This is a genomic window from Streptomyces sp. NBC_01775 (genome assembly GCF_035917675.1).
In the GTDB taxonomy this organism is placed as follows: domain Bacteria; phylum Actinomycetota; class Actinomycetes; order Streptomycetales; family Streptomycetaceae; genus Streptomyces.
Window position 1 is genome coordinate 2,838,615 of record NZ_CP109104.1, and the last position, 57,174, is coordinate 2,895,788.

At 71.5% G+C, this 57,174-nt stretch carries 49 protein-coding genes, 1 pseudogene and 1 riboswitch (2 of these 51 running past the window's edge); of the genes and pseudogenes, 17 read left to right on the forward strand and 33 right to left on the reverse strand.

All coding sequences use genetic code 11. From position 1 onward, the window contains the following. A protein-coding gene (locus tag OHB04_RS12620; protein WP_326687774.1) for an ATP-binding protein crosses the window boundary here: on the reverse strand, positions 1-514 show its 5' portion. The gene continues 113 nt to the left of window position 1, outside the view; only the first 514 of its 627 coding nucleotides appear in the window; its start codon is at positions 512-514; its stop codon lies off the left edge, out of view. A gap of 185 nt (positions 515-699) precedes the next feature. Between OHB04_RS12620 and OHB04_RS12625 the strand changes: the two genes are divergently transcribed. Genes OHB04_RS12625 through OHB04_RS12635 form a run of 3 tightly spaced genes read left to right on the forward strand, consistent with a single transcriptional unit; the run spans position 700 to position 3,286 of the window. Further along, positions 700-1,587, forward strand: coding sequence for a helix-turn-helix domain-containing protein (locus tag OHB04_RS12625; protein WP_326687775.1), 888 nt, complete (start codon positions 700-702; stop codon positions 1,585-1,587). Further along, on the forward strand, positions 1,584-1,790 hold the full coding sequence (locus tag OHB04_RS12630) for a DUF397 domain-containing protein (RefSeq protein ID WP_326687776.1): 207 nt from the start codon (positions 1,584-1,586) through the stop codon (positions 1,788-1,790). The genes OHB04_RS12625 and OHB04_RS12630 overlap by 4 nt, the downstream gene beginning before the upstream one ends. Before the next feature lie 14 nt (positions 1,791-1,804). Beyond that, positions 1,805-3,286 carry a M81 family metallopeptidase gene (locus OHB04_RS12635; protein ID WP_326807463.1) on the forward strand — a complete coding sequence of 494 codons (1,482 nt, stop codon included), beginning with the start codon at positions 1,805-1,807 and terminating at the stop codon, positions 3,284-3,286. On the opposite strand, the gene OHB04_RS12640 is transcribed toward OHB04_RS12635, so the two are convergent. From OHB04_RS12640 to OHB04_RS12660, 5 genes and pseudogenes are all read right to left on the reverse strand, one after another. Beyond that, complete coding sequence (locus tag OHB04_RS12640) at positions 3,252-3,986, reverse strand: HAD family hydrolase (protein ID WP_326807464.1); 735 nt, start codon at positions 3,984-3,986, stop codon at positions 3,252-3,254. The genes OHB04_RS12635 and OHB04_RS12640 overlap by 35 nt on opposite strands. Then, positions 3,983-4,846 carry a class II fructose-bisphosphate aldolase gene (locus OHB04_RS12645; RefSeq protein ID WP_326807465.1) on the reverse strand — a complete coding sequence of 288 codons (864 nt, stop codon included), beginning with the start codon at positions 4,844-4,846 and terminating at the stop codon, positions 3,983-3,985. Before OHB04_RS12645 ends, OHB04_RS12640 begins: the two co-directional genes overlap by 4 nt. Positions 4,847-4,901: 55 nt before the next feature. After that, complete coding sequence (locus OHB04_RS12650) at positions 4,902-5,867, reverse strand: 1-phosphofructokinase family hexose kinase (protein WP_326807466.1); 966 nt, start codon at positions 5,865-5,867, stop codon at positions 4,902-4,904. After that, the gene (locus tag OHB04_RS12655; protein WP_326687781.1) at positions 5,864-6,712 is read right to left on the reverse strand and encodes a DeoR/GlpR family DNA-binding transcription regulator; all 849 of its coding nucleotides are present in this window, start codon (positions 6,710-6,712) and stop codon (positions 5,864-5,866) included. The genes OHB04_RS12650 and OHB04_RS12655 overlap by 4 nt, the downstream gene beginning before the upstream one ends. 65 nt (positions 6,713-6,777) lie before the next feature. After that, positions 6,778-8,786, reverse strand: a pseudogene (locus OHB04_RS12660) (PTS fructose transporter subunit IIABC). Positions 8,787-9,072: 286 nt separating this feature from the next. Here OHB04_RS12660 and OHB04_RS12665 point away from each other — a divergent pair. The 4 genes from OHB04_RS12665 (at position 9,073) to OHB04_RS12680 (ending at position 13,729) form a co-directional block, all read left to right on the forward strand. After that, on the forward strand, positions 9,073-10,800 hold the full coding sequence (locus tag OHB04_RS12665; protein ID WP_326807467.1) for a TerD family protein: 1,728 nt from the start codon (positions 9,073-9,075) through the stop codon (positions 10,798-10,800). A 104-nt stretch (positions 10,801-10,904) separates the two neighbouring features. After that, positions 10,905-11,591: an AIM24 family protein gene (locus OHB04_RS12670; protein WP_326687785.1), complete on the forward strand. Its 687-nt coding sequence runs from the start codon at positions 10,905-10,907 to the stop codon at positions 11,589-11,591. 18 nt (positions 11,592-11,609) lie between these two features. Beyond that, entirely contained in the window at positions 11,610-12,362 is a 753-nt protein-coding gene (locus OHB04_RS12675; protein WP_326687786.1) for an AIM24 family protein, read from the forward strand. Between the two features lie 398 nt (positions 12,363-12,760). Further along, positions 12,761-13,729, forward strand: a complete 969-nt coding sequence (locus tag OHB04_RS12680) for an MBL fold metallo-hydrolase (RefSeq protein WP_326687787.1) — start codon at positions 12,761-12,763, stop codon at positions 13,727-13,729. A gap of 239 nt (positions 13,730-13,968) precedes the next feature. Here OHB04_RS12680 and OHB04_RS12685 read toward each other — a convergent pair whose 3' ends face one another. The 4 genes from OHB04_RS12685 to OHB04_RS12700 all read right to left on the reverse strand — a co-directional run bounded on the left by OHB04_RS12685 (position 13,969) and on the right by OHB04_RS12700 (position 18,599). Next, complete coding sequence (locus tag OHB04_RS12685; protein ID WP_326807468.1) at positions 13,969-14,742, reverse strand: SDR family oxidoreductase; 774 nt, start codon at positions 14,740-14,742, stop codon at positions 13,969-13,971. Then, on the reverse strand, positions 14,742-15,767 hold the full coding sequence (locus OHB04_RS12690; RefSeq protein WP_326692703.1) for a zinc-dependent alcohol dehydrogenase: 1,026 nt from the start codon (positions 15,765-15,767) through the stop codon (positions 14,742-14,744). The genes OHB04_RS12685 and OHB04_RS12690 overlap by 1 nt, the downstream gene beginning before the upstream one ends. A gap of 107 nt (positions 15,768-15,874) precedes the next feature. After that, the gene (locus OHB04_RS12695; protein WP_326687789.1) at positions 15,875-17,173 is read right to left on the reverse strand and encodes an L-fuconate dehydratase; all 1,299 of its coding nucleotides are present in this window, start codon (positions 17,171-17,173) and stop codon (positions 15,875-15,877) included. Positions 17,174-17,276: 103 nt separating this feature from the next. Further along, on the reverse strand, positions 17,277-18,599 hold the full coding sequence (locus OHB04_RS12700; protein ID WP_326687790.1) for an MFS transporter: 1,323 nt from the start codon (positions 18,597-18,599) through the stop codon (positions 17,277-17,279). 168 nt (positions 18,600-18,767) lie between these two features. Here OHB04_RS12700 and OHB04_RS12705 point away from each other — a divergent pair, with 168 nt between their 5' ends. After that, the gene (locus tag OHB04_RS12705; protein WP_326687791.1) at positions 18,768-19,505 is read left to right on the forward strand and encodes a GntR family transcriptional regulator; all 738 of its coding nucleotides are present in this window, start codon (positions 18,768-18,770) and stop codon (positions 19,503-19,505) included. Positions 19,506-19,678: 173 nt separating this feature from the next. Here OHB04_RS12705 and gatB read toward each other — a convergent pair whose 3' ends face one another. The 4 genes from gatB to gatC are packed head-to-tail and all read right to left on the reverse strand — an operon-like array spanning position 19,679 to position 23,256. Continuing rightward, positions 19,679-21,187, reverse strand: coding sequence for an Asp-tRNA(Asn)/Glu-tRNA(Gln) amidotransferase subunit GatB (gene gatB, locus OHB04_RS12710; RefSeq protein WP_326687792.1), 1,509 nt, complete (start codon positions 21,185-21,187; stop codon positions 19,679-19,681). 25 nt (positions 21,188-21,212) lie between these two features. Beyond that, on the reverse strand, positions 21,213-21,458 hold the full coding sequence (locus OHB04_RS12715) for a hypothetical protein (protein ID WP_326687793.1): 246 nt from the start codon (positions 21,456-21,458) through the stop codon (positions 21,213-21,215). Continuing rightward, a complete protein-coding gene (gene gatA / locus OHB04_RS12720) occupies positions 21,455-22,951 on the reverse strand; it encodes an Asp-tRNA(Asn)/Glu-tRNA(Gln) amidotransferase subunit GatA (RefSeq protein ID WP_405807542.1) in 1,497 nt (498 codons plus the stop codon). The genes OHB04_RS12715 and gatA overlap by 4 nt, the downstream gene beginning before the upstream one ends. Before the next feature lie 5 nt (positions 22,952-22,956). Continuing rightward, a complete protein-coding gene (gatC, locus tag OHB04_RS12725) occupies positions 22,957-23,256 on the reverse strand; it encodes an Asp-tRNA(Asn)/Glu-tRNA(Gln) amidotransferase subunit GatC (RefSeq protein ID WP_326687795.1) in 300 nt (99 codons plus the stop codon). A 240-nt stretch (positions 23,257-23,496) separates the two neighbouring features. On the opposite strand from gatC, the gene OHB04_RS12730 reads away from it, so the two are divergent. The 5 genes from OHB04_RS12730 to OHB04_RS12750 are packed head-to-tail and all read left to right on the forward strand — an operon-like array spanning position 23,497 to position 27,388. After that, a complete protein-coding gene (locus OHB04_RS12730; RefSeq protein ID WP_442814826.1) occupies positions 23,497-23,682 on the forward strand; it encodes a hypothetical protein in 186 nt (61 codons plus the stop codon). Positions 23,683-23,692: 10 nt separating this feature from the next. Then, positions 23,693-24,397 carry a hypothetical protein gene (locus OHB04_RS12735; RefSeq protein WP_326687796.1) on the forward strand — a complete coding sequence of 235 codons (705 nt, stop codon included), beginning with the start codon at positions 23,693-23,695 and terminating at the stop codon, positions 24,395-24,397. Continuing rightward, positions 24,394-25,386, forward strand: a complete 993-nt coding sequence (locus OHB04_RS12740; protein ID WP_326807469.1) for a DUF6895 family protein — start codon at positions 24,394-24,396, stop codon at positions 25,384-25,386. Before OHB04_RS12735 ends, OHB04_RS12740 begins: the two co-directional genes overlap by 4 nt. After that, positions 25,383-26,312, forward strand: coding sequence for a DUF6895 family protein (locus OHB04_RS12745; protein WP_326807470.1), 930 nt, complete (start codon positions 25,383-25,385; stop codon positions 26,310-26,312). The genes OHB04_RS12740 and OHB04_RS12745 overlap by 4 nt, the downstream gene beginning before the upstream one ends. Further along, entirely contained in the window at positions 26,309-27,388 is a 1,080-nt protein-coding gene (locus OHB04_RS12750; protein WP_326807471.1) for a serine hydrolase domain-containing protein, read from the forward strand. The genes OHB04_RS12745 and OHB04_RS12750 overlap by 4 nt, the downstream gene beginning before the upstream one ends. An 82-nt stretch (positions 27,389-27,470) precedes the next feature. Here OHB04_RS12750 and OHB04_RS12755 read toward each other — a convergent pair whose 3' ends face one another. The 5 genes from OHB04_RS12755 to OHB04_RS12775 form a co-directional block, all read right to left on the reverse strand. Then, positions 27,471-29,723 (reverse strand): putative bifunctional diguanylate cyclase/phosphodiesterase, encoded by a 2,253-nt coding sequence (locus OHB04_RS12755; protein WP_326687800.1) that lies wholly within the window; start codon positions 29,721-29,723, stop codon positions 27,471-27,473. A 281-nt stretch (positions 29,724-30,004) separates the two neighbouring features. Further along, positions 30,005-32,212 (reverse strand): NAD-dependent DNA ligase LigA, encoded by a 2,208-nt coding sequence (gene ligA / locus OHB04_RS12760; RefSeq protein ID WP_326807472.1) that lies wholly within the window; start codon positions 32,210-32,212, stop codon positions 30,005-30,007. A gap of 15 nt (positions 32,213-32,227) precedes the next feature. Beyond that, a complete protein-coding gene (locus OHB04_RS12765; RefSeq protein ID WP_326807473.1) occupies positions 32,228-33,268 on the reverse strand; it encodes a methionine synthase in 1,041 nt (346 codons plus the stop codon). Between the two features lie 55 nt (positions 33,269-33,323). Continuing rightward, positions 33,324-34,013: an SDR family oxidoreductase gene (locus OHB04_RS12770; RefSeq protein ID WP_326687803.1), complete on the reverse strand. Its 690-nt coding sequence runs from the start codon at positions 34,011-34,013 to the stop codon at positions 33,324-33,326. A gap of 74 nt (positions 34,014-34,087) precedes the next feature. Then, complete coding sequence (locus OHB04_RS12775) at positions 34,088-35,101, reverse strand: rod shape-determining protein (RefSeq protein ID WP_326687804.1); 1,014 nt, start codon at positions 35,099-35,101, stop codon at positions 34,088-34,090. A 260-nt stretch (positions 35,102-35,361) separates the two neighbouring features. Between OHB04_RS12775 and OHB04_RS12780 the strand changes: the two genes are divergently transcribed. Further along, on the forward strand, positions 35,362-37,092 hold the full coding sequence (locus tag OHB04_RS12780) for a glycine/sarcosine N-methyltransferase (protein ID WP_442814827.1): 1,731 nt from the start codon (positions 35,362-35,364) through the stop codon (positions 37,090-37,092). A gap of 127 nt (positions 37,093-37,219) precedes the next feature. On the opposite strand, the gene OHB04_RS12785 is transcribed toward OHB04_RS12780, so the two are convergent. Beyond that, positions 37,220-39,157 (reverse strand): NAD-binding protein, encoded by a 1,938-nt coding sequence (locus OHB04_RS12785; RefSeq protein WP_326807474.1) that lies wholly within the window; start codon positions 39,155-39,157, stop codon positions 37,220-37,222. A 37-nt stretch (positions 39,158-39,194) separates the two neighbouring features. Here OHB04_RS12785 and OHB04_RS12790 point away from each other — a divergent pair, with 37 nt between their 5' ends. Beyond that, positions 39,195-39,719 (forward strand): TIGR00730 family Rossman fold protein, encoded by a 525-nt coding sequence (locus OHB04_RS12790; RefSeq protein ID WP_326809438.1) that lies wholly within the window; start codon positions 39,195-39,197, stop codon positions 39,717-39,719. Between the two features lie 107 nt (positions 39,720-39,826). Here OHB04_RS12790 and mnmA read toward each other — a convergent pair whose 3' ends face one another. Further along, positions 39,827-40,969, reverse strand: coding sequence for a tRNA 2-thiouridine(34) synthase MnmA (gene mnmA / locus OHB04_RS12795; RefSeq protein ID WP_326687807.1), 1,143 nt, complete (start codon positions 40,967-40,969; stop codon positions 39,827-39,829). Positions 40,970-41,177: 208 nt separating this feature from the next. Here mnmA and OHB04_RS12800 point away from each other — a divergent pair, with 208 nt between their 5' ends. Then, positions 41,178-41,882, forward strand: a complete 705-nt coding sequence (locus tag OHB04_RS12800; protein WP_326692706.1) for an N-acetylmuramoyl-L-alanine amidase — start codon at positions 41,178-41,180, stop codon at positions 41,880-41,882. A 205-nt stretch (positions 41,883-42,087) separates the two neighbouring features. On the opposite strand, the gene OHB04_RS12805 is transcribed toward OHB04_RS12800, so the two are convergent. From OHB04_RS12805 to OHB04_RS12815, 3 genes are all read right to left on the reverse strand, one after another. Further along, complete coding sequence (locus OHB04_RS12805) at positions 42,088-43,278, reverse strand: cysteine desulfurase family protein (RefSeq protein WP_326687808.1); 1,191 nt, start codon at positions 43,276-43,278, stop codon at positions 42,088-42,090. Between the two features lie 205 nt (positions 43,279-43,483). Beyond that, positions 43,484-43,960 carry a Dps family protein gene (locus tag OHB04_RS12810; protein ID WP_326687809.1) on the reverse strand — a complete coding sequence of 159 codons (477 nt, stop codon included), beginning with the start codon at positions 43,958-43,960 and terminating at the stop codon, positions 43,484-43,486. A 411-nt stretch (positions 43,961-44,371) separates the two neighbouring features. Next, positions 44,372-45,247, reverse strand: a complete 876-nt coding sequence (locus OHB04_RS12815) for a thioesterase family protein (protein ID WP_326687810.1) — start codon at positions 45,245-45,247, stop codon at positions 44,372-44,374. A 170-nt stretch (positions 45,248-45,417) separates the two neighbouring features. Here OHB04_RS12815 and OHB04_RS12820 point away from each other — a divergent pair, with 170 nt between their 5' ends. Next, a complete protein-coding gene (locus OHB04_RS12820; protein WP_326687811.1) occupies positions 45,418-46,836 on the forward strand; it encodes an aldehyde dehydrogenase family protein in 1,419 nt (472 codons plus the stop codon). A gap of 169 nt (positions 46,837-47,005) precedes the next feature. On the opposite strand, the gene OHB04_RS12825 is transcribed toward OHB04_RS12820, so the two are convergent. The 9 genes from OHB04_RS12825 to OHB04_RS12865 all read right to left on the reverse strand — a co-directional run bounded on the left by OHB04_RS12825 (position 47,006) and on the right by OHB04_RS12865 (position 56,953). Further along, the gene (locus OHB04_RS12825) at positions 47,006-47,695 is read right to left on the reverse strand and encodes a trimeric intracellular cation channel family protein (RefSeq protein ID WP_405805673.1); all 690 of its coding nucleotides are present in this window, start codon (positions 47,693-47,695) and stop codon (positions 47,006-47,008) included. Between the two features lie 65 nt (positions 47,696-47,760). Then, complete coding sequence (locus tag OHB04_RS12830; RefSeq protein ID WP_326687813.1) at positions 47,761-48,891, reverse strand: ABC transporter ATP-binding protein; 1,131 nt, start codon at positions 48,889-48,891, stop codon at positions 47,761-47,763. Positions 48,892-48,917: 26 nt separating this feature from the next. Continuing rightward, positions 48,918-50,147 (reverse strand): ABC transporter ATP-binding protein, encoded by a 1,230-nt coding sequence (locus OHB04_RS12835; RefSeq protein ID WP_326687814.1) that lies wholly within the window; start codon positions 50,145-50,147, stop codon positions 48,918-48,920. Next, positions 50,144-51,142 (reverse strand): ABC transporter permease, encoded by a 999-nt coding sequence (locus tag OHB04_RS12840; RefSeq protein ID WP_326687815.1) that lies wholly within the window; start codon positions 51,140-51,142, stop codon positions 50,144-50,146. Before OHB04_RS12840 ends, OHB04_RS12835 begins: the two co-directional genes overlap by 4 nt. A gap of 160 nt (positions 51,143-51,302) precedes the next feature. Continuing rightward, positions 51,303-53,045, reverse strand: coding sequence for an ABC transporter substrate-binding protein (locus tag OHB04_RS12845; protein ID WP_326807475.1), 1,743 nt, complete (start codon positions 53,043-53,045; stop codon positions 51,303-51,305). A gap of 68 nt (positions 53,046-53,113) precedes the next feature. Further along, positions 53,114-54,112, reverse strand: a complete 999-nt coding sequence (locus tag OHB04_RS12850; protein WP_326687817.1) for an ABC transporter permease — start codon at positions 54,110-54,112, stop codon at positions 53,114-53,116. A gap of 281 nt (positions 54,113-54,393) precedes the next feature. Continuing rightward, complete coding sequence (locus OHB04_RS12855; RefSeq protein WP_326692707.1) at positions 54,394-55,173, reverse strand: enhanced serine sensitivity protein SseB C-terminal domain-containing protein; 780 nt, start codon at positions 55,171-55,173, stop codon at positions 54,394-54,396. Positions 55,174-55,332: 159 nt separating this feature from the next. After that, positions 55,333-56,130 carry an enhanced serine sensitivity protein SseB gene (locus OHB04_RS12860; protein WP_326687818.1) on the reverse strand — a complete coding sequence of 266 codons (798 nt, stop codon included), beginning with the start codon at positions 56,128-56,130 and terminating at the stop codon, positions 55,333-55,335. 34 nt (positions 56,131-56,164) lie between these two features. Further along, on the reverse strand, positions 56,165-56,953 hold the full coding sequence (locus OHB04_RS12865) for an AAA family ATPase (RefSeq protein WP_405805667.1): 789 nt from the start codon (positions 56,951-56,953) through the stop codon (positions 56,165-56,167). Between the two features lie 155 nt (positions 56,954-57,108). Further along, positions 57,109-57,174: riboswitch (glycine riboswitch) on the forward strand; it runs 33 nt beyond the window's last position.

The window sequence follows — 57,174 nt, forward strand, 5'->3', positions numbered from 1 at the left end:
CTCGCACGCCGCGCACCGTGTGCCACGCACCGCGAGCGTGTACGTGGTGGCCCGCGCACACGGTGACGGCCGAGGCTGTGACCTCGCCATCGTGGGCGGGGGCGCGTAGTTCGGCCCACACGGTTTTGCCCACGCCGCCCGGTCGGCGTTCCGTGCCCCATTGGTAGGCGAGCGCCTCCACGAGCAGCAGCCCGTACCCGCCCTCGTCGCCGGGCGCCGGCACTCTTGGCGCGGGGCGCCCCTCGCCCGCGTCGCCGACCTCCAGTCGTACGGCCGCCTCGTCCGGCCGTACCACCCGGACGGCGACCTGCCGGTCGCTCGGCGCGGGCGCCCGCACCGCGTTGGTCACCAGCTCCGACACGACCAGCTCCGCGTCCTCCGTCACCCCGGCGTCCACCTCCCACGCGGTGAGCACCGCCCGCACGAGGGCTCGCGCCCTCGCCACGCTTTGCCTGCCCCGGGGCAGGCGGCAGCTCGCCTCGTACGGCTCTCGGAGCTGGTCGTGCTGGGACATGGCGGCTCCCTGATGGGTGGGCGCGGGGTGAACTCTCCGCTGCGCGGGCTTGTTCGCCCTGCGCACCGTCACAGAGTGCCGACGAATCCGAACCGTGTGCAACGTTACTTCGAGGATTGCTACATGAATCACCCGATCGTGGTTCCTTGTTACGTCACCCAACCGCCCCTGGTACAAGGGTCGTTATGACTACGAGGAGCAGTACCGTCCGTCCGTCGACCGTTCTCGGGCGCCAGCTCGGCGACGAGCTGCGCAGGCTTCGCGAGGCAGCGGGGAAGTCCACCGCTGACGCGGCAGAAGCCGCCGACTGCACGAAGGCGAAGATCAGCCGCATCGAGAACGGGCGCGTTCCCGTGCGGCTGCCGGACCTCGATGCGCTGCTCCACGCATACGGCGTGAAGGAATCGACCTTGCGCGAACGGCTCACGTCCCTCGCCCGCAGGGCCAACCGGCGCCGTCGCGAAGGCTGGTGGAACCAGTACGGCTCGGTCCTGGAGGACACGTACCGCGACTACATCACTCTCGAAGCCATCGCGGACTCGGTCCGCACGTTCCAGGCTCAGCTTGTGCCGGGGCTCCTTCAGACCGCCGACTACGCCCGCGCGGTCGCTGTCGCCTCCCAGCACTGGCAGGAGGCCGACGAGATCGAGCAGTTCGTCACCACCCGGCTCACCCGTCAGGAACGTCTGACGGACGAACCGTCCCTCCGAGTCTGGGCCGTTCTCTCGGAAGCGGTGCTGATGCAACAGGTCGGTGGCCCGACCGTCATGCGGGACCAGTTGGCGCACCTCGCCTCGATGGCGGAGCTGCCGAACGTCACGGTGCAGGTCCTGCCGTTCGACCGTGGAGCGCATCCGAGTATGTTCGGGCCGTACGTGGTACTGGGATTTCCACAAGAGGCAGCACTGAATGTGGTGTTGACGGACAACCCGACCGGCTCCATGTGGCTGGAGCAGGAGCATGAAGTCGTGCGATACAGCGATCTGTTCGACTCCGCACGCACCGGTTCGCTGTCCCCGGTGGAGTCCTGTGCCCTCATCAAGCGCAGGGCCAAGGAGCACAGAACATCATGACCAACGCACGCCACGACCACACCGACCTCACAGCCGCGTCATGGCGGACGAGCACCTATAGCGGCGGGAACAACGAGTGCGTGGAGGTCGCCATCAACCTCCCCCACAGCGTCCCCGTCCGCGACACCAAGAACAAAGGTGCGGGCCCCATCCTGCGGATTGCGCACGGCAGTTGGGCGGCGTTCCTGGCGGGCCTCAGATAGTGGTGGCGGGTGCCATGGAGAAACACGGGGCCGGCCGCGCGCAGCGCGTCGGCATCGGCGGGATGGCCATCGAGTCCAGCGGATTCTGTCCGCACCGCACCAGTTACGAGGACTTCCGCGTCACCCGTGGCGCGGACCTGCTGGGGCGCTACGCCTGGACGGGTCCGGCCGACCCGATGGCCGCCGACGTCGAGTGGGTGCCGCTGGTGCACGCGGTCGCGCTGCCCGGGGGGCCGGTCGAGCTGGAGACGTTCGGGCGGATCCGTGACGAACTCGTCGGCCGCATACGTGAGGCCGGCCCCCTCGACGGGATCGTCTACGACATCCACGGCGCCATGAGCGTGTTCGGCCTCACCGACGCCGAGGCCGAACTGACCGCCGCCGTCCGGGAGGCGGCCGGGCCCGACACCCTGATCTCCGCGGCGATGGACCCGCACGGCAACGTCTCCCACGAGTTCGCCCGCCATCTCGACCTGCTCACCGCGCACCGCCTCGCCCCGCACGAGGACGCCTGGGAGACGCGGGAGCGCGCCGCGCGCAACCTCGTCGACCGCCTCACCAGCGGCGCGGGCCGCCCGCACCGCGCCTGGGTGCAGGTGCCGGTGCTGCTGCCCGGCGAGAAGACCAGCACCCGGCTGGAGCCCGCCAAGTCCCTCTACGGCTCGCTGGCCTCCGTCGAGGCGCTGGAGGGGATCACGGACGCGGCGGTCTGGGTGGGCTACGCCTGGGCGGACGAGCCGCGCTGCCGCGCCGCCGTGGTCGTCACCGGCGACGACGCCGAACTCGCCCTGGCCCAGGCCGCCATGCTGGCCCGTCGCTACTGGGAGGCGCGGCACGACTTCACCTTCGTCGGGCCCACCGGGCAGCTGGACGAGTGCGTCGCCAAGGCGGTCGCCGCCACGGCCCGCCCGTTCCTGATCAGCGACTCGGGCGACAACCCCACAGCGGGCGGCGCCGGCGACCTCGCGTACGCGCTCAGCCGGCTGCTGGCGCACGAGGACCTCGCCTCGGGCCGGGCGACGGCCCTGCACCCGGGCATCACCGATCCGGCCGCTGTCGACGCCTGCTTCGCGGCGGGCCGGGGCGCACGGGTCACCCTGCGCGTCGGCGGCCGAGTGAGCGCGGGTACGGGGCCGCACGCCGAGCCGTACGAGCTGACCGGCGAGGTGGTCTCGCTCCAAGTCCTCGACGGCTGCCGGGCGGCGGGCGTCCGGCGGGGCGGCGTCACAGCGGTCCTCACCGAGCGCCGCAAGCCGTTCCACACCCTGGCCGACTTCGGCGAACTGGACCCGCGCGCCTACGACCTGGTCGTCGTCAAGCTCGGCTACCTGGAGCCGGAGCTGTACGAGATGGCTGCCGGCTGGCTCCTCGCGCTGACCCCCGGCGGCGTCGACCAGGACCTGCCGCGCCTGGGCCATCACCGCGTCATCCGGCCTCTCTACCCCTTCGACGACGCGGACTTCACCGATCCGGAACTGGTGCCGGTGCTGTTGTGAAGGGTGCTGCTGTGAACGGTGCCGCCCCGGGGGATGCGGGCGGCGGCCACGCGGCCAGCGCCGGGTCGTCCAGCCCGGTGACGTACGCGTGCGCTCCCGGGCAGGTGGCGGGGGTACCGATCCCGATGACCGTCAACCCGGCGGAGGCCGCAGCGCGGATGCCCAGCGCGGTGTCCTCCACGGCGACCGCCTCGCCGGGCGGTACGCCGAGGGCCGCGCAGGCGGCGGCGTACACATCGGGCGCGGGCTTGGGACGCGCCACCTCGTCCCCGGCGACGGTGACCGGGACCAGCGCGGCCAGGCCGCCCTTGGCGAGCGTCTTGTCGAGCAGGGCGCGGAAGCTGTTGCTGGCGATGGCGACGGGGAGAACGGCGGCGGCGCGCCGTACGGCGTCCAGCGCCCCGGGCAGCGGACGCGCCGCCGTGCCGACGGCGGCGACCAGTTCGGCGTTCAGCTCCTCGCTCAGCGCGGGCGCGCTTCCGCCCAGTTCGCGGACGAGCACCTCGCCCGCGTCGTCCACCGCCACCCCGGTCAGCGCGGTGCGCAGCGCGTCGGGGCAGCGGCGGTCGCGGCGCGCGAACATCGCGTCGTAGGCCATGTCCGCGCACGGCAGGGTGTCCATGAGCGTGCCGTCGCAGTCGAAGACGACGGCACGGGGGCGCGGCAGCGCGGCGACGGGGACGGGGATGAGGGCGCTCACTTGGTGACCTCCCCCTCCACGGCGGGGGCGTCCACGGCGGGGGCGCCGCTCAGCAGCGCCGTCAGCCGGGCGACCTCTTCCGCGACCGCCTCGCGGCCCGGCGCGAGGTACTTGCGCGGATCGACCAGGTCGGGGCGTGCGTCCAGCGCTTCGCGCACGGCACGCGTGAAGCGGATGTTGAGGTGCGTCGACATGTTGATTTTCGTCATCCCGGCGGTGACGGCCTCGGCGAGATCCTCGTCGCTCACCCCGGACGAGCCGTGCAGCACCAGCGGTACGTCCAGCGCGGCGCGCAGCCGCCGGATGAGGGCGAAGTCGAGCGCGGCGTCGCGGGTGCGCATCGCGTGCGAGCTGCCGACGGCGACGGCGAGCGCGTCCACGCCGGTCGCGGCGACGTACGCCGCCGCCTCGTCGGGGTCGGTACGCGCCCCCGGCGCGTGCACCCCGTCCTTCCCGCCGACCTCGCCCAGCTCGGCCTCGACCCACACGCCGCGGGCGTGGCACGCGGCGACGACCTCGGCGGTCGCCCGGACGTTCGCCTCGTACTCCAGGGCCGAGGCGTCGAACATCACGGACTGGAGCCCGAGTTCGACGGCCTCCTCGACCAGGGCCGGGTCCGTCGCGTGATCGAGATGCACGGCGGCGGGGACCGCCGCGCGGTCCGCGGCCTGGAGGGCCGCGGCGGCCAGGGGGGCGAGGGCGCCGTGGTAGCGCACGGCGTTCTCGCTGATCTGGAGGATGACGGGGCGCCCGGCGCGGGCGGCTCCGCCGAGGATGGCTGTGATGTGTTCGAGCTGGATGATGTTGAAGGCCGGGATCGGGCCCTTGGCGACGAGGTCGGGGGTGGGGGTGAGTGGCATGGCGCTGCTCCAGTGGATGAGGTGAGTCGATGTCTGCCCCTGCCCGGGGGAAATCTCAATCGAGGGTCAGCGCACGACGCCGGTCGACCTCGTCGTGGACGCGGAGTGCGAACCCCGCGTCATCGATGTGGGCCCCCAGCAACGTCCCGGCGCGCATGATCGCGCCGGAGGCCCAGCGCAGGGCCTCGCGCAGTGCGTCGGGTCCCGCGCCACCGGCCCCCAGGAAGCCGGCGAGCAGCGCGTCCCCCGCCCCCACTGTGTTCTGGGGCCGCAGCACCCGCGCCTCGGCGTGCACCGCCTCCGCCTCCCGCTCGACGAGGAGCACTCCGTCGACTCCGAGGCTGGCCAGGACCGTTCCGGCGCCGGCGTCCTGGAGGCGCCGGGCTGCGTCCAGCGCGTCGCCGAGCGTCCGTACGGACGCGGGAGCGCCCACCGCCCCCGCCGCCTCCGCGAGTTCGTGGACGTTCGGCTTGATCAGGTCGGGCGAGCGCCGGATCGCGGTGGCCAGCGCGGGGCCCGAGCTGTCGACCGCGACCCGGGCGACGGCTCCCGAGCCGCGCACCCCGTCCAGGAGCCGGGCGTAGAAGTCGGGGGCGACACCGCGCGGCAGGCTGCCGGCCGCGAGCAGCCAGCCGGCGTCCTGGGCGGCCTTCGCGGTGCCCTCCAAGAGGGCGACCGTCTCGTCGGAGGACAGCTCGGGGCCGGGCTCGTTGACCTTGGTCACCCGCCCGCCGGCCTCGACGATGGTGACGTTGCTGCGCACCGGGCCCTCCACGGGCACCCCGGTGAACTCCAGCCCGGCCTGGTCCAGCATCTGGGCGAGCACCGCACCGTCGGGGCCGCCGAGCGGGAGCACCGCGCGGGTCGGCCGGTGCTGGGCGTGGAGCGCGAGGGAGACGTTGATGCCCTTGCCGCTGGGCTCCAGGCCGCAGGGCGCGGAGCGGTTGACCTCGCCGGGGACGTACTCGGGCACCGTCAGGGTGCGGTCGATGCTCGGGTTGGGGGTGAGGGTGACGATCATGCGCGGAGGATCTCCCGGATTCCGGCGTCGGTGAGCTGTGCCGCGTCCTTGTCGGACAGCCCGGTGTCCGTGATGAGCAGGTCGATGTCGGACAGTTCCGCGTACTGGTAGAGCCGTTCCCTGCCGACCTTGTGGTGGTCGGCCAGCAGGACGCGGCGGCGCGCTGTGCGGTACATCAGCCGCTTGATGGCGGCCTCCGAGGTGTCGGGCGTGCTCAGGCCGCGCTCCACGGAGATGGCGTTGGTGCCCAGGAAGGCGACGTCGACCCGGATTTCGGAAAGGGTGCGCATCGCCCAGTGGTCGACCTCGGCCAGCGTGCGGGCGCGCACCCTGCCGCCGAGCGTGTGCACGTCCAGCCGGGGCTTGCCGACGAGGGTGAGGGCGAGGGGCAGCGTGTTGGTGAAGACGGTCAGTTCGCGGTCGCCGGGGAACATCTCGGCGAGACACGCGGTGGTGGACCCGGCGTCGAGGAGCACCGAGCCCTCGGCCGGCACATGTTCGAGCGCGGCCTGGGCGATACGGCGCTTCTCGCGCTGGTATCCGGTGCGTTCGGCGGTGGGCGGCTCCAGGGAGAGGCTCTCGGCGGGTACGGCCCCGCCGTGCTGACGCCGCAACAGGCCCTGGCGCTCCAGCAGGACGAGGTCGCGCCGGATGGTCTCCGCCGAGACGCCCAGCCGCTCGGCGGTCTCGGCGGCGTCCAGCCGTCCTTCCACGCGCACGGCGCGCAGGAGGGCCTGCTGCCGCTCGGCGGCGTACTGCTGCCTGCTCGCGCCGGACGCCCCGGAGGGGCTGGACGCGCCGTGCTGCGCGGCATCGGCGTCGGCGACGGCATCGGCATCGCTCATGTGCGGGGCTCCTGTTCGAGAGGGCTCAGGCGTGCGCCGGTCGGGTGCCGACGGGCACGCGAGGCTCAGGCCGTGTCCGGTACGGCGCGCCGGGTCGTGCTCTTGAGCACGACCACCAGCAGCGTCGCCACCAGCACCCCGGCCGCGATGGACAGCAGCCACAGGAAGGGGCTCCCCACCAGCGGCGTGACGAACAGCCCGCCGTGCGGGGCCCGCAGCGGGGTGCCGATGGCCATCGTCATCATGCCGGTCGTGGCGCAGCCCGCCATGCACGCGGGGATCACCCGCAGCGGATCCAGGGCGACGAACGGCAGCGCGCCCTCGGTGATCTGGGAGAAGCCCAGCACCCAGGCGGCCTTGCCGTTTTGCTGTTCGGCCTTGCTGAACAGGGACTTGCGCACGGTCGTGGCCAGCGCGAGCGCCAGCGGCGGGACGACGTTGATGGCGATGACGGCGCCCATCACCTTGAAGGCCCCGTCCGTTCCGGTCGTCAGGCCCGCGACGCCGAAGGTGTAGGCGACCTTGTTGACGGGCCCGCCCATGTCGAAGGCGGACAGAATGCCCATCACGGCGCCGAGCACCAGCGCGTTGCCGCCGCTGAGGCTGTTGAGCCAGTCGGTGAGCCCCTCCTGCGCCCAGGCGATGGGCCTGCCGACGACGGTGAACATCAGCCCGCCGACGATCAGCGAGCCGACCAGCGGGATCACCACCACCGGCATGATGGCGCGCAGCGAGGCGGGGATCTTCAGCTTCCGCAGCGACATCACCAGCCCGCCCGCCATCAGGCCGGCCGCCAGGCCGCCCAGGAAGCCCGCCTCGACGGCCACCGCGACCGCGCCGCCCACGATGCCGGGCGCGAGCCCGGGGCGGTCGGCCATCGCGAAGGCGATGTAGCCGGACAGCACAGGTACCAGATACTCGAAGGCGAGCTGGCCGGTCTGGAAGCACAGCGCGGCCCAGCTGTTCAGCTCCGTCCAGTCGAAGTGCTTGGTGACGGCGGCTGCCTTGTCGATCTCGTAGCCGCCCAGGGCGAAGCCCAGCGCGATGAGGATGCCTCCGGCGGCGACGAACGGGATCATGTAGCTGACCCCGGTCATCAGCCAGCCCCGCAGCTGCGCGCCCCGGCTCTCCCCGGGGCCTTCGCTCTCCGGGGCGGGGGCCGTGGGAGCGTCGGTCCTGGGGGCGTCGGCCGTGGGGGCGCCGGTCGAGGCGGCCTCCCTCGCGGCGGCGACGGCGCGGGATATGAGCGCCGGGCCGTCGCTGATGGCGCTCTTGACGCCGACCTGCACGGTGGGCTTTCCGGCGAAGCGCTCCTTGTCGCGCACCTCGACGTCGGCGGCGAAGATGACCGCGCCGGCCTCGGCGATGACGTGGCCCGGTATCGGGTCGGCGCCGACCGAGCCCTGTGTCTCGACGTGGATCCCGACCCCGGCCTCCGCCGCCGCCTGCTCCAGCGCCTCCGCCGCCATGTAGGTGTGGGCGATGCCGGTGGGGCAGGAGGTGACGGCGACGAGCCGCGTGACCCCGGCTTCCGTCCCCGTCCCCGTGTCCGTGCCCGTCCCCGCTTCCGTTCCCGGGTCGGCGCCCGTATCGGCTGAACCCCCGCGTACGGCGCTCATGGGAGCGTCACCTCGCCCCGCACGAAGTCGGCGACGGCGCCCTCGTCTTCGGCGGTACGCAGCTCACCGGTGAACGAGGCGCGCACGAGGCGGCGGGCGAGGGCCGCGAGGATCCGCAGGTGCTCCGAGTCGCCGCCCTCGGGCGCCGCGATCAGGAAGACCAGGTCGGCGAGCGACCCGTCGGCCGCGCCGAAGTCGATGCCGCCCTCCCGGACCCTGCCGAACGCGAGGCTGGGCACGGTGACATGCGCGGAGCGGCAGTGCGGGATGGCCACGCCCCCGTCGAGGCCGGTCGCCGCCTGCTCCTCCCGCGCCTCGACGTCGGCCAGGAACCCCTCCAGGTCCGTCACCCGCCCCGCGTCGCGCAGCCGGGCCGCCAGCGCGCGCACGGCTTCCTTCCGCTCGGCCGCGTGCAGGTCCGTATCCACCAGATCGGCGCTGATCAGGTCACTCATCACGTACAACCCTCCACAAACACGTGCCGGGGATACGCAGCCGCAGCCCCTCGCCCGCACCTTAGTCCACGCAAATCCACGTGGGAACCCACATGGAACGGGCGCTTCCCCTGCCGGGCACCCACACTTCGAGCGGGTACGTCCGGGTTCCGCGCCCCGACCCGGCACACCCGGCGCGGTCGGCGCGGGCACCGGTTAGCCTGTGGGAACCGTTGCCGGGCGGACACGCGGACAAAAGCCGCGCGGCGGAACAGGCACCACACGGGATGGGGGACGGTCGTTACGTATGCCCAGGGAATTGCAGCGCGGTCACAAGGCCAAGATCAGTGATCTGACGGCGGGCACGGATCTGTACGTGGGTGTGCAGATCGGCGGCCCCGGACTCTCGTTCGACATCAGCTGCTTCGGGCTGGACGAGCGGGAGCAACTCTCCGACGACCGCTACTTCATCTTCTTCAACCAGCCCAAGTCCCCCGAAGAGTCCCTTCAGCTCCTCGGCGCGCAGGCCGGGGACACCGAGTCCTTCCGGGTCACGCTGGACCGGATTCCTGCACAGGTCAGCCGGCTGTCCTTCACCGCCGCGCTCGACGGTGCGGGCCAGCTCTCGCAGGTGGCGCCCGGCTACATCCGCATCGTCGCGGGCGGCGAGGAGGTCGCACGCTACGCCTTCGACGGCTCGGAGTTCACCACCGAGCGGGCCGTGATGCTGGGCGACATCTACCGCAAGGAAGGCGTCTGGCGGTTCGCCGCCATCGGCCAGGGCTTCGACGGCGGCCTCGACGCGCTGTTGAAGAACTTCGGCGGCGAGGTCGCCGAGGAGGAGCCGCAGGCGGCCCCGCAGGGCGCGCCCGGCTTCGCCCCGCCGGGTGGCGCGGCGCCCCAGCAGCCGGCCCCTGGCTTCGCCCCGCCGCCGGGCCCCCCGGCCCAGCAGGCGCCCCAGGCGCCACAGGCCCCGCAGGCCCCGCAGGCACCCCAGGCACCCCAGGCGCCTCAACCTCCCGCGCCCCAGCAGCCTCAACAGCCCCAGCCCCAGGCGGCCCAGCAGCCCCCGCAGCCGCAGGCGCCGGATGTGCACGGCGCACCCACCGTGACCGTGCCGACCGCGCCCTTCGGCGGCGAGCCGCAACCGCCCCAGCCGCCCCCGGGCAGCAACCCCTACGCACCGCAGACGCCGCAGGCCCCCCAAGCGCCCCAGCCTCCGCAGCCCACCCAGCCGCAGGTCCCCGGCCAGCAGGCGCCGCCCGCCCAGCAGGGCCCGCCCGGACAGCAGCTGAGCAACCCCTTCGCCCAGCAACAGGGCGGACTCGGCGCTCCCCAGGCCCCACAGGCGCCCCAGATACCGCAGGGCCCCGCCGCCGGAGTGGGCGCGGCGCTCGGCAAGTTCCACGAGGTGCCGACGGGTCAGCGCTGGACGCTCCAGAACCCGGCGCTCGTCCGCGCCGACATCGGCATCGACGGCCGGCCCGTGCTCGCCAAGCAGGGCAGCATGGTGCTCTACCAGGGCAAGGTCGACTTCTCCTACAAGAGCGCGGGCTTCACAGGGCGCGTGGTCGGCAACGCCACGGGCCAGGAGATGCAGCTGATGCGGTGCAGCGGCCGGGGCCAGGTCTTCTTCGCGGAGAACGCGGCCCACGTCCACCCCGTGGAGCTCCAGGGCGACGCGATCTGCGTCTCCGCCGAGAACGTGCTGGCCTTCGACGAGTCGCTCCAGTACGAGGTGCGCCGAATCGAGGGCCACGGCATCCCGGGCGGCGCGCTGTTCACCATGCAGTTCACCGGTACGGGCACCGTGATCGTCAAGACGCAGGGCACGCCCGTCGTGCTGCCGGTGACGCCCACGACCTTCGCCGACGCGCAGGCCGTCGTCGCCTGGTCGGCCGCGGCCCAGGTCATCATCTCCAGCCAGGTCCGGCTGCACCGCAACGCCTACCCGGGGCACAGCGGCGAGACCGTGAACCTCCAGTTCCGTGGCGCACCCGGCAACTTCATCGTCGTCCAGCCGTACGAGGTCTAGGAGGAGCCCGTCATGCTGCGGTTCCCCGGGGAGCGACCCCCCGGACCCCCACGAAATGCCCCCGTCCGGGGCGAGCCCGCAACCGCCTCGCGAGGTGACATCCAGTGAACCAGCCGGCAACGCTCGCAGGATTCGCGCCCGCTCCCGTCGCAGCCCGTATGGAAAACCACGGCCAGCACATGGTCAAGGTGGCCATGCAGTCCGGTCAGGACCTGTTCGCCAGGCCCGGCTCGATGGTCGCCTACGAGGGCTTCGTGCAGTACGAGGCCAATCCCCCGGCCGTGCGCCAGATGGCCTCGCAGTGGCTGTCGGGCGAGAAGAACCCGCTGATGCTGTGCCGCGGCGACGGCCTGCTCTACCTCGCCGACTACGGCGCCGACGTCGTCTGCGTGAACCTCAACGAGGAGTCGCTGTCCGTCAACGGCACCAACCTCCTCGCCTTCGACGCGCACCTCCAGTGGGGCGTCGAGCGGGTCAAGGGGATGGCCAAGTTCGCCGGGCAGGGCCTGTTCAACGTCGGCGTGCGCGGCACCGGCTGGGTGGCGCTCACCTCGCGCGGCGCGCCCGTCGTGGTGGACTGCGGACGCGGCGACGACGAGACCTATGTCGACCCGGACGCGCTCGTGGCCTGGTCCAGCGGCCTGAAGATGAAGAGCAAGCGCAGCATGAAGGCCTCCGCGCTCATCGGCCGGGGCAGCGGCGAGGCTTACCAGATCGCGTTCTCCGGTCAGGGGTTCGTGGTCGTACAGCCGAGCGAGGACAGCACGGACCGCATCCGGGTCCGGGGCTGAGGGGGAAGGAGAACCGCCGTGCAGAGTTCACTCTTCGCATACGCCGAGGTCCAGAGCCAGGACCGCTACGCCACGCAGAACCCGCAGCTCCTGCGGGTCCAGCTGACCGGGCACGACGACGTGCTGGCCCGCAAGGGCGCCATGGTCGCCTACCAGGGCCTGCTGGAGTTCGACGCCGAGTACCAGCCGCGCGGCAACCGCCGCGGCCCGGCCCGCGAGCACCTGCCCCTGATGCGCTGCTCGGGCCAGGGCTCGGTCTTCCTCGCCAACCTCGCGCAGTACGTGCACGTGGTGGACGTCGAGCGGGACGGCCTGACCGTCGACGCCTCGTACGTCCTGGCCATGGACTCCACGCTGCACCACGAGATCATCTCCGTGGACAGCCAGTTCGGCATCTCCGGCACCGGCGCCTACAACCTCAACATCACCGGGCAGGGCAAGGTCGCGCTGATGACCTCGGGCCAGCCGCTGCTGCTGAACGTCACGCAGGACACCTACGTCAACGCCGACTCGGACGCCGTCGTCGCCTGGTCCAGCGGCCTGCGGGTCCAGATGCAGGCCCAGACCTCCTCCCAGGGCGTCTGGCGCCGCCGGGGCAGCACGGGAGAGGGCTGGGAGCTGTCCTTCCTGGGTCAGGGCTACGCCCTGGTCCAGCCCAGCGAACTCCTCCCCCCGCAGGGCGCCGAGATCGGCGGCGGCGTGCGCGCCCAGTACGGCATGGGCCAACAGGGCGCCCGTGGCCAGAACCAGGGCAACATCTTCAGCAACTGAGACCCGTGACCGGGGCGGGGAGCCGGCTCGGCTCCCCGCCCCGGTCACGGATACCGAGGCGTGAGCGCCTCTTCAGTGGCCTCCCGCAACCAGCCGCAAGGCATCGAACAGGTTCGGCTTCCCGGCGCCGTTCGGTCCCAGCATGATCAGCGAAGGCGGCACCAGCCGCGCCGACCACGGCGCAGGTCCGGGGCGCTCCGCTGCACCTGGAGGTCCACGACCGCCGGTACGCGCAGTGCCGGGCCCTCCTCCAGGCCCAGGAGGAGGGCGAGGCCCCGCCGCCATCCCCGTACGGGACACCGAACAGCGGCGGCAGCCGGTCCGGCCCACTCTGGATCTTCCGGCGTGAGACATGGGGGGCGCTTTCTCGCACAGCTCGGGGCCGCATAATCGATCACATGACGCTCACCCCTTCCTCTCTCCGCAAGCTCGGCAACGGCCTTCACCTCTGGAACCCGCCACGGCGAGGGTGGGGGCTGGCCAACTGTGGATTGCTGGTGGGGGACGGAACGGGGCTGTGGATCGACACACCGTACGACCGGCCGCTGGCCGAAGCGTTTCTGGCGGCGTCCCGGGAGGTGCTGGGCGGGGCCGAGGTGGACCGGATCGTGGTCACCCATGCCAATGGTGATCACCTGTGGGGCGCCGACGTACTGCCGGACGCCGAGGTGATCGCCACCCGGGAGGCGCGCCACCACATCGACCTGGAGCCGAGCCCGCGACAGCTGAGGCAGCTGAGCGAAGCGGCGGGCAGCGGGTCGGCGGTCGGCAGCTATATCGCCGAGCACTTCGGCCACTTCGACTGGTCGCGTACGGAGGTCGTGGTGCCCTCCACCGTCTTCGAGGGCGAGCTGGAACTCACCGTGGGCGGTCACCCCGTGCTGCTGACCAGCCTGCCGTCCGCGCACACCACGGGCGACCTGGTCGTCCAGCTGCCCGACCACGGCACCGTGTTCACCGGCGACATCGTCTTCGGCTCGACGCCCGAGCACCCGGGCGACCACGCGGTGCACTGGGCGGGCCCGCTGGAGAACATCATCGGAGCGTGCCAGGGCGTGCTGGACAGCGGGGCCGAGACCATCGTGCCCGGCCACGGGCCGGTGCTCGACCGGGCGGGGCTGCGCTCCCACATCGACTACCTCAGCCACCTGCGCGAGCGCGCGCACGCCTCGCATGCGCGCGGGGTGTCCGCGCTCGAGGCCGCCCGTGCCATCGCCCACGAGGGCCTTCGGCCCGAACTCGGGCTGGTGGAGCGGCTGGTGGTGACCATCGGCACGGAATACCGGCACCTGGACGGCACGGAGCCGGGGCCCCTCGCGGAGGTCCTGCCGGAGATGGTGGCCTTCGCCGCGGAACGGGGGGCCTAGCGGGGGGCCGCGTAGGCGGCCGGTCAGGCCGCGATCTTTGTTGCCCTCGCCTCGTGCTGTTGCCCTCTTTCCTCGTGCTGAGCAGGGGCTGCCCCTGGCTGTGCTTCGCAGGGTGCGGGTGCGTTTTGGGCTGGTCGCGCAGTTCCCCGCGCCCCTTCGGGGCTCGGCCCGGTCGCGCCCACGCGGCGGAGCCGCACATATGTACAGCCCCGCGTCCCCAACCTCACAGGGCAATACAGCTAGCGGCCGAGCCAGCCTCCGTCTACCGGCAGCACCGTTCCTGACACATAGGCCGCCGCGGCGCCGGCCAGGAATACCGCCGCCCCGCCGATGTCCTCAGCGCGTCCCCACCGGCCGGCCGGGATGCGTTCCAGGATGGCCCGGGAGCGGTCGGTGTCGTCGCGCAGTGCCTGGGTGTTGTCGGTGGCGATGTAGCCGGGAGCGATGGCGTTGACGCCGATGCCGTGTGCTGCCCATTCGTTGGCCAGCGCCTTCGTCAGCCCGGCGACACCGGACTTCGCCGCCGCGTAGCCGGGGACGTTCACGCCGCCCTGGAAGCTCAGCAGGGAGGCGATGAAGATGATCCTCCCCCGGACACCACGGTCGATCATGGACTTGCCCACTTCACGGCTGAGCACGAACTGGGCGTTGAGATCCACCTCGACGACGTGGTCCCACAGTTCGTCCGGGTGTTCGGCCGCCGGCGCCCGCTCGATCGCCCCGGCGTTGTTCACCAGGATGTCCACCGGCCGGTCGAGCCCGGCGAGTTCCGCGCCGAGTGCGCGGACCTGGGCCCGGTCGGCGAAGTCGGCCCGGCGGGCGGTGAACGTTCTCCCGTGCGCCGCGACGGCCTTGCCCACCGCGCTGTCGTGGGCTTCCAGCGAGGCGCTCACTCCGATGACGTCGGCTCCGGCCGCGGCGAGGGCTTCGGCGATCGCCTTGCCGATGCCGCGCCTGGCGCCCGTCACGACCGCGAGCTTGCCCGTCAGGTCGAAAGGACCGCTGTCCACCATCAGCTCTCTCCCCCGCAGTCGACGAGCACCTTCATCCCCGCGCCCTCGGACAGCTGGCGGAACGCGTCCGCCACGTTCCCCAGCGGCACCGTGCCGGTGATGAGCCGGTCGGCCGGGATCTCCCCGCCGTCGAGCAGGGTCACCGCCGTCTCGAAGTCCTGCCGCTCGTAGACCCGGGCCCCCAGCAGCGTCAGCTCCCGCCAGAAGATCTGCTTCAGATCCACCGGCCGGGGCTGCGGATGGATCGCGACGATGACCAGACGGCCTCTGACGCGGGCCAGGGAGGCCGCGCCGAGCACGGCCGCCGCTGAGCCGGAGACCTCGAACACCGCGTCCGCACCGGCGCCCGCCGTCCACTCCTCGACCCACGAGGCCTGGTCCCCGGCTCCCGGGTCGAGTACCTCGAACCCGAGCCCGGCGGCGGTCGCCCGCCGGACCGCGTCCGGCTCCGCGACGACGACCTGTGCCCCGGTGTGCCTGGCCACGACCGCGATGAGGAGTCCTATGGGGCCGCCACCGATGACGACGGCCTTCTCACCGGGCCGGAGTGCGGCCCGCCGTACGTCGTGCACCGCCACGGCCACCGGTTCGAGGAGCGCCGCATGGTCGAGCCGCAGCGACTCCGGCAGGCGGACCAGCACCTTCTCGGGCACGTTCCAGCGGGTCTGCAACGATCCGGGCGAGTCGATCCCGATGAAGTTCAGGTTCTGGCAGATGTGCTGGTGGCCCGCCGCACACGCGGGGCACGTACCGCACCAGTCGAGCGGCATCACCCCGACCGGGTCGCCGGCCGTCCAGCCCTCGACTCCCTGGCCGGTGGCGGCGATCCGCCCCGACATCTCGTGTCCGATCACGGCCGGGAGGGACACCCGCCCGTCCATGGAACCGTGCAGGACATGGAGGTCCGTGCCGCAGATCCCGGTGAAGGCCACCTCGATCTGGACATGGCCCGGCGGAGGCGGGGCCGCTTCCGCCTCTCCTACGGTGATGGTTTTGTTGCCGACGTACTTGGCTGCTGCGTGCATCGCGCGCTGCTTTCGTCTCGTGGGGTCGTCGTCGCCGCTCGTGGGGTCGTCGTCGCCGCTCGTGGGGTCGTCGTCGCCGAGGGAGGGCCGCCGTCCGGCGGCCGGGGTCACCGTCCGGCCCAGTACGTGCCGTCCGGGAACGAGAATTCGGCCAGTGACGCGTCGTGCAGCTGTGCGCTGTAGCCGGGCTGCCGGGGCAGCACATACGCCCCGTCGCTCACGACGCAGGGATCGACGAAGTGCTCGTGCAGGTGGTCGACGAACTCCGTGACACGCCCTTCGAGGCTGCCCGAGACGGCGATGAAGTCGAACACCGACAGGTGCTGGACGAGTTCGCACAGGCCCACGCCACCGGCGTGCGGGCACACCGGCACCTCGTACTTGGCCGCCATGAACAAGACGGCGAGGATCTCGTTGACGCTGCCGAGACGGCAGGAGTCCAACTGGCAGTAGTCGATCGCCCCGGCCTGGAAGAGCTGTTTGAACAGCACCCGGTTCATGGCGTGCTCTCCGGTCGCCACCCCGACGGGGGCGACCGCTTCGCGGATCCGGGCGTGGCCGAGTACGTCGTCGGGGCTGGTGGGCTCCTCGATCCACAGGGGCTTGAACCGGGCGAGGGCGCGGGTCCATTCGATGGCCTGGGGGACGTCCCAGACCTGGTTGGCGTCGATCATCAGGTGGGCGTCCTCGCCGATGACCTCCCGGGCGATGGCGCACCGCCGGATGTCGTCGTCCAGGTCCGCGCCGACCTTCAGCTTCACATGGCGGTATCCCGCGTCGACCGCCTCCTCGCACAGCGCCCTGAGCTTGTCGTCGGTGTAGCCGAGCCATCCGGCGGACGTCGTGTAGGAGGGATAGCCGGCCTTCTCCAGCTGCGCCGTGCGCTCCTCCCTCGTGTCCGCCAGCCGGGTGAGCAGGCCGATCGCCTCGTCGCGGCTGAGGACGTCCGACAGGTAGCGCATGTCGGCGGCGTCGACGAGTTCGGCGGGCGTCATCCGGGCGAGCAGCTGCCACAGGGGCACGCCCGCCCGGCGCGCCGCGAGGTCCCAGACGGCGTTCATCACCGCTGCGAGGGCGAGGTGGATCACTCCCTTGTCGGGGCCGAGCCAGCGCAGTTGGGAGTCCGACTGAAGCTCGCGGTAGATGCCGCCCAGGTCGGAGGTGATCTCCTCGACGCTCTTTCCCACCAGCGGGCGGGCGCGCTGCTCGGCCGCGGCCACGCACAGGTCGTTCCCGCGGCCGATGGTGAAGGTGAATCCGTAGCCGGACAGTCCGGGGTCGTCGGTGCGCAGCACGACATACGTCGCCGAGTAGTCGCCGTCCTTGTTCATGGCGTCGGAACCGTCGCCGGTCAGCGAGGTGGGGAACCGGACGTCGACGACGTCCACGGCAGTGATCTGGGTCATCGTTTTCCTTGGGTCGCGGAGGGCCGGTTTCTCCGGCCGGAAGGGGGGCCGGTGGTTTTCCGGGTGGCGGTGGGCGGGGTCGCGCATCGCACCGGTGCGCCGGTCAGGGGGTACGGACGGTGAGGGGCTCGACCCTGCCGAGTACGAAGAGGTAGTTGAAGGCACCCAGCAGGGCGAGGCAGCCGATCACAGCGAGCGCCGCGATGTAGGAGCCCGTCCGGTCGACGAGGTATCCGACGAGGATGGGGGTGAGGATCCCGGCGAAGTTGGAGGCGAAGTTCTGCATCCCGCCGATCGTCCCGACGTGCCGGGAGCTGGGCGCGACATCGGCCGGGAGGGACCAGATGCCGGTTCCCGCGACCGTCATCCCGGAGTAGGCGACGGACAGCAGCGCCAGCGCCATCCACGCTTCCGGTACGAGGGCGGCGAACATGATCACCGAGCCGCTGAGGAGCCCTCCGACGATGGTCACCTTGCGCACGCGGTTGACCGTGTACCCACGGCGCACGGCCCGGTCAGCGGTCAGTCCGCCGAGCCATCCGCAGACGACGGCGCAGATGCCGGGAATCGCACCGTAGAAGCCGAGCTGGAGCAGGTCGAAGCCACGCTCGCTGACCAGGTAGTCGGGGAAGAAAGTGATGAAGAAGTAGATCACGCTGTTCAGGCAGAAGAAGCCGAACATCATGCTGAGGACGGTGCGATAGCGGAACAGGGACTTCCAGGGCAGGGAGGCGGCCTCGGCATCGTCGTCCGCCTCACCGCGGGCACCGCCGGCCCGGATGTACCCGACCTCCGCCTCGTTGGCCCACGGGTGCTCCGAGGGGTCGCGGTAGACCTTCCACCAGATCAGGGCCCATACGAGGCCGACGCACCCGATCACGACGAAGACCACGTGCCAGGAGGTCACCGCCACGATCAGCGTGACGACGGGCAGCGCGATCACGGCTCCGACGCGCGATCCCGAGTCCCAGATGCTGGTGGCGAACGCGCGCTCCCGCTCGGGGAACCAGGTGGCCACGACCTTCGCCGACGTACTCGGCGCCGGGGCCTCACCGACGCCGAGGAGGAAGCGTGCGGTGATCAGGCTCCAGAAACCCCTGGCCAATGAGGTCGCCATGGTGAAGGCCGACCAGCACAGGGCCGCGATCGTGAACGACCGACGGGGGCCGACCTTGTCGACGTACCAGCCGGCCGCGAGCTGGAAGAAGTCGTACGCCCAGAAGAAGGCAGCGAAGACAAGGCCCTTCTGGGTGCCCGAGAGATGGAACTCCTCCCCCATGAAGGGCAGGGCGACGCTGAGGCTGGACCGGTCGAGGTAATTGATCGTCAGCCCGGCGAACGCGAGCCAGATGATGATCCAGCGAGTACGGGTGGCGGCCTGCGGCGGGCGTACCGCGGCAGCTTGGCGAGGAGGGGATGCAGCCATGAGGTGTCCTCACATCGACACTGATGTGTATAGCATTTGGCTAAGCTCTATATGATTTTGAGGATCGTATAGAGCGACTGTCAATACCTCGCCCCCACACAGCGGCCTGGCCACCTGGAGTTACGATCACGTGACAGAGGTATCCACCAGCCGACCGACGAGGTGTGCGTGCCACGCAAGAACGCGGCCAAGCCCGCTGCGAACGGGGTCTACGACACGCTGCGCTCCTTGATCATGGACGGCGAGCTTCCGCCCGACACCCGGATCAACATCGTCGCCCTCTCCCGTGACCTCGGGGTCTCGCAGACGCCGGTACGCGAGGCGCTCCAGCGCCTCGAAGGCGACAACCTCATCACCTACGAACCGGGGCGGGGCTACAGCACCACCGCGCTGCTCGATCTGGACGGTCTGCGCGCGCTGTTCGAGTTCCGCCTGCTGGTCGAACCGTGGGCGGCACGCGCGGCGGCGGTCGACCGGCTGAGCAACCCCGGCCCACTGCTCGACCGTGAACTCGACTCCTTCGAACGGGCCCTGGCAGCCCCGGAGAACGAGACCGGAGGACACGAGTCCTACCGGGACATGCGCCGGCAACTCGTGGCGCACGACGCCGCGTTCCATGCGGCGATCCTCAAGGCCACCGGCAACCCGGTGACCGAGCAGGCGTACACGCAGACGCACTGCCACCTGCACACCTTCCGGCTCTATCCGGAAGACATCGACACCGCCAACACCGTGACCGAGCACCGCAGGATCAGCGCGGCGATCAACGGTTGCGCCCCGGAGGAAGCCGAGCGGGCCATGACCGGCCACATCCGGAAGGCGTTCGACAGGTTCGCGAAGGCGTTCGACGCGACAACGGAGCCCCCGCCGCTACCGGACGTGGCCCCCAGACGCCTGGTGGAGTAGGCGCCCGCCCGCGGACGCCGGCGTCGTACTGAAGGTGATCACGACGGCTCCGCCCCGGGGACGGAGCCGTAAACGCACGAGGGGCGGGCACCAGGTACCTGGTGCCCGCCCCTCGTCGACCGCGTCAAAAAGGACCGTCCGCGTCGAAGGGCCGTCAGCCCTCCACGCCGCCGTCAGCCCTCGACGCCCAGCCTCTCCAGGATCAGCTCCTTCACGCGCGCGGCGTCGGCCTGGCCGCGGGTGGCCTTCATGACCGCGCCGACCAGTGCGCCCGCCGCGGCGACCTTGCCGCCGCGGATCTTCTCGGCGATGGCGGGGTTGCCCTCGATGGCCTCGTCCACGGCCTTGCCGAGCGCACCCTCATCCGAGACGATCTTGAGGCCGCGCTTGTCGATGACCTCGTCCGGGGTGCCCTCGCCCGCGAGCACGCCCTCGATGGTCTGACGGGCCAGCTTGTCGTTGAGCGAGCCCTCGGCGACCAGCGCCGAGAGCCGGGCGACCTGCTCGGGAGTGATGGGCAGCGCGCGCAGCTCCACGCCGTCCTCGTTGGCGCGGCGGGCCAGCTCGCCCATCCACCACTTGCGGGCCTGGTCGGCGGGGGCGCCCGCCTCGACGGTGGCGACGATCAGGTCGACGGCGCCCGCGTTGAGCACGGACTGCATCTCGTGCTCGGTGATGCCCCACTCCTCGCGCAGCCGGTTGCGGCGCACGCGCGGGAGCTCGGGCAGGGTGCCGCGCAGCTCCTCGACCCACTCGCGCGAGGGCGCGACCGGCACCAGGTCGGGCTCGGGGAAGTAGCGGTAGTCCTCCGCCTCCTCCTTGACCCGGCCGGAGGTGGTGGAGCCCTCGTCCTCGTGGAAGTGCCGGGTCTCCTGGACGATCGTGCCGCCGGCGTCGAGCACGGCCGCGTGCCGCTGGATCTCGAACCGGGCGGCGCGCTCGACGCTGCGCAGCGAGTTCACGTTCTTCGTCTCGCTGCGGGTGCCGAACTTCGCCACACCCCGTCGACGCAGGGAGAGGTTGACGTCGCAGCGCATCTGGCCCTGCTCCATCCGGGCCTCGGAGACGCCCAGCGCCCTGATCAGCTCGCGCAGCTCGGCGACGTACGCCTTGGCGACCTCCGGTGCCCGCTCGCCCGCGCCCTCGATGGGCTTGGTGACGATCTCGATGAGCGGGATGCCGGCGCGGTTGTAGTCCAGGAGGGAGTGCGAGGCGCCGTGGATACGGCCCGTCGCGCCGCCCACGTGCGTGGACTTCCCGGTGTCCTCCTCCATGTGAGCGCGCTCGATCTCCACGCGGAAGACCTCGCCGTCCTCCAGCTGGACGTCCAGATAGCCGTTGAAGGCGATCGGCTCGTCGTACTGGGAGGTCTGGAAGTTCTTCGGCATGTCCGGATAGAAGTAGTTCTTCCGGGCGAAGCGGCACCACTCGGCGATGTCGCAGTGCAGCGCGAGGCCGATGCGGATCGCCGACTCCACGCCGGTCTTGTTGACAACGGGCAGGGCGCCGGGCAGGCCGAGGCAGGTCGGGCAGACCTGGCTGTTGGCCTCGCCGCCCAGCTCGGTCGAACAGCCGCAGAACATCTTGGTGCTGGTGCCGAGTTCGACGTGGACCTCAAGGCCCATGACGGGGTCGTACGTGGCGAGCGCCTCGTCGTACGACACCAGTTCGGTGACGGTCACGGAAAACTTACCTTTCTCTGCCGCGTCAGTCGCCCGCGAGCACGTCGTCGGAGGACATCCGGCGCAGCTCGCGGACCAGCAGCGCGACGCCCGTGGCAACGGCGGCGGCCGAGACGGCCGCGTCCACGAGCTGGAGCTTGTCGTCCTCCAGCCTGGCCTTCTTCGCCTGCTTGATGACGCCCACAGCGCTGAACAACGAGGAGCCGATGGACAGATACGTACCGAGCTTCGACTTCTTGAAGTCCTTGGCCTTGCCCAGCTTTCCACTCATAGCGACGGTGCCTCCTCTAGCAGCGGGTGCCCCCAACGTGCCTGGTAGGCGGCCTCGACGGCCGCACCGACACGGTAGAGCCTGTCATCGGCCATGGCGGGGGCGATGATCTGGAGCCCCACCGGCAGCCCGTCCTCCGGGGCGAGCCCGCACGGCAGGGACATGGCGGCGTTGCCCGCCAGGTTGGACGGGATGGTGCACAGGTCGGCGAGGTACATCGCCATCGGGTCATCGGCGCGCTCGCCGATCGGGAAGGCCGTGGTGGGCGTGGTCGGCGAGACCACGACATCCACCTGCTCGAACGCCTTCTCGAAGTCACGCGTGATCAGCGTACGCACCTTCTGCGCGGAGCCGTAGTACGCGTCGTAGTACCCGGAGCTGAGCGCGTAGGTACCGAGCATGACGCGGCGCTTGACCTCGTCACCGAAGCCCGCCTGCCGGGTCAGCGCTGTGACCTCCTCGGCGGAGTGCGTGCCGTCGTCACCGACGCGCAGGCCGTAGCGCATGGCGTCGAAGCGGGCCAGGTTCGAGGAGCACTCGGACGGGGCGATCAGGTAGTAGGCCGCCAGCGCCTTCGTGAAGGACGGGCAGGACAGCTCGACGACCTCGGCGCCCAGCTCGCGCAGCAGCTCCACCGCCTCGTCGAAGCGCTGCATCACCCCGGCCTGGTAGCCCTCGCCGCGGAACTCCTTGACGACGCCGACGCGCAGCCCGCGCACCTGGCCGTCCCGCGCGGCGGCGACGACGTCCGGCACCGGCTGGGCGATGGAGGTCGAATCCAGCGCGTCGTGCCCCGCGATGACGCTGTGCAGCAGCGCGGCGTCCAGCACCGTACGGGCGCAGGGCCCGCCCTGGTCCAGCGACGAGGAGAAGGCGACCATGCCGTAGCGCGAGACGCCGCCGTAGGTCGGCTTCACGCCGACCGTTCCCGTCACGGCCGCAGGCTGGCGGATCGAGCCGCCGGTGTCGGTGCCGATGGCCAGCGGCGCCTCGTAGGCGGCCAGCGAGGCGGCCGAGCCGCCGCCCGAGCCGCCGGGGATACGGGTCAGGTCCCAGGGGTTGCCCGTCGGCCCGTAGGCGCTGTTCTCGGTGGAGGACCCCATGGCGAACTCGTCCATGTTGGTCTTGCCGAGGATGACGACGCCGGCGTCCTTGAGGCGCTTGGTGACCGTGGCGTCGTAGGGCGGAATCCAGCCCTCCAGGATCTTCGACCCGACGGTCGTCGGCACGCCCTCGGTCGTGAAGATGTCCTTGAGCGCCAGCGGCACACCCGCCAGCGGCCCCAGCTTCTCACCGCGCTCCCGCCGGGCGTCGACCTCGCGCGCCTGGGCGAGCGCGCCCTCGCGGTCGACGTGGAGGAAGGCGTGCACCTTCTCGTCGACGGCCTCGATGCGGGCCAGGTGCGCCTCGGTGACCTCGACGGACGTCACCTCGCCGCTCGCGATCTTCTCGGCGAGCCGGGCTGCCGACAGCTTGATCAGTTCGGTGGCCATCGCGCTCATGCCTCCTCCCCCAGGATCTGCGGGACCTTGAAACGCTGCTGCTCCTGCGCGGGGGCGCCGGAGAGCGCCTGCTGCGGGGTCAGCGACGGACGGACCTCGTCCTGTCGCATGACGTTGGTGAGCGGGAGCGGGTGGGAGGTCGGTGGTACGTCCTCGTCGGCGACATCGGAGACGGCGGCTACCGCGCCGATGATGTCGTCGAGCTGTCCGGCGAAGTGGTCGAGCTCTTCGTCTTTCAGCTCCAGGCGCGCCAGCTTGGCGAGGTGGGCGACCTCCTCGCGCGAGATGCCAGGCATGCAGCGGTCCTCTTGTGAGTGTCGGATGGTCCGGCCCCAATCCTATGGGTCGCCCGCGACTGTCCGGGACTGGCTTTCGCTCCCGGGCCCGCGACCCGCGAGGAGGCCGCCGTTCGCGCCGGGGCGGGTGCGCCGGGCCTGACCGGAAGGCCGGACCGCACTGTCCGATTTGCCCGAATTGCGCGTATATGAGGAGTAGGTCACTATAAAAACTGTCCCCATGAGGAAAGGAGCGATCTCATGTCGATGGATCGCACTGCTCCGGCAGAGACCACCGCCCTGACGTCCGAGGTCGAGGGCCTGATGAACGCCCCCGAGCCCGACGGCGTGTTCCGTGACTCACGTGAGTGCGGAGGCGCGGTGCTCCTCGCCGCTCTGCTGCTCCTGTCTCCCCCGACCCCCCGCCCCAAGACGGACCCCAAGTAAGGAGCCCGTCTTGACGGAACAGGCACAGGGAGCAGCCGCCTTGAGCGCGGTCGTCGCTGATGCCGCATCGGAGATCGCCCTCGCCCTGCGCGGCGAGGGCGATCCCTATGCGCTCTCCCGGACACTGCGGCAGGAGGACGCGCTCTCCCCCGCCGCGGTCCGGGTCCTCGGCGCCGACGCCCTCGCCCCGTACGCGCTGGACGGACACCCCGGAGCCGACGGCGCGGGCAACGCGGACGCGGCGATGGTGCGGGAGGCGCTGACCGCCTTCCCGCCGGCCGACGGCGCCTCGGCCGTCTCGGTGTGGAGCTACCGCGGGCTGATGGAAGCCTCCCGCGCGTTCCTGCCCGCCCACGCCGCGCACTTGCCGAACCCGCCCGAGCCGGGAGACGACTGGCTCACCTCCGACCCCTGGCCCCGGCTGTCCCACCGGGTCTCCCAGCTCGCGTCCCTGGCGCTGCCCGGACTCGCGCCCGTCCTCACCGAGCGGCTGACCGGACGCACCGAGGACCTGGCCCGCGGCTTCGTCCGCGCCGTACGCCGCCGCGACTGGCAGCAGTCGGCGGGACTGGGCCGCTGGCTGGCCCGGCTGCCACAGACGCCGCCCACCCTCGGCCTGGATGACGGACTGCGCTTCGTACGGCAGATGAGCGACGACCCCCGGGTCACCGTCCATGTCACCGCCGCCCAGATCTTCTTCGGGCGGGCCCGGTGACCGCCACCCGCCAGGCGGCTCCCGAGAGCCGCCACAGGGCCCAGGAAGCAGACGCGGAACTCCTCGACGTCCTGGTGGGCGAGAGCCTGGGATGGACGGAGCGCAACCGAGACTGCTTCCGTCTGCCGCCGGACGTCACCACCACCGCCGATCCGAACGTGACCCTCAAACCGCTCTGTGAGCTCGCCGAGCTGACAGCGCTGATCGCGTCCTGCCACCCCGTGCCCGCCCTGCGCGCCCAGGCGGGGCGGCTGTTCTCCCACGCCTGGCAGGAGACCCGCGAGGGCGACCTGTTCGCCGACCTCGTGAGGGGGGAGCCGCAGGCCACCTACCCGGTGGAGCTGTACGGCGTCTTCGCTCGGGCCGGGCTGCGCAACGCCGCCGTGGACGAGCTGATGCGGACCACGACCGCGCTGCGCGGCTGGCAGGTCGCGCGCGAGGACCATACCCGGACACTGGCCGTGCTCAACGCCGAGGAGAGGATCGGACTGCCGCTCCACGCCGACTTCGGCGCGGAGCTGGCCGACACCGGCCTGGGCCGGCTGCCGGAGCCCTGGCTGCTGGAGTGCAGATCGGCCTACGGCCTCACCCACGACGCCTTCCACCTCACCGACTGGGGCCGCGAACGGGCCCGGCTCTCCCCCGCAGCGGCGGAGTACCTGCGGCTGTGGCTGCCCGCCTGGGTGGAGAGCTGGCTGGAGGAGCAGTTGTGGGACCTGGTGGGCGAACTGCTGGCCGTCACCGCCTTCCTGCCCGGCGCGCCGTTCGACGCGGCGGTCTGGCAGCGGCTGGCCGACGCCAGGACGGCGGACGGCGCCCTCCCCGAGCAGGGAGCCCCGCCCGTGCCCGGGACCAGCGCCGTGGACACCTTCTACGCCTGCTACCACTCCACCCTCGTCCTGTCGTTCGCCGCCACCTTGGCCCGGACCGCGGCCCCGGACCCGGCCCCGGACCCGAGCCCGGCCCCGGAGAGGGAGACCGCCGGATGACCACGATCGCCCCCGCTCCCCCCGCGCTGCTGCACACCGTCGGCGACCGCGCGCTCAGCTGGCTCGACGCCCATCGCGACTACTTCCGGCTGACCGAGGCGGACCGGGCACGGGGGGATGCCCTGGTGGAACGTCTCAAGCCGATCGGCGAACTGGCGATCAACATGAGGATGCTCTTCCGGGAAGGCGTGGCGGGCAGCCGGCAGCGCACACGGGCCGGGGCGCTGCTGGACTTCGCCTGGCGGGAGTTGCTGGACGGCGGAAACGTGCTGGCCGCGCACCAGCACAACGAGCCGTTCTCCCCCGTGTCCCTGGAGATCTACGCGGCCTTCCACGAACTGGACCACCGGCACCCCGGGCTTGAGGCGGCGCTGGAACTCCCCCGGCGCAGCACCACCTGGCAGGCGCTGGAAATGCCCCCGTGCAGGCGGCTGGGGGTCCTCAACGCGGAGCGCCGGATGGGGCTGACACCCAGCGGCGACTTCGCGCGGGCCACCGCGGCCACCTGGCTCGGCCACCGTCCGGAGCCGTGGACGGTGCATCTGCACACCGCCTACGACATCACCCACACCGTCTTCCACCTAACCAACTGGGGCGAGGATCCGGGCGGCCTGCCGGAGCCGCTCGCCGACTATCTCAGGCTGTATCTGCCCGCCTGGGCGACGGACTGGGCGGAACTCGAACACTGGGACCTGCTGGGCGAGCTCCTCATCGTCGACGCCTGTCTGCCGCGGCCCGCGCTGGACGGAGAGCTGTGGGAGCGGTACGCGGCGGCGCAGTCCCCGACAGGAGCGATGCCGACGTGGGGGCAGATGCCGCAGGGCGACCCGTCCGACGTCTTCGACACCGTGCACCACCCCACGCTGGTCGCCGCTTCCGCGTCCGCCATGGCCACCTCCCGCTCGCTGTCGGCAGGCGGGACATGACGACGGACCGGACGGACCAGACGGACAGGAGAGACCGGACGGACCGTTCCGAGACCGCGCTCAGAAACCGGCTCGCGCTGGAGGTGGCCCGCCTCGAAGCGCCCGACGTGGTGCTCGGCGTCACCCGGCGCGGCAGGCGAACCGTGGTGACCGGCGGTCTGGCGCCCGAACGCACCACCCCCCGGGAGGCGCTGCGCTACGAACTCGGCTCGCTCACCAAGACGTACACCGTGCTGCTGCTGGTCACACTGGCCGCCGAGGGCGTGCTGACCCAGGACGACCGGCTGGCCGCGCATCTGCCGCCCACGCTGCGGCTGCCGCACCCCGCCTCCCGCGGCATCACGCTGCGCAATCTGGCCACGCACACCGCCGGGCTGCCCCGCATTCCCTACGACCTGCTTCCCGGCGCCCTGCTGCGCCCCAGCGTGAGCGGCTACGCCCGCTACGACACCGGCCGGCTGCTGCGCACCTTCGCGGCCACCCGGCCCCGGCACCCGGCGGGAAGCCGCTGGAGCTACTCGAACTTCGGCGTCGCGCTGCTGGGCCCGGCCCTGGCCCGGGCGGCCCAGGGCACGTACCCGGCGCTGCTGGGCACCCAGGTGCTACGGCCCCTCGGGCTGACCGGCACCACACTGGCGCCGGGGCCCACGGGAGCGGACGCCGTGGGCTACCGCGGTGACGGCCGCACCCCGCTGCCCGGCACCGACATGGGCGCCTTCAGCGCGGCGGGGGCCGTGCGGGCCACTCCGCACGACATGCTCGGCTACCTGGAGGCCCATCTGCACCCCGCGGCCACCTCGCTGAGCGGGCCGCTGAAGGAGGTTCAGGTGCCGCAGCTGCACCGGGGCGGGCGGCGCGGTGAGACGCACACCCTGGCCTGGTTCCAGCACCCCGCACCCGGTGGACCGTTGCTCTTCCACGCCGGGGCGGTCTTCGGTCAGCAGGCGTTCCTCGGCTACCACCCGGCATCCGGCACCGGCCTCGCCGCCGTGGCCACCCGCAGATCCCGGCGCTGCCCACTGATGCCGACTGCGTACAACCTGCTGTACGGGCTGGCCGAGGAGGCAGCCGCCTGAGCGGGCAGCCGACGCCGGGCAGGCCGCCGTTCGCCGGGCCGGCCGCCGTTCGCCGGGCCGGCGCGAACCCGCCCGGCCCCGGTTACGGGGTGCGGGCAGGCGGCCCCGACGTTATGGAGCGGGCCGCCGGGACCTCGCGGGCCCTCAACCACGCGGTGGTCTCACCGGGCGGCATGGCCGCAGCAACGAGCCACCCCTGAACCGCATCGCAGCCAAGATCCCGAAGCCGCTCCCACGTCTCGTCGTCCTCCACCCCCTCCGCCACAACCATGAGCCCCAAGGAGTGCGCCAGATCCACCGTGCAGCGCACGATCTCCGCGTCCTCGGTGTCCACCGCGAGCCGGGCCACGAACGACCGGTCGATCTTCAGCTCGCTGACGGGCAGCCGCCGCAGGTGGACCAGGGAGGAGTAGCCGGTCCCGAAGTCGTCGAGCGACATCTTCACGCCGTGCCCGGTGAGCCCCGCCAGGGTGTCGGCCGCCTGCTGGGGGTCTTCGAGCAGCACGTGCTCGGTGATCTCCAGCTGAAGCGCTCCCGGGGGTACGCCGTGCCGGGCCAGCCGGGCCGCGACGGCGCCGGCGAAGCCGGGCGAGTGGACGTCGCGGGGCGAGACGTTGACGGCGACCGGCACGGTCAGCCCGCACGAGCGCCAGATGGCGACCTGTGCGAGGGCGGTCTCCAGCACGTACTCGGTCAGCCGGGGCATCAGGCCCGAGGTCTCGGCGATGGCGATGAACTCGTCCGGGGGGACGCGCCCGCGCTCGGGGTGCACCCAGCGCACCAGCGCCTCCAGGCCGGAGACGGTGCCGTCGAAGCCGACCTTGGGCTGGTAGTGCAGCTCGACCTCGCCGGCGTCCAGCGCGCGCCGCAGGTCGGCGAGGAGCCCGAGGCGGTCGGGGGTGTTGCCGTCCCGGGTGGCCTCGTAGACCTCGACGGCGGTGCGGTCCCGCTTGGCCTCGTACATCGCCACGTCGGCGCGGCGCAGCAGGCCCTCGGCCTCGTCGGCGTGGTCGGGGAAGACGGCGACACCGGCGCTGGCCTCCAGCACGAGCGTCAGTCCGTCCAGGTCGAGCGGGGAGCCGAGGGCCGAGACCAGGCCCCGCGCGATCCGCTGGGCGCTGGTGGTGGAGTCGGCGACCGGGAGCAGCACGGCGAACTCGTCGCCGCCGAGCCTGGCCGCCTCCGCGCCGCGCGGGAGCGCGTCCCGCAGCCGCTGCGCTATCTGCAACAGGAGCCGGTCGCCCGCGAGATGGCCGAGGGTGTCGTTGACGGAGCGGAAGCGGTCCAGGTCGATGAGGACGAGCGCGGAGCGGGCTCCGGTGCGCTCGGCCTCGTCGAGCGCCGCCCAGGTGCGCTCCAGCAGCCACAGCCGGTTGGGCAGCCCGGTGAGCGGGTCGCGCAGCTGTTCCTCGGCGCGGGCGCGGGCGATGCGGAGCGTGGAGTCGAGGGCGATCAGCGGGATCGCGAACAGCGGGAGCAGCAGCGGCTTGTGGACGGCGACGACGACGATGAGCGGGGCGATGCCCAGCAGGGAGACGCCGACGAGGCTCTGGCGGACGAGCGCGGTGCGCAGCGCCGAGGGCAGGCCCCCGGCGTGCGGGGCCGAGGTGTACCACTGGAGGGCCCGGGTGACCAGCAGATAGACCCCGGCGACGAGCACGATCTGCGGCGCGGCCGACAGCTCCCAGTCGGGGGGCTCCCAGGGGTTCTCCACGGAGGGGCGCACTCCGCACAGGGCGAGGGAGAGCGAGGCGGCGCCGATGCCGAGGATGTCGATGGCGCCCTGCACGAACGCCTGCCGCCAGCGGTGCCGGCGCGCGGCGCCGACCAGGACGACGACGGCGAGACTGACCAGCAGCGCGGGCACCCAGCCGCACAGCAGCAAGATGGCGAGGGTGAGCGCGGGGCCCGAGCCGGTGCCGCTCCACCAGCGGTCGCGGCCCATGGTGACGAGGTGGGCGACGACGGATCCCGTCAGCACGGCGAACGACCAGCCGACGGTGCCGCCGGGGAAGAGGGAGTGGCCGGTGGCGAGTACCCGGATGAGGCCGCCGGTCAGGGCGAGGACCGCGAGGGCGAGGACGAGCGCGGGCAGCAGCGGCGGTCGCAGGGCCAGCAGCCGCTGGAGCCAGGGGGCTTCCTCGCCGCCGGCGGTGCCGGAGCCGCTCCTGCCGCCCGGCGCGCCCGGAGCGGCGACCCCGCCGATGGCCTGCCCCGTGCCTGTGTTCGTGCCTGCCCCTGTGCCCGCACCCCGTGCCGTCCGGGCCCCCCGGCGCGTGCCGTCCGAGGGCAGGCGGGAGAACGGGGGCCGGGCTCCCCCGGAGAATTCCAGCATCCTGGTCCCTCTCGCAGCCGTCCGCGCCTGCGTCGCCGCCGCAGGCGTACGTTTCAACAGTAGGCCGCTGACCGGTAGGAGGGGCAGCGATCGGCCGCTGTTACCTGAATACGCCTACGACGAATCGTGCCCATCTTCCCCGCACCGTACGGGTGTTGTGGCCGAACGGCTGGTTCCGGAGGTCGGTGAGGCGGGAGGCTGGGGTCACCGGGTGGTGCCCGTGCGCGAACAGAAGTGCCCCGCACGGGCGTTGCGACATGTCCCGGACTCGCCCATGGAGGTCAATCGTCCGCTTTCTCCGGTTCCTCCTCCGGCAATGCCGTCTCTCGTGCGGCATCCGGCCCCTGCTCCAACAGGACCGTGAGGCCGTCGTCGTCCAGAATCGGCACCTTCAACTGCACGGCCTTGTCATGTTTTGAGCCAGGGTTGTCGCCTACCACGACGAATCCGGTCTTCTTCGAAACCGATCCCGTGACCTTGGCGCCCTGGTTCTGGAGCGCGGCCTTCGCTCCGTCCCGGGTGTAGGTCGCCAGGGTGCCGGTGACCACGACGGTGAGCCCCTCCAGGGGGCGCGGGGTCTCCTCGCCCGCCGCCTCCTCTTCCATCCGGACCCCGGCCGCGCGCCAGCGCTCGACGATCTCGCGGTGCCAGTCCTCGGCGAACCACGCCTTCAGCGAGGCGGCGATCGTCGGCCCGACGCCCTCGGTGGCAGCCAGCTCGGCCTCCTCGGCCGCCGCGATCCGGTCCAGCGAGCGGAACTCGCGGGCGAGTGCCTCGGCGGCGACCGGGCCCACATGGCGGATGGACAGGCCCGTGATGATCCTGGCCAGCGGCCGGTCCTTGGCCGCCTGGATGTTCTCCAGCATGGCCAGGGTGTTCTTCCTCGGCTCGCCCTGCTGGTTGGCGAAGAGGGTGACGGTCTTCTCCTCGCCCGTCTTCGGGTCGCGCTTGGGCAGCCCGCTGTCCTGGTCGACCACATACGCCACGATCGGCAGCAGGTCCTCGACGGTGAGGTCGAACAGGCCGCTCTCGTCCCGCAGCGGCGGCTGGGCCGGCTCCAGCGGCTGGGTGAGCGCGCTGGCCACCACGTAGCCGAAGTGCTCGATGTCCAGCGACTTGCGGCCCGCCAGGTAGAAGAGCCGCTCGCGCAGCTGGGCCGGGCAGGAGCGGGCGTTGGGACACCGCAGGTCGATGTCCCCCTCCTTCATGGGCTGGAGGGCCGAGCCGCACTCGGGGCACACGGCGGGCATCACGAACTCCCGCTCGGTGCCGTCCCGCAGGTCGGCGACGGGGCCGAGGATCTCGGGGATGACGTCGCCGGCCTTGCGCAGGACGACCGTGTCCCCGATGAGGACGCCCTTGGACTTGACGACCTCCTGGTTGTGCAGCGTGGCGAACTCGACCTCGGAGCCGGCGACCGTGACCGGCTCGACGACCGCGTAGGGAGTGACCCGGCCCGTGCGCCCGACGCCGACGCGGATGTCGGCCAGCTTGGTGTTGACCTCCTCGGGCGCGTACTTCCACGCGATGGCCCAGCGAGGAGCGCGGGAGGTGGAGCCCAGCCGGCCCTGGAGCCGGATCTCGTCCAGCTTCACCACGACGCCGTCGATCTCGTGCTCGACCGAGTGGCGGTGCTCGCCGTAGTGGGCGATGAACTTCCGCACGCCCTCCAGCCCGTCCACGACCTTCGCGTGGGCGGAGGTCGGCAGGCCCCACTCGCCCAGCAGGTCGTAGGCGTGCGAGAGACGGCTGAAGTCCTCCTTCTCGAAGCCCTCCAGGGCGCCGATGCCGTGCACGACCATGTGCAGCGGCCGGGTGGCGGTGACGCGGGGGTCCTTCTGGCGCAGCGAGCCGGCCGCCGCGTTGCGCGGGTTGGCGAAGGGCTTCTCGCCCGCCTCCACCAGGCGTGCGTTCAGCTCCTCGAAGCGCTCCATGGGGAAGAAGACCTCGCCGCGCACCTCGACCAGCTCGGGGAGGCGCTCGCCGGTGAGGCGCTCGGGGATGTCGGCGATCGTACGGACGTTGGGGGTGATGTCCTCGCCGGTGCGGCCGTCGCCGCGAGTGGCGGCGCGGGTGAGTCTGCCGTGCTCATAGGTGAGGTTGACCGCGAGGCCGTCCACCTTCAGCTCGCACAGGAAATGGTAGGGCACGCCCTCCAGCTCACGGGCGACGCGGTCGGCCCACTCCCCCAGCTCCTCGTCGTCGAAGGCGTTGTCCAGCGAGAGCATGCGCTCGCGGTGCGCGACCTCGGTGAACTCCGTCTCGTAGTGCCCCGAGACCTTCTGGGTCGGTGAGTCGGGGGTGCGCAGGGAGGGGTGCTCCTCCTCCAGCGCCTCCAGCGCGCGCAGCAGCCTGTCGAACTCGGCGTCGCTGACGACCGGGGCGTCCTTCACGTAGTACCGGAAGCGGTGCTCCTCGATCTGCTCCGCGAGGCGTGCGTGCTCCTCCCGCGCCTGAGCCGGAACCGCCACGTCCTGTTCGCCAGCCACCGTTTCGTCCTCCCGTCACTGAGGGTTGTCAGCGAGTGATCGTGCCGCCTGGACGCAGTGGGCGAGCGCCCGACGCGCGTACGCGGGCGAGGCCCCCGCCAGCCCGCACGTGGGGGTGACCACGACGGACTCGGCCAGCAGCCCGGGAGACAGCCCGAGCCTGCGCCACAGCGACCTGACACCCCCGACGCTACCGGCCGGGTCTGACAATGCCCGTCCCTCGGGCTCGGTGGAGGGCACGACACCCGCGAAGAGCGTGACGCCGCCCTCCACCGCCTCCCCGATCGCCTCGTCCTCACTCTCGGTGAGCAGTGTGGCATCGAGGGAGATGCCGTCCACGCCGGCCCGGCGCAGCAGCGCGACGGGCACGCGCGGCGCACAGGAGTGCACGATCACGGGCCCGTCGTGCACAGCGGCCAGATCGCGCAGCACGCCCTCGGCGACGGCGCGGTCGACGGCGGAGTAGGTGCGGTATCCGCTGGCGGTGCGCACGCTGCCCTGGAGCACGGCGGTCAGCGACGGCTCGTCCAGCTGGAGGACCAATGCGGCGCCGGGCACCCTGCGCCGCAGGTCGGCCAGGTGTGCGCGCAGGCCCTCGGCGAGCGAGGCCGCCAGGTCGCGGCAGGCGCCCGGGTCGCCCAGCATCGCCTCGCCGTTGCGCCGCTCCAGGCCCGCCGCGAGCGTCCAGGGGCCGACGGCGGAGACCTTCAGACAGGCGCCCTCGCCGGTCGCGCCCTGGGTGAACTCCTCGACGGCGTCCAGGTCCTCGCCCAGCCAGGCGCGGGCGCGCCGGGTGTCGCGTCCTGGCCGGTCGCTGATCCGCCAGCCGCTGGGCTCCAGGTGCACATACATCTCGGCCAGCATCCCGGCCGTGCGGCCGAGCATGTCGGCCCCGGGGCCGCGCGCGGGCAGCTCCGGGAGATAGGGCAGGTGTCCGGGTGTCTCCAGGGATCCCGTGACGGTCCGTGCCGCCTCCCGCGCGTCGGTGCCGGGCATCGAGCCGAGGCCGGTGGCCGCCGCCGGGCCCCAGGGGGTCTGCTTACGCTTCTCGCTCACCCGGGAAGCGTACGGCCGCCCGCGCGGCGCCCGGCGCCCAGCCTCGGGGTGGGGCTCAGCCTCCGGGGCGTACGGACAAGTCGGTGACCTCGGCGCCGCGCGGCAGGTCGAGGGCGGTCAGCACCGTGGTGGCGATGGCGTCGGCGGGGATCCACCGGCCGGCGTCGTACTCCTTGCCCTCCTGCCGGTGGACCTTCTCCTGCATGGGTGTCGCGGTGCGGCCGGGGTAGACGGAGGTGACGCGGATCCCGTTGTCCGCCTCCTCGCCGCGCAGCGCGTCGGCCAGCGCCTTGAGGCCGTGCTTGCTGGCCGCGTAGGCCCCCCACTCGGGGTTGGCGCGCAGCCCCGCGCCCGAGTTGACGAAGACGACGTGGCCGCGCGCCATGCGCAGCTGGGGCAGGAACAGCCGGGTCAGCTCGGCGGGCGCCACGAGGTTGGCGGCCAGCGTCTCGTTCCACAGCTTGGGGCTGAATTCGCCGACGGGGCCCAGCTCGACGACCCCGGCGATGTGCAGGAGCGAGTCGACGCTGTCGGGGAGGGTCTGGTGGCCGAACGCCCAGGAGAGGCGCTCGGGCTCCGCGAGGTCGCCCACCAGGGTGTGGGCGCCCTCGAACTCCTCGGCCAGCTCCTTGGCGCGCCCCGCGTCGCGCGCCAGCAGATAGAGCGTGTCGCCCCGCTCCAGCAGCCGTCTGGCCACCTCGGCGCCGATGCCGGAGCCGCCGCCTGTGATCACATGTGTTGGCATGCCCCCATGGTCGCCCACGGGGCGGGAGGCGCGCAGCGGGGCCGGGCCGGGCACGGACCGCGCGGCGCTCCCCGTTACGCGGCGAAGACCGAGTCCATCTTCTCGTACTCCTCCAGACAGCGGCCCGTGCCCAGGGCGACGCAGCCCAGGGGCTCGTCCGCCACCACCACGGGCATACCGGTCTCCTTGACCAGCCGCTCGTCCAGGCCGTGCAGCAGCGCGCCGCCGCCGGTCAGGACGATGCCGCGCTCCATGATGTCGCCGTACAGCTCGGGCGGGCAGTCGTCGAAGGCGGTGCGCACCGCGGAGACGATGGCCCGCACCGGGCGCTCCATCGCCTCGCGGATCTCCTCCGGCGCCAGGTGCACGACCTTGGGCATACCGGTGTTCTTGTCGCGACCGCGCACCTGGACGGGTTCGCCGGTGCCGAGGGAGATCTTGATGTCCTCCGCCGTCCGCTCCCCCACGGCGATGGCGAACTCCCGCTCCACGTACGCCGCGATGGCCGCGTCCAGCGCGTCGCCCGCGACGCGCGCCGAGTGCGAGACGACCATCCCGCCCAGTGAGATGACGGCGATCTCGGTGCTGCCGCCGCCGATGTCGACGACCATCGAGCCGCGCGCCTCGTGCACCGGGAGCCCCGCGCCGATCGCCGCGGCCATCGGCTCCTCGATCAGCCGCACCGAGCGGGCGCCCGCCCGGTCGGCGGTCTGGAGCACGGCGCGGCGCTCAACTCCGGTCACCCCGCTGGGCACACACACCACCACGCGCGGGGACCTGCCGCCCCGCCGGCCGCCGCGCGCGGCACGGATGAAGTAGCGCAGCATGCCCTCCGTCGCCTCGAAGTCCGTGATCACGCCGCCCTTGAGGGGGCGGGTGGCGGTGATGGAGCCGGGGGTGCGGCCCACGGCCTGGCGTGCCTCGGCCCCGACGGCCAGGACCTTTCCGGTCCTTGAGTCGATCGCGACGACGGACGGCTCGTCCAGCACCACGCCGCGCCCTCGCGCGTACACCAGGGTGTTGGCCGTGCCCAGGTCTATACCGATGTCGCGGCTGCGTACAGCAGTGGACGGAGTGCGCTTAGCCATGTGTTCTCGCCATGTTCGGTGCGGGGTGTACGAGTCGTACGGAAATGTCGTGCTGACAGCCGCAGCATACCCAACTGTCCGCTTTGCTGCGGCGGCCCCCGGCCTCTGATCCCCCAGAAATCTGGGAAGGAAAAGGCCCTGGTCGGAGCTGGTTTTTACATCAATCTAACGTACAGATGCTCGACTTGGTGGCATAGATCTGCCGGGCTTGGATAGCTATGCACCGGAGACCACGCGCGGTTCACCGAGCCCGGAGCCTGGTGCGTCCTTCGGGGACCGCGCCTTGGGCCACCGTCTCTTCTACTGGAGGTTTCGTCATTTCCGCGCGACCCGCTCAGGAATTCGGAGACAACCCCGTCGAGGTTCGGGAAACCGGACACTACACAGAGGAGTACGTCCCAAGCTTTGTCGAGAAATGGGACTCCCTCATAGATTGGGAAAAACGAGCAGAGAGCGAGGGAAATTTCTTCATCGACCTGCTGCGAAAGCGGGGGGTAAAGAGCGTCCTGGATGTCGCGACGGGAACCGGGTTTCACTCGGTACGGCTCCTGGAAGCAGGCTTCGAGGCCGTGAGCGCGGACGGAAGCGCCGACATGCTCGCGATGGCGTTCGAGAACGGAATGAAGAACGGCGACCACATCCTGCGGGTCGTCCAGGCCGACTGGCGATGGCTCAACCGGGACGTCCACGGAGAGTACGACGCCATCGTGTGCCTCGGGAACTCGTTCACACATCTCTTCTCGGAGCGCGACAGGCGCAAGGCTCTCGCCGAGTTCTACGCCATGCTGAAGCATGACGGAATCCTCATCCTGGATCAGCGTAACTACGACGCGATTCTGGACGAGGGATTCTCCAGCAAGCACACGTACTACTACTGCGGCGAGGACGTCGCGGTGGAGCCCGAATACATGGACGAGGGGTTGTGCCGCATGCGGTACCGCTTCCCGGACAAGTCGGAGTACCACCTCAACATGTTCCCGCTCCGCAAGGACTACACGCGGCGCCTCATGTCCGACGTGGGTTTCCAACGCATCGAGACCTACGGCGACTTCCAGCACACCTATCGGGCCGAGCAGCCCGACTTCTTCGTGCATGTGGCGGAGAAGGAATACCGAATGGAGGATCAGGAGGAAGGCGCTTACGGAAGTGCCGTGAGTACGGCGCGGAGTTACTACAACTCCCCCGACGCCGACGCCTTCTATTCCTCCGTCTGGGGCGGCGAGGATATCCACGTCGGAATCTACGAGGGCCCGCAGGAGCCCATCGCCGACGCCAGCCGCCGCACCGTCGAGCGGATGGCGTCCGGACTCGGACTCGGCAAGGAGTCCACGGTCCTCGACCTCGGCTCGGGCTTCGGTGGATCGGCCCGCTATCTCGCCGAGACGTTCGGCTGCCGGGTACAGGCGCTCAACCTCAGCGAGGTGGAGAACCAGCGCCACAAGGAGCTGAACTCCATCCGGGACCTCACCGACCGTATCGAGGTGGTGGACGGCTCGTTCGAGAGCATTCCGTTCCCCGATTCGAGCGTCGACGTCGTGTGGTCGCAGGACGCCTTCTTGCACAGCGGGGACCGCCTCCGGGTACTGGAGGAGGTCCGGCGCGTCCTCAAGCCCGGTGGCAGCCTCGTGTTCACCGACCCGATGGCCGCCGACGGCACCGAGACGAGCGCGATCCAGCCCATCCTGGACCGCATCCACCTCGACGACATGGGCTCGCCCGGCTTCTACACCCGCGAACTGACGCGCCTCGGCTTCGCACCCGTCCCCCACGAGGGGGCCGGGGGCGGCTTCGAGGATCTGCGCACGCAGTTGGTGACCCACTACGGGCGTGTCCTGGAGGAGACCGAGCGCCAGGAGGCCGAGGGCCTCGCCGCGAAGGTCAGTTCCGAGTACCTCGCCCAGATGAAGAAAGGACTCACCCACTGGGTCGACGGCGGTGAACAGCGCCAGCTCACCTGGGGCATCTTCCGCTTCACCCTCACCGAGGGCTGAGCGGGCGCCCCTCGCGGGCGATGCCACGTCGCGGGCGGCCCGCTCCGCCGGACCTCCGGGCCGGCGGGGCGGGCCGTACTCACTCCTGCGGGGCGGGCCGTACTCGCTCCACCGGGGCGGGCCGCGCTCACTCCTGCGGGCGCAGCGCGCGGGTCACATCGAACTCGCCCGTCCCCCGCATCGGCGGCGGCCCCGTCTCCGGTGAGCCCGCCAGCAGCTGCCCCAGCCCTCGGCGGGTGGCGGCGACCACGACGCGATCGCCCGCCCGCAACAGGTATCCGGGCTGCATCTGCCAGGTCAGCTCGCCCCCGCCCGCACCCTGGGCCCCGCCCGGGGAGAGGTCGCCCTCGCTCAGGGCCCGCCCCGCGAGGTCCAGCGCGAGGACCCGCCACACCCCGGCCCGGAACGCCTCGCCCACGGTCCGCCCCTCCAGCAGGGGGTTGCCCTCCACATCCACCGTCGCGAAGACCAGCACCCGCCGGCCCACCGGAATGGCGCCGAGCACCTGGCGGCCCATCATGGCGCCGGCGAATGCGGGCGCCGCCAGCGCGGAGACCGAGCGGCTGCGGGTCTGCGCCGCCGGGTAGGTGTCGCGCAGGGTGCGGTAGACGGTGGTCGCGAACTCGTCGTCGAACAGCCGCATCACCACCCGCACTTCGGGCTTGAGCTGGCGCGCGTACAACGACGCCTCCAGATTGGTGCCGTCGCTGCTGGTCAGCGCGAGGACGGCGCGGGCGCGCCGGATCCTGGCGGCCTCCAGCACCCCGCCCTCGGTGACGTCGGCGATCAGCGTCGGCACCTTCTTGTCCCGCGCGAGCCCGACGCCGCGCGCCTCCGGGTCGCGTTCGATGCACACCACGGGAATGCCGCGCTCCAGCAGTTCCTCCAGCACCCGCGAGCCCACCTTGCCCAGCCCCAGCAACACCACGTGTCCCGACATTCCGCGCGGCACGTCGGGCAGCGAGGCGGCCTGGCGGAAGGCGCCGTAGCTCTCCAGCACGATCGCCAGGAACAGCGGCAGCATCAGCATCCCGGCGAACCCGGCGAGGAGTTGGAGCAGCTGCTCGTCGACGGGCTCGTCGGTCTTGGGGTCGTTGATGCCGAAGACGTCGAGGAGGGTGACATAGCCGGCGTGCGCGGGCGTGTCGCCGCTGAGCACCCAGTTGAAGGTGGCCAGTGCGATGACGACGCCGGTCAGCGCCAGCAGGGAGTAGCGCAGCCGGCGCGAGAACAGCTCCTTGAAGGCGGGCAGCCGGGGCAGCCGGGAGGTGCGGGGCCGGGTGGTGCCGCGCCTGCTGGTGATGGCCTCCAGGACCACGGCGCCGCGCTGTGGGGGCAGGCCCTCCAGCGCGGACTCGTCGGGCAGCAGCACCGGGCTCTCGCGGGGGCGGTGCTGCGGCTCGGTCTCCTCGTCGGTGTCGCCCTCGTCCGCGTCCTCGGAGCCCGGCATCAGGGCGAGGGTGCACAGCCGGTTCCTGCGGTCGGCGGTGCCCAGGGTGCGCTCCTTGGCACGCAGCAGCAGCCCGTCCGCGTAGACGACCTTGTCGCTGCCGACGACGGCGGCGGCCACCAGGGAGGGCGCCGCCGTGTCGGAGTCGGACAGCACGGTGGTGGAGGCGTCTATGGCCGCCTGGTCCAGATGCGGGTTGTGCACGCGCGCCGCGCGGTCGAGCAGGCTCTCCAGATAGCCGCCGAGCGTGCGGTTGAACATCCGGATGACCAGCCGCAGTCGGGGGTTGATCCGGCGGGCGCGCAGCGCGATGTGGATGTTGAGCTGGTCGTCGCCCGAGGTGAGGGCCAGCGCGTTGGCCTCCTCGATACCGGCGCGCCGCAGGGTCTCGTCGTCGGGCACCTGGGCCTCGACGGCGTCCACCCGCAGCCGCCTCCTGCCGACCAGTTCAGCGATCCTGGGGCCGTGATCCCCGCCGCGCAGCGAGGGCAGGACGACGGTGACGCGCTGCCCGTAGACGCTGGCCAGCTCCTTGGCCAGCCGCTGGGCCAGCGAATTGTCCCCGCACACCACCATGTGTCCGCGCCGCGCGTTCGCGCCTAGGCTGTCGGTCATGGCCTCCTCGTCCTCCCCCGCCACCGCCCGTACTCCCATGAACATCTGCGTCTTCTGTTCGGCCGCCGATCTCGACGGGGTGTATACCGACGCGGCCCGCGAGTTCGCGGGACTCATCGGCAAGCGGGGTCACAGTCTCGTGTGGGGAGGCTCCGACTCCGGGCTGATGAAGGTCGTCGCGGACGGTGTGCAGGACGCGGGAGGCCGACTGATCGGCATCTCCGTGGAGTTCCTGAGCAACGTCGCGCGCCCGAACGCCGACGAGATGATCGTCACCGCCGATCTCGCCGAACGCAAGGCCGCGTTGCTGGCGCGCGCCGATGCCGTGGTCGTCATGGTCGGCGGCACGGGCACGCTGGATGAGGCCACGGAGATCCTGGAGCTGCGCAAGCACGGCATGCACAGCAAGCCCGTAGTGATCTTGAACACGGCCGGCTTCTACGACGGCCTCCGGCAGCAGATGGCCCGCATGGAGGCCGAGGGCTTCCTGCCCATCCCCCTGGACCAGTTGGTCACCTTCGCCGACGACGGTCTCCAAGCGCTGGACCTGCTCGGCGCCTGAGCGGGCAGCGCGCCCGGAGGGAGCGGCCGGCGGGCGGTCCGGACACCCGGACGAGGCTCGGACCGCCGAAACCGCCGCCCCTCGAACCGCTCGCGCCGCCGGAGCCGCTAAGCCGCCGGAACCGCCCGTTCCGTCGTCGCGATCGTCGCCGAGCCGACCACGCGGGGTCCGTCGTACAGGACGATCGCCTGGCCCGGGGCCACACCGCGCTCCGGGTGGGCGAAGCGCACGCGCAGCTCGCCGCCCGTCAGCTCGGCCTCCACCTCGGTCTCCGCGCCGTGCGCCCGCAGCTGGGCGGTGTAGGTACGGGGGCCGTCGGCGGGCGGGGCGCCGCACCAGCGCGGGCGTACCGCGGTGAGCGAGCCGACGTCCAAGGAGTCGGCGGGGCCGACCGTGACCGTGTTGTCGACCGGCGAGATGTCCAGGACGTAGCGCGGCTTGCCGTCGGGCGCCGGGTGCCCCAGGCGCAGGCCCTTGCGCTGGCCGATGGTGAAGCCGTACGCGCCCTCGTGGGTGCCGAGCCGGGCGCCGGACTCGTCGACGATGTCGCCCTCGGCCCGGCCCAGCCGGCCTGCCAGAAAGCCCTGGGTGTCACCGTCGGCGATGAAGCAGATGTCGTGGCTGTCGGGCTTCTTGGCCACGGACAGGCCGCGCCGTTCGGCCTCGGCCCGGATCTCGTCCTTGGTGGTGAGGGTGTCGCCGAGGGGGAACATCGCGTGGGCGAGCTGCCGCTCGTCCAGGACGCCGAGCACATAGCTCTGGTCCTTGGCCGCGTCACTCGCCCTGTGCAGCTCCCGGCCGCCGTCCTCGCGGGTCACGACGGTGGCGTAGTGGCCGGTGCAGACGGCGTCGAAGCCCAGCGCCAGCGCCTTGTCCAGCAGCGCGGCGAACTTGATCTTCTCGTTGCAGCGCAGACAGGGATTGGGCGTGCGGCCCGCCTCGTACTCCGCGACGAAGTCCTCGACGACGTCCTCGCGGAAGCGTTCGGCCAGGTCCCAGACGTAGAAGGGGATACCGATGACGTCGGCGGCGCGGCGTGCGTCGTTCGAGTCCTCGATGGTGCAACAGCCGCGGGCGCCCGTACGGAACGACTTGGGGTTGGCGGACAGCGCCAGATGTACCCCTGTGACCTCGTGTCCCGCCTCGGCGGCACGGGCGGCGGCCACGGCGGAGTCGACGCCGCCGGACATGGCGGCCAGGACGCGCAGCGGGCGCGCGGAGGCTGTCCCCCGCGAGGATGCAGTAGTCATAGCGCTCTCCAGGGTAGACGGAACGACCCGGTGACCCGAACGCGTTAAGAAGCGCATGGGACAGGCGGCGGATGAGGGACGGACGGACGAGGCACCCGGGAGGCCGGGCGGCGGCGGTCCGGAGGGCGGGCACGGCCCGGCGGAAAGCAAGGGGCAAGGCGGTGGCGTGGGCGGATCCGGTGGCGGCGACGCGAAGCACGGGCGGCAGATGACCCGGCGGCGGCTGCTGCTCGCGGGCGGCACGGCCGTCGGGCTCGGGGTCGCGGGCGTCGCGGCGCAGCAGGAGATCAAGCGCTGGTGGTGGCGGATACCGGGCAACGACAAGCCCCGCAAGGAGGGCGAGGTCGACGATTCCCGCGCCCGCTGGGTGGCCGCCTCCGAGGCGAACTGGCGCCGGGCCGACCGGCCCGCCGACTACGGCGTCGACCGGGTCGTCATCCACGTCGTCCAGGGCAGCGCCGCCAGCGCCGTAAAGGTCTTCCAAGATCCGGCACACGGCGCCGCCGCGCACTACATCGTGCGCCAGGACGGGCAGCTCACCCAGATGATCCGCGAGCTGGACGTCGGCTTCCACGCGGGCAACCGTGAGTACAACGAGCGCAGCGTCGGCATCGAGCACGAGGGCTGGATAAACCGCCCCCAGGACTTCACGGACGCGATGTACCGCTCCTCGGCGGAGGTGACCGCCGGCATCTGCCACCGCTACGGCATCCCCGCCGACCGCGAGCACATCATCGGCCATAACGAGGTCCCCGGCGCCGACCACACGGACCCGGGCGGGCACTGGGACTGGGACACGTACATGCGCCTGGTGCGGGCGCGGGTGAAGGTCCTTGCAAAGCCGCCGGGCGGCGGACCGCCTTCCGGCGGCGTCAGACCCTCCAGCAGCCCCGCGCAACCCCGGAAGAGCTGACGCCGGTCGTGGGCCCGCGACCGGCTCAGCGGCGGTCCTGCGGCCCAGTGGCCCTCAGCGCCAAGGAGGCACTACGGCCTGTCCGACGGACCTTTCTGTTGCTCTCGTACGTGGCACTGAGCAGGGGCTGCCCCTGCCTGTGCCGTGCAGAGTGCGGGTGTGTTCTGGGCTGGTCGCGCAGTTCCCCGCGCCCCTCTGGGGCGCTCTAGCTGAGCCCCGCGTGGCGGGCCCGTTCCACCACCGGGCCGATCGCCTCGGCGAGCGCCTCGACGTCCGCCTTGGTGGAGGTGTGGCCCAGCGTGAAGCGCAGGGTGCCCCGGGCAAGCTCGGGGTCGGTGCCGGTTGCCAGCAGCACATGGCTGGGCTGGGCGACACCTGCCGTGCACGCGGAGCCCGTCGAGCACTGGATGCCCTGCGCGTCCAGCAGCAGGAGGAGCGAGTCGCCCTCGCAGCCGGGGAAGGAGAAGTGAGCGTTGGCCGCCAGGCGGCCGGCCGGGTCCGGGTCGCCGTTGAGCACCGCGTCGGGCACGGCCTCGGTGACCGCGTCGACCAGCGCGTCCCGCAGCGCGCCGACCTCGCGCACGAAGTCCTCGCGCCGCTCGACGGCCAGCCTGCCCGCCGTGGCGAAGGCGGCGACGGCGGGGGTGTCCAGCGTGCCGGAGCGCACATGGCGCTCCTGGCCGCCGCCGTGCAGCAGCGGGACTGGCGTGTACTCGCGCCCCAGCAGCAGCGCGCCCACGCCGTAGGGGCCACCGGTCTTGTGCCCGGTGACGGTCATGGCGGCCAGGCCCGAGTCCGCGAAACCGGTCTCCAGCTGACCGAACGCCTGCACCGCGTCCGAGTGCAGCGGCACGTCGAACTCCCGGGCGACCTCGGCCAGTCCCCGCACATCCGTGACGGTGCCGATCTCGTTGTTGGCCCACATGACGGTGGCCAGCGCGACGTCGGCGGGGTTCCGCGCGATCGCCTCGCGCAGCGCCTCGGGGTGCACCCGCCCGTGGCCGTCGACCGGCAGCCACTCGACCCTGGCGCCCTCGTGCGTGGCCAGCCAGTCGACGGCGTCGAGGACGGCGTGGTGCTCGACGGGGCTGGCCAGGACGCGCGTACGGACGCCCTCGGACTGGTCCCTGCGTGCCCAGAACAGCCCCTTGACGGCGAGGTTGTCCGCCTCGGTGCCACCGCCGGTGAAGACGACCTCGCTGGGCCGCGCCCCGAGGGAGGCGGCGAGGGACTCCCGGGATTCCTCGACCGTGCGGCGGGCCCGGCGTCCCGCGCCGTGCAGGGAGGACGCGTTGCCGACGACCTGGAGTTGCTCGGTCATCGTCCGCACCGCTTCGGGCCACATAGGGGTGGTGGCGGCGTGATCGAGGTAGGCAGAGTGGGCGGTGTCAGCCATGGTTCCCCGATTCTACGGGCCACCTCGGGGCGCACGACCGGCGCGTGGAGGCGGAGCCCCGGAGACCGGGCCCCGGCCGCCTCGAGCGCGGCGGAGCCGCCGGAGCCGTCCCGGGGCGCACGGGCCCGGCGGGGGCGGCTCAGCGGCGGCTCAGCAGGGGTTCAGGAGCGGTTCAGCAGCGCTTACGGGGTCTCGCGGCGGCGGCTCAGTGGCCGTTCTCGGCCTGGAACATCCAGTGTTCCTTCTCCAAGACCCCGATGAGCTGGATGAAGACGTCCTCGGTGACCGGGTCGACCGGTCCCACGGCCTTCATGCGCTCACGGGCCTTGCCGATCACGGACTCCAGCGCGTCGACCATGGTGCGCACCGCGTCGGTGTCGGGCTGCCAGCCGTCCTTGACCGTGGAGACGGCACTGCCGTTCGCGACGGTCGAGGAACGGCCGTCCGGCGAGATGCCGAGGGCCGAGGCGCGCTCGGCGACGGTGTCGGAGTAGTTGCGGGCGGTGTCGACGACCTCGTCGAGCTGGAGGTGGATGGACCGGAAGCGGGGGCCGACCACGTTCCAGTGGATCTGCTTGGCGACCAGGGAGAGGTCGATGAGATCCAGCAGCGTGCCCTGGAGCGCCTCACCTACGGTCTTGAGGTCCTCCTCCGGAAGAGTGCTCTTCACTGCGTACGTCACCTTGGGCTCGCTCTCTCTCGGACAGCAACTTCTCCCCTCCAACGTACTCACACAGGGCGAAAAGGGACACTTCGCGTCAGAGGGGAGGGGATGCCGTGGAGTCTTCCGACCCCCTCGCCCTGTGCCGTCCTGACGAGTCCCCCTCCTCGCCCACCTCATGCACCCGGGCCGTGCGTCCCGCGCATGGGCGAGCCGCACACGGGCATGTCGCACACGGGGGAATGGGTGGCGCGCCCGGGCAAAGCTTGCCGGGAGGGGTACTGAGCGGCCTCACTGAGGCCCCCTGCGGTCCGATCGTGCCCCGAAAGGGGCGCGGGGAACTGCGCGGCCAGCCACGACGACGCCGCCGCAGCAGCCGCAGCCGCAGCCGCAGCCGAACAGCGGAGCCCCTCGGCACGCCCCGCGGAGCGCTCAGGTGCGGGCGAGCTGGCGGGACTGGGCGACCAGGCGGTCCGCGGTGTCCCAGATTTCCGTGTCCTCCTCCAGGAAGCCCCCTGCCAGGTTGCGGGTGACGATCGAGACGCGCAGGGGTCCGGGGGCCGGGCGGGCGCGGACGTGGACCGTCAGCTCCACGGTCGGCACCCAGCCGGTCAGGCCCAGGTCGAAGGCGGTGGGCGGCAGCGCGTCCACGGCCATCAGCAGGGCGAGCGGATCGGGCTCGCGCCCGTCAGCCAGGCCGAGCCAGGCGCGCATCTCGCCGCGCAGACTGGGGGCACCCAGCGCCCAGCCGCTGGTCTCCGGGTCGAGCCGCAGGTCGAGCCGTCGTGCCAGCTCGGGCACGGCCGCCTCGCCGCCGGGGTGGTCGGTGGCGCGGAAGCACTGCTCGCGCGGCGCCATCGCGGGCGGCTTGGCGGTGGTGCGCACATCGTCGGACAGCGCCCCGAGGTCGCCGTAGGTGGCCAGGGCTCGGATGCGCTCGACCTCCTCGCCCCGCTCGTCGGTCTGGAAGAGCCCGGCCGACGCGGTGGAGACGGTGCGGCCCGTGCGGGCGGGGCGGGTGCGGACGAGGGCGGGGCCCGCCGTGGTGGCCGTCAGATAGTGCGCGGTGATCGTGAACGGATCGGGGTGCGGAAGGGCCTCGCCCAGGGCCCGGCCCAGCACGGCGAGCAGATAGCCGCCGTTGAGGGCCTTGCCTATCGCCCAGCCCGGCGACAGGCGCGCTTCGTAGCCGCCGTCGGCACGGCGGCTCACCGCGGTGTCGCGGTCGAACTCGCTGGTCACGGCGGCTGGGACGGCGGCCGAGGAACCCGCGGGCCGGACTGGTGCGTCAGAAGGAGCATCGGACATGACAGGAACCGTACACCGGAGAGTTACTCGTGGGTAGCAGTCCTTGACCAGCCGCCTCCCGGCCCTCGGCGCACGGCGGGGCGTGCCGGACGCACTCCGGGGCCCCCTTCTCCAACAGGCCCTGTCCGTCGTTAACTTGTGTTCCGGCCAGCGAAAGGGAGCCAGCAGCCATGTCGTACTTCGCGGACCTCGCCCTCCAGCACATCGACGGCGAGTGGCGCTCCGGCACCGGCTCCTGGGACATCGTCGACTTCGATCCGTACACCGGCGAGAAGCTCACCTCGGTCACCGTCGCCACGGCGAGCGAGGTCGACGCCGCCTACACCGCGGCGGCGCGCGCCCAGCCCGACTGGGCCGCGACCAGCGGCTTCGCCCGCCGTGAGGTCCTGGAGCGGGTGGTGCGGCTGATCGAGGAGCGGCAGGAGGCCCTGGCCGACTCGCTCACCACCGAGACCGGCGCCACCCGCGCGCGGGCCGACTTCGAACTGCGCCTGGCCCGCCAGTGTCTGCGCGACGCGGGCGCGCTGGCCGTCGGACCGGCCGAGAGCATGCCGCCCTCCCCCGTCGAGGGCAAGGAGAACCACGTCCTGCGGGAGCCGGTGGGCGTCGTCGGCGCCATCAGCCCCTTCCACCACCCCTTTCTGCGCGGCCTCGCCACCGTGGCACCCGCGCTGGCGGTGGGCAACGCCGTGGTCCTCAAGCCGCACCAGAGCACCCCGGTCACCGGCGGCGCGCTGCTGGCCCATCTGCTGGAGGAGGCGGGGCTGCCGGGCGGGGTGCTGAACGTCGTCATCACCGACATCGCCGAGATCGGCGACGCGCTCCTCACCCACCCCGTCCCCGGCGTCATCGCCTACGCCGGATCCGAGCGCACCGGCCGCGAGGTGACGGCCGTCGTGGCGAGCCACTTCAAGCGCGCCGTGCTCGACATCAGCGGCGGCGGCGCCTTCGTGGTGCTGGACGACGCGGACGTGGCCCGTGCGGCGGAGGCCGCCTGCTTCAGCCGCTTCGTCCACCAGGGCCAGGGCGGCGGAGCACCGGCCAGCCGGGTGCTGGTGGACCGGGCCGTCGAGCGGGAGTTCACCCACGAGTTCGCGGCGCGGGCCGCGGCCCTGGCGGCGGGCGACCCGCGCGATCCGGCCACCCGGATCGGCCCGCTGATCAGTCCCGCGCAGGCCGAGTCGGCCGAGGCGCTGGCCGCGCAGGCCGTCGCCGAGGGGGCGGTCGCGCTGACGCCCGGCGGCGCGCGGGGCGCGGTGCTGCGGCCCACGGTCCTGGCCGAGGTCCCCGAGGACGCCTCGGTGCTGCGCCAGGAGCTGCACGGACCCGTCGCCGTCCTGCTGCCGTTCAAGGACGAGAACGAGGCGGTGCGGCTGGCCCGGTGCATCCCGCACGGGCGCGGCACGGCGGTGCACACCAGCGATGTGCGCCGCGGGGTGTCGCTGGCGCGCCGGCTCGTGGGCGGTACGGCGCAGATCAACGGCTCGGGCGTCCCCGACGAGCCGATGGCCGGGCCCGGGACGCTGGAGGCGTTCACCACGGTGCGGTGGCTGTCGGTGCAGTACGGGCGCAGCCACTTCCCGTTCTGAGCGGGGCCCTCTTTCCTGGTGCTGAGCAGGGGGGTGCCCCTGCCTGTGCTTTGCAGGGTGCGGGCCCGTACGGGCTGGTCGTGCCCACGCGGCGGAGCCGCATATGACACAGCACCGCGCCCCTTCGGGGCTCGTCCCGGCGCCGGGCACGCAAGGGAGCGCCGCCCCGTCACCGGCCCCGGCCGCTCTCCCCCCGCTCGGCCGCCTCCGCGTCGGGCCGCGCGCTGCGCCGGTGCCAGGCGCGCGGGGCGCGCCAGTTGTAGCGCAGGGCCAGCAGCCGCAGCACGAACGCGAGCACAGCGGCGCCCACCGCCGTGGCGGGGCGTACGGCGTCGAGGTGGATGAGCAGGGCGACGGCGCTGGAGCCGACGACGGCCGGGACCGCGTAGATCTCGCGGTCCCAGCGCAGCAGCGAGGGCACCTCGTTGGCGAGCACGTCACGCAGCACGCCCCCGCCGGCCGCGGTGGCCAGCCCCATCACCACGGACGCGGTCAGCCCGAGGCCGTACTCGTGGGCCTTGAGGGTGCCGGTCACGCAGAAGAGGCCGAGCCCCGCGGCGTCGAAGACACTGACCGCCTTGTTGATCCGCTCGACCTCCGGATGGAGGAAGAAGACCAGCACCGCGGCCACCAGCGGCATCAGGAAGTAGCCGAGATCCGTGAAGGCGGCCGGTGGTACGGCACCGATCACCACGTCCCGGAACAGCCCGCCGCCGAGACCGGTGACCTCGGCGAGGACGGCGATACCGAAGACGTCGAAGTTGCGGCGGACGGCGAGCAGGGCGCCGGAGATCGCGAAGACGAAGATGCCGACCAGGTCCAGCCAGTGCTGGAGGGGCGGGGAGAAGACGGTGTCCACGTGCACATTTGTATCGGGCCGGACAGGCTCACTCTGAGCCTGTCCGGCGATTGAGCACGAGCGCGCTAGCGCGATTCCTTGACGGCGACATCCGCGTCCGCCTCGCGCAAGAGCTTCGTGTCACCGGGCTCCTGGTCGGGCGCGTTCTCCGGGTGGTGGCAGGCCACCTGGTGACCGGTCGCCAAGGGGATGAGCGGGGGCTCCTTCACCTTGCACACCTCGGTCGCCTTCCAGCACCGCGTGTGGAAGCGGCAGCCGGAGGGCGGGTTCATGGGCGAGGGCACATCTCCCTGGAGGAGGATGCGCTCGCGGCCCTGGGCCGCCTTGCGGCGCGGGTCCGGCACGGGCACGGCGGACAGCAGCGCCCGGGTGTACGGGTGCATGGGCGTCTCGTACAGCGACTTCCGGTCCGTCAGCTCGACGAGCTTGCCCAGGTACATGACCGCGATCCGGTCCGAGACGTGCCGGATGACGGACAGGTCGTGGGCGATGATCACGTAGGTCAGGCCCAGCTCCTGCTGGAGGTCGTCCAGGAGGTTGACCACCTGCGCCTGGATGGAGACATCCAGTGCGGAGACCGGCTCGTCGGCCACCACGAGCTTCGGGTTGAGGGCGAGCGCGCGGGCGATGCCGATGCGCTGGCGCTGGCCGCCGCTGAACTCGTGCGGGTAGCGGTTGTAGTGCTCGGGGCTGAGCCCGACCACCTCCAGCAGCCGCTGGACCTCCTTCTTGACACCGCCTTCGGGCTGCACACCCTGGAGCTTGAAGGGCGCGCTGACGATGGCGCCGACGGTGTGCCGGGGGTTGAGCGAGGAGTAGGGGTCCTGGAAGATCATCTGGACGTCGCGGCGCATGGGCCGCATCCCGTTCACGCCGAGGTGCGTGATGTCCTTGCCCTGGAACTCGATCTTCCCGGCGGTCGGCTCCAGCAGCCGGGTGATCAGCCGGCCCATGGTCGACTTGCCGCAGCCCGACTCGCCGACCACGCCGAGGGTTTCCCCGGAGCGCACGTCGAAGTCGAGGCCGTCGACCGCCAGCACCGCGCCGACCTGCCGCTTGAAGAGGCCCTTGTTGACGGGGAAGTGCTTCTTGAGGCCGGTGACCTTCAGCAGGGACTCACCCTCGCGCGGCTCGGCGAGGGTGCCCGTGCCGCCGCTCTCCGTCCCGGGGTCCGGGGACTTCGCTGAGTTCGTCATCGGGTCGTCGTCCTTACTCACGGCGCTCACAGCTTGGGGGCAATCTCTTCGTTCCAGATGCGTTCCCTGTCCTCCTGCGCCATGTGACAGGCCGACAGGTGCCCGGGCCGCACCTCGCGCAGCTCGGGGCGCGTGGTGCGGGTGACGCCGCCCTTGGGTACGTCCGCGTAGGGGCAGCGCGGGTTGAAGGCGCAGCCCTGGGGGACGTTGATCAGGCTGGGCGGGGAGCCCTTGACGGGGATGAGGCGCTCGGTCCTGTCCCGGTCGATGCGCGGCATCGAGCCCAGCAGGCCCCAGGTGTAGGGGTGCTGGGGCTCGTAGAAGACCTTCTCGGCCGTGCCGTACTCCACGCAGCGCCCGCCGTACATCACCAGGATGTCGTCGGACAGCTCGGCGACGACGCCCAGGTCGTGGGTGATGATGACGACCGCCGAGCCGAACTCCTTCTGCAAGTCGCGCATCAGGTCGAGGATCTGCGCCTGGACGGTGACGTCGAGGGCGGTCGTCGGCTCGTCGGCGATCAGCAGCTCGGGGTTGTTGACGAGCGCCATGGCGATCATCGCGCGCTGGCGCATACCGCCGGAGAACTCGTGCGGGTAGCTGTCGACGCGCTTGCCCGGCTCGGGGATGCCCACGCGGTCCAGCAGCTCGATGGCGCGGGTGCGGGCCTTCTTCTTGTCGACCTTGTGGTGGACGCGGTACGCCTCCACGATCTGGTGGCCGACGGTGAAGAAGGGGTGCAGGGCCGACAGGGGGTCCTGGAAGATCATGGAGATCTCCCGGCCGCGCAGCTTGCGCACCTCGTCCGGGTCGGCGCTGAGCAGCTCCTTGCCGTCGAGCCAGATCTCTCCCGATATCTGAGGCCGCTGGCGGCCGTACTGGCCGACGGTGTGCAGACCCATGATGCCCAGCGAGGTCACCGACTTGCCGGAGCCGGACTCGCCGACGATGCCGAGGGTCTGGCCCTTCTCCAGGGTGAAGGAGAGCCCGTCGACGGACTTGACGATGCCGTCCTGCGTGGGGAAGTGCACGCGCAGGTCGCGGACCTCCAAGAACGCGGTCGGCGGCTCCTTGTCCAGCGTGGGCTCACCGGGTGCCGTGCCCGAGGCGGTCAGACCCGGGACCGCCTCGGCCTTGGTCACGTCCGCCTTCTCGACGTCGGCCTTGGCGGCTTTGGTGTCCTTGGCGTCGGCCTTGGCTGCCTTGGCGTCCTTGGCGTCGGCCTTGCCGTCGTCCTTGTGCTCGTGGTCTGTCATCCGAGCCTCACTCGTGGGTCGATCACGCCGTACAGCAGGTCCACGATGAGGTTCGCGATGACGACGGCGGTTGCGGTGATGAGCGTGACACCGAGGATGAGCGGCAGGTCCTTGTCGGTGATCGCCTTCAGCACCGCCTGGCCGAGCCCGGGGATGCTGAAGGTGGTCTCGGTGAGGATCGCGCCGCCCATCAGCGCGCCGATGTCGATGCCGAGGAGCGTCAGGATCGGCGTCATCGTCGAGCGCATGGCGTGCTTGCCGATGACGACCGGCTCCTTGAGGCCCTTGGCCCTGGCCGTACGGATGTAGTCCTCGCCCATCACTTCCAGCATGGTGGCCCGGGTGATGCGGGCGTACATCGCTCCGAAGAGGAAGGCGAGGCTGATCCAGGGGAGGATCATGCCGCTGAACCACTTGGTCACGTTCTCGCCGAACGGGGTGAACGAGTTGCTCACCAGGTCCAGTTGGTAGGCGAAGAGCGTCAGCAGGATCAGGCCGGTGAAGTAGACCGGGAGCGAGACGCCGGCCAGCGCGCCCGTCATGCCCAGCCGGTCCCAGATGCTGCCGCGCTTGAGCGCGGAGACGACGCCGACGGCGAGGCCGATCAGCAGCCAGAGGATGGCCGCGCCGAGCGCCAGGGACAGGGTCACGGGCAGCCGGTCGGTCAGGACGGGCCAGATCTCCTGCTCGGTGCGGAACGAGTAGCCGAAGCAAGGCGCTGAGCAGTGCGTGGTGTCGCCGCCGCCCGTGTAGTCGCGGCCGACGAAGATGCCCTTGAAGAACTCGAAGAGCTGCACCAGGACCGGGTCGTCCAACTGGAGCTTCTGGCGGATGCCTTCAATGGCGTCCTTGTCGGCCTGCTTGCCGACGAACATGGTGGCCGGATCCGTGCCGGTCCACTTCGGGATCAAGAAGAAGATGCAGAAGACCGCCAGGATGATGACGACCAGCATCACTGCGACGGCGAACAGCCGCCTGATGAGGTATGTGAGCACTGCTCTCGGCCGCCCGGCGGCGGCCCGGCCTCTCCCCGGGTGCGGGGGTCGGTACCGGGCCGCCCGTAGCTGCCTTCACCTGCCCTTCGTGCCAGCGGCGGGTGGCGCCGTCAGATGGTGATGTGGGTGGCTGCGTCCGTCATGCGGCGTCAGGCACCGCTTACTTGACGCCGATGTTGACGAAGTCGTACCAGCCGCTGTAGGCGTCGGTGGCGTAGACGTTCGTCAGTCGGCTGGAGCGCCACTGGATCACCTTGAGGTAGGTCAGGGGGAGGTAGTAGCCACCCTTCATGACCTCCTTGTTGACCGCGGCGTACTTGTCCGCCGCCTTGTCCGGGTCCAGCTCGGCGATCGCGCCGTCCATGCCCTCGTCGACCTTCTTCTCGTCGATCAGGGCGTAGTTGTTGTTGCCGTTGTCACGGATCTTCTTGCTGTGCCACAGCTCGACGCCGTAGCCCTGTCCACTCGGGAAGTCCGGGCCCCAGCCGTACATGACCATGCCGTAGTTCTTCTGCTTGACCTTGTCCTGGTTACCGACGATCGAGGAGCCCTGGGCGCCGTCGAACTGGTCGATCTCCACGTCGATGCCGACCTTCTTCAGCGACGCCTGGATCGCCTCGGAGGACTTCACATCGGCCTTGTCGGTGTTGCGCACCGCCATGGTGGTCTTGAAGCCCTTCGGCTTGCCGCACTTCTTCAGCTCGGCCTTGGCCTTGGTGACATCGGGCTTGCCCTTGGCGATGCCGTACTGGTCGTCGCTCTTGTCGTGGCCGGGGACGACCGGCGGGAGCATGTTGATGGCGAGACCGCCACCGGCCATCGGGCCACCGCGCGCGGTCTGCACGGACTTGTGGTCCGTGCCGTAGATCGCGGCCTTGCGGCAGTGGATGTTGTCGAACGGCTTGATGCTCTGCGGGAACGCGACGTACGAGATGAACCCGGACTGCGAGTTGTCGACGTTGCCCTTGTGCTTCTTGAGCGCGGTCGTGCGGCCCTGTGAGTCCATGCCGCGCTGGTTGAGGTCGAGGTCCGCGTCCCCGTTGATGAGGCGCTTGTCGCGCTCGTCGGGGTTGGTGAGCAGCGTGACCTGGACCTTGTCGGGCAGCGCCTTGCGCAGGTCGTCGTTCTTCTTCGACCAGCTCGGGTTGCGCACCAGCGTCAGGTTCTTGTTCGGCGTGTACGACTGGAACTTGTACGGGCCCGAGGAGAACGGCTTCAGCGCGTACTTGGACTTCGCGTCCTTGTCCTTGCGCACCGGCGAGTTCGTCGGCATCGCGAGCATCTGCTCGAAGTCACCGTTGCGCTCGGCGAGGTGGAAGGTGATCTTGTTGCCCTTGGTCTCGATGCCCTTGAAGTCACCGCCCTCGTACGGGCCCTTGTACTTCCCGTCCGGGTCGAGGATGTCCTTCAGGTACGTCGGCCCGCCGGACAGCACCTTCTGGGCCCACTGGCGCTCGATGCCGTACTTGACGTCCTCCGCCGTGATCGGCTTGCCGTCCTCCCACTTCAGGCCGTCCTTGAGCTCGTACTCATAGGTCTTGCCGTCGTCGGAGATCTTGGCCTTGGCCTTGGCCAGGTCCGGCTTGAGGTTGATGCCCTTCTTGCCCGGCGCACCGTCGTAGCTCACCAGCTGGCGGCTGTAGTAGCGCGCGAAGTCGAAGGCGAAGGCGTAGTACATCCTGGTGGTGTCCCAGGAGTCGGCGTCCTGGACGCCGACGTACTTGATCGTGCCGCCCTTCTTGTCCGACGCCTTGGCGACCTTGTTGATGCCCGCGTTGAAGCCGGCGCCCGCGCTGTCGCTGTCGCTGTCACCGCCGCCGCAGGCCGAGGTGGCCAGCAGAGTGCCGATGGCGAGCGCGGAGACCGCGGCCAGTCGACGCCTCGATGTGCGTTTGGTTCTCACTGTCTCGCAACCTCCGTGTAGGTCACGGCCCGCACCATCGCGAGGCCGGGGGGATCTTGGCTGGGGGCTCAACGGGTCCCCTTGGGATCGAGCGCGTCGCGCACTCCGTCGCCGAAGAGGTTGAAGGCGAGCACCGTGAGGAAGATCGCGACACCGGGGATGATCATGTACATCGGGTCGGACTCATAGAACTGCACGGCGTCGGACAGCATCGAACCCCAGGAGGCGGTGGGCGGCTTGACGCCCACCCCGAGGAAGCTGAGCGCGGCCTCGGTGAGGATGTTGGTCGGGATCATCAACGTCGTGTAGACGGTGATCGGCGCGACCAGGTTCGGCATCAGTTCCTTGGTGAGGATGTAGCGCCGCCCGGCGCCCAGGCTTCGCGCGGCCTCGATGTACTCCCGCTCTCTGAGCGAGAGCACCTGGCCGCGCACGATCCGGCCGATGTACGGCCAGCCGAAGAAGCCGATCACCAGGATCATCACCAGCAGCCGTACGCCCGTGCCGGCGAGACCGAGCATGTCGTTCGGCATGACCGAGATCAGCGAGATGATGAAGAGGAGCTGCGGGAAGGCGAGCAGCATGTCCATCACGCGGCTGATGACCGCGTCGAGCCAGCCGCCGAAGTAGCCGGCCAGGGTGCCGAAGAGGGTGCCGATGACGACGGCGACGAACGCGGAGAGGAAGCCGACGAGGATGGAGACCCTCGCGCCGTAGACGATCCGGGCGAGGATGTCGCGGCCACTGACGGGCTCGACGCCGAGCAGGTGATCCCCGCTGATGCCGCCCAGGCTGCTCTTGGGGGTGCTGAACAGCGGGTCGATCAAGTTCTCGTGCCGCTCGTTGGGGCTCTGGCCCGTGAGCCCGGTGATGAGGGGCGCGAAGATCGCGACCAGGACCAGCAGCAGGACGATCGCGCCGCCGATGAGCGCCACCTTGTCACGCTTGAGCCGCTCCCAGGCGATGCGGCCGAGGGAACGGCCCTCGATCGCCTTCTCGGCACCGGTGGGGGCCGGCTCCGCGACCGCGGATTGCGCGGACGTCTCCTCGTGCAGTGGTGCCGTCATCGTGTTGGGAACCCCTTCTCGACCGGCAGTTGACCAGTCCACGCACACCGCTGTAGCGGCCGTTAAGCATGCAATTCGTAAACAAGGCCGAACAGCCTTATGGCTCGGGAGTCTTCATCGCGCTCACGATCAGTCGCCAGACCCACCGGGGAATGGATGCGCAACTGTGATGTGACTCGGCATGTTCCGTTATGCGGACGGAAGTTGACGTTGAGCGGTGCCTGACCAGGGGTTTTGTCCCGATCTGGGCCATCTGTAAAGCAGCTGGAACAGGCTGTCGCTCAGAAGGTGCGGGGGTACCCGTATCCGAAGCCCGGAGCGGCGCCCTGGGCCGCTCCGGCGTGGGCGTCACGGTCGAAGAAGGGCCGCGACTGGCGGCGCAGCCACATGGCCACCGGGTCGTAGTCGTCCGACATGGCGACCGTGGAGACCGGCAGCCCCGCGGGGACGGCCAGTACAGATTGCGCCATCATGCGTCGCGCGGCCTCGACGGAGACCGGGCCGTTGTCGTACAGCTCCAGGCCGATGGCCAGATACGGCACGCCCAGCGAGGGCTGCACCCAGGCCCGGCGCAGCGACCGGACAGCCGGGGTGTGGTGCGCGTTCTGGCTGAGCTGGGCGTAGAACTGCGGGATGTCGAGGGCGGGTTCACTGATGCGCAGCGGGCCGGCGGGCAGCTGGTCGAGGCCCACGGCGATGCGCCGCAGATCCGGCCAGGGGATGCCCAGGCCGCCGCCGGGAGCGTGCGGATTCAGCCAGATTCCCCAGCGGTCGGGAAAGAGGGCCGTGGCGATGTCCCGGCCGCTGACGACCTCGTGCGCGCGGTTCCAGCCGGAGGCCGCCAGCTCCTGGGCAGAGGTGACGCAGGGGGCGTAGCCGTAGCCGCCCACCTCCATGTTTCCGTACTGCGCGTCGGGGGACCCGGCCTGCCCGTTCCACAGCAGCATCCACAGCTGGCTTCCGGCGAGCGCCTGGAGCAGGGCCTCGTAGGTCTCGAAGGTGTCATAAACCCCCGGCGACACCTGCCGCAGGAGCTGCTCGACGCTTCCACCCGCGCTCACCTGGGCCGCCCTTCCCCTGCCGTCACCTGCCGTCACCGCTTCTCCACCTGGATCCGGTCCTCGGACCGGACACGTCGCAGGCCCCGCCCCGTCATCCAACCAGCTTACGAGCCGACCCGGGCATCGGCGTTCCTACTCAGCCTCGCAGCGTCCCCGTACTCAGTCGTGCCCCGGTCGCGCGTAGAAGGGCCGCACGCACTGCCGCATCCACTCCACCACGGGATCGCGGGCCGCATCCAGCAACACCATCTGGACGGGCCAGCGCACCTCGGCGGCGTGCAGGGCCCTGCCGAGCGCCTCGTGGGCCGCCTGCCGCGACTCCGGCTCCAGCATGTCGAGTTCGAGCCCGACGAAGAGCGCGGGCGGATCGCCCTCCGCGCTGGCGAGGGCGCGCCGCGCCGTCCGTACGAAGGGGAGTGCGCCGAACTCGGAGGAGGCGGCGGACAAGAAGGTCACCGGGTCGTCCTGCCAGTCCGGTTCGTACAGCCGCACCCGTGCGCCGCGGGCCACTCCGGCGACGGCCTGCTCGGCCGCGGTGTTCTTGCACAGCTCGGCGACGGCCTCCGGCGGCAGCGGCACCCCCACCGTGCCCTCCGGATTGACGGCGATGCCCACCTGCGGCGGCAGGCCCCGCGCGAATTCCCTGGCGGGGGCGATGGTGAACGACATGTGGCCGCCCGCGACGCTGAGGAACTGCTCCTCGGAGCTGAAGACGGGGACGTAGGCGGCGCCGTCCAACTCGATGGTGGGAAGGTCCAGGTCGCGGCTCTCCCGGCCGCCGCCCTCGGGCAGCGGCACCCATACACTGCTGCGCCCCAGGACCTCCAGCAGCCGGGCACCGGCTCCGGGGACCTGAACGGAGGCGGCCAGCGCCTCCTCCAACTCGTTACCGGGCCAGCCGCCTCCGTGTCCGGGGCCGAAGTGCTGCGGCTGCGGTGGCTGCGGCGGAACTGTCATGCGGCCAAGCCTATCCATGATCTCCGCCTGCCCGTCAGCCCTGCACAGGGCCGCTGACCCCGGTCGCGTCCGGGGTCTTGCCGCTGGTGTCCCCGTCCACGGCCCCTTCGCCGCTCCCGGGCGGCGGCACCGCGGGCGCGCGGGCCCCCGGAACGGGCGAGGGCACATCGGCGGACGACGCGGGGGTGAAGATCACCTCGCGCAGCGCCTGGGCCGAGCCCCGGTCCAGCAGCACCGAGGAGACACATCCGCCCGGCAGCCGTCCCGTCTGCGCCGCGGCCCGCAGTCTGCGCACCGCCCGCAGATGGCGCCGGAAGGCGTACCCCGAGACCCCACGGCCCCGCTCGGCCTGCCCGGACAGCGCGTCCCGGGCCGTCACGTCGAGCAGCAGCAGGTGGAGCGCGCGCCCCCGGCGCACCGCGTCCCTGGCCAGCCAGCGGCGTACCCAGCTCTGCGTACCGCAGTCGTGGACCACCACGGCAGCCCCCGAGGCCAGCGCCCGGCGCAGCCCCGCGTAGTGCGCGATCCGCACCAGCGGGCGGTAGACGCCGTACGGCAGCCAGCCGGGCAGCCGGCGCTCCCAGCGCTCCCGGGTGTCCTGGGAGTCGACGCGGATGACGTCGGCGCGCGCGGGCACGGCCGCGCGGATCAGCGTGGACTTGCCGCCGCCGGGCAGTCCCGAGACCACCACCACGTCCCCCGCCGGGTAGCGCAGCGTGTGTCTGGCGACGGTCCCCCGCAGGTCGTGGGGAACGTCGGCACGGGTGGCCGTGGCCGCGTCTGGTCCCCTCGCTGTCGTATCGGCACCGCGCAGGCTGCCCACGGATCACCCCTCCCGGACGCGACGGCTCCGCCGCCGCTCCAGAAGAGAGTGTCAAGAAAAGGTAATGCGATTCAAGGTGAATGCCTCCCGCTCAGGGGCAGTCATGGTCCGCTCACCCGTGCGATGATGTCCGGGCCAACTCCATACCGGCCGTTCGAGCCCGCGCGGGAGAGTCCCTGGCAGCAGCACGCCGGGGCGCCGAAGGAGCAAGATCCTCCCTT

Coding starts and splice junctions, on each gene's coding strand:
- OHB04_RS12625 (WP_326687775.1), top strand. CDS start 700: ATGACTACGAGGAGCAGTACCGTCCGTCCGTCGACCGTTCTCGGGCGC.
- OHB04_RS12630 (WP_326687776.1), top strand. CDS start 1,584: ATGACCAACGCACGCCACGACCACACCGACCTCACAGCCGCGTCATGG.
- OHB04_RS12635 (WP_326807463.1), top strand. CDS start 1,805: ATGGAGAAACACGGGGCCGGCCGCGCGCAGCGCGTCGGCATCGGCGGG.
- OHB04_RS12645 (WP_326807465.1), bottom strand. CDS start 4,846: ATGCCACTCACCCCCACCCCCGACCTCGTCGCCAAGGGCCCGATCCCG.
- OHB04_RS12650 (WP_326807466.1), bottom strand. CDS start 5,867: ATGATCGTCACCCTCACCCCCAACCCGAGCATCGACCGCACCCTGACG.
- OHB04_RS12655 (WP_326687781.1), bottom strand. CDS start 6,712: ATGAGCGATGCCGATGCCGTCGCCGACGCCGATGCCGCGCAGCACGGC.
- OHB04_RS12665 (WP_326807467.1), top strand. CDS start 9,073: ATGCCCAGGGAATTGCAGCGCGGTCACAAGGCCAAGATCAGTGATCTG.
- OHB04_RS12680 (WP_326687787.1), top strand. CDS start 12,761: ATGACGCTCACCCCTTCCTCTCTCCGCAAGCTCGGCAACGGCCTTCAC.
- OHB04_RS12685 (WP_326807468.1), bottom strand. CDS start 14,742: ATGGTGGACAGCGGTCCTTTCGACCTGACGGGCAAGCTCGCGGTCGTG.
- OHB04_RS12690 (WP_326692703.1), bottom strand. CDS start 15,767: ATGCACGCAGCAGCCAAGTACGTCGGCAACAAAACCATCACCGTAGGA.
- OHB04_RS12695 (WP_326687789.1), bottom strand. CDS start 17,173: ATGACCCAGATCACTGCCGTGGACGTCGTCGACGTCCGGTTCCCCACC.
- OHB04_RS12700 (WP_326687790.1), bottom strand. CDS start 18,599: ATGGCTGCATCCCCTCCTCGCCAAGCTGCCGCGGTACGCCCGCCGCAG.
- OHB04_RS12715 (WP_326687793.1), bottom strand. CDS start 21,458: ATGAGTGGAAAGCTGGGCAAGGCCAAGGACTTCAAGAAGTCGAAGCTC.
- gatA (WP_405807542.1), bottom strand. CDS start 22,951: ATGGCCACCGAACTGATCAAGCTGTCGGCAGCCCGGCTCGCCGAGAAG.
- gatC (WP_326687795.1), bottom strand. CDS start 23,256: ATGCCTGGCATCTCGCGCGAGGAGGTCGCCCACCTCGCCAAGCTGGCG.
- OHB04_RS12730 (WP_442814826.1), top strand. CDS start 23,497: ATGTCGATGGATCGCACTGCTCCGGCAGAGACCACCGCCCTGACGTCC.
- OHB04_RS12745 (WP_326807470.1), top strand. CDS start 25,383: ATGACCACGATCGCCCCCGCTCCCCCCGCGCTGCTGCACACCGTCGGC.
- OHB04_RS12750 (WP_326807471.1), top strand. CDS start 26,309: ATGACGACGGACCGGACGGACCAGACGGACAGGAGAGACCGGACGGAC.
- OHB04_RS12755 (WP_326687800.1), bottom strand. CDS start 29,723: ATGCTGGAATTCTCCGGGGGAGCCCGGCCCCCGTTCTCCCGCCTGCCC.
- OHB04_RS12770 (WP_326687803.1), bottom strand. CDS start 34,013: ATGCCAACACATGTGATCACAGGCGGCGGCTCCGGCATCGGCGCCGAG.
- OHB04_RS12775 (WP_326687804.1), bottom strand. CDS start 35,101: ATGGCTAAGCGCACTCCGTCCACTGCTGTACGCAGCCGCGACATCGGT.
- OHB04_RS12785 (WP_326807474.1), bottom strand. CDS start 39,157: ATGACCGACAGCCTAGGCGCGAACGCGCGGCGCGGACACATGGTGGTG.
- OHB04_RS12790 (WP_326809438.1), top strand. CDS start 39,195: ATGAACATCTGCGTCTTCTGTTCGGCCGCCGATCTCGACGGGGTGTAT.
- mnmA (WP_326687807.1), bottom strand. CDS start 40,969: ATGACTACTGCATCCTCGCGGGGGACAGCCTCCGCGCGCCCGCTGCGC.
- OHB04_RS12800 (WP_326692706.1), top strand. CDS start 41,178: ATGACCCGGCGGCGGCTGCTGCTCGCGGGCGGCACGGCCGTCGGGCTC.
- OHB04_RS12805 (WP_326687808.1), bottom strand. CDS start 43,278: ATGGCTGACACCGCCCACTCTGCCTACCTCGATCACGCCGCCACCACC.
- OHB04_RS12815 (WP_326687810.1), bottom strand. CDS start 45,247: ATGTCCGATGCTCCTTCTGACGCACCAGTCCGGCCCGCGGGTTCCTCG.
- OHB04_RS12820 (WP_326687811.1), top strand. CDS start 45,418: ATGTCGTACTTCGCGGACCTCGCCCTCCAGCACATCGACGGCGAGTGG.
- OHB04_RS12830 (WP_326687813.1), bottom strand. CDS start 48,891: ATGACGAACTCAGCGAAGTCCCCGGACCCCGGGACGGAGAGCGGCGGC.
- OHB04_RS12835 (WP_326687814.1), bottom strand. CDS start 50,147: ATGACAGACCACGAGCACAAGGACGACGGCAAGGCCGACGCCAAGGAC.
- OHB04_RS12850 (WP_326687817.1), bottom strand. CDS start 54,112: ATGACGGCACCACTGCACGAGGAGACGTCCGCGCAATCCGCGGTCGCG.
- OHB04_RS12860 (WP_326687818.1), bottom strand. CDS start 56,130: ATGACAGTTCCGCCGCAGCCACCGCAGCCGCAGCACTTCGGCCCCGGA.